Annotated in this window: 53 protein-coding genes, 1 tRNA gene, 1 pseudogene and 1 riboswitch (2 of these 56 running past the window's edge); of the genes and pseudogenes, 27 read left to right on the top strand and 28 right to left on the bottom strand. The window is 69.1% G+C overall.

Annotated elements, in window-relative coordinates; all coding sequences use genetic code 11:
* Positions 1-17: the beginning of a lipid II:glycine glycyltransferase FemX gene (locus ACFVXE_RS05900; RefSeq protein ID WP_389669517.1), read on the bottom strand. It extends 1,102 nt beyond the left edge of the window; the window shows 17 of its 1,119 coding nt (coding positions 1-17); it begins with the start codon at positions 15-17; its stop codon lies off the left edge, out of view.
* Between the two features lie 205 nt (positions 18-222).
* A complete protein-coding gene (locus ACFVXE_RS05895; protein ID WP_389669516.1) occupies positions 223-537 on the bottom strand; it encodes a hypothetical protein in 315 nt (104 codons plus the stop codon).
* Between the two features lie 281 nt (positions 538-818).
* Between ACFVXE_RS05895 and rpsF the strand changes: the two genes are divergently transcribed.
* The 4 genes from rpsF (at position 819) to rplI (ending at position 2,546) form a co-directional block, all read left to right on the top strand.
* Positions 819-1,109: a 30S ribosomal protein S6 gene (gene rpsF / locus ACFVXE_RS05890; RefSeq protein ID WP_030930552.1), complete on the top strand. Its 291-nt coding sequence runs from the start codon at positions 819-821 to the stop codon at positions 1,107-1,109.
* A 74-nt stretch (positions 1,110-1,183) separates the two neighbouring features.
* The gene (locus tag ACFVXE_RS05885; RefSeq protein WP_389669515.1) at positions 1,184-1,801 is read left to right on the top strand and encodes a single-stranded DNA-binding protein; all 618 of its coding nucleotides are present in this window, start codon (positions 1,184-1,186) and stop codon (positions 1,799-1,801) included.
* A gap of 43 nt (positions 1,802-1,844) precedes the next feature.
* The gene (gene rpsR, locus ACFVXE_RS05880; RefSeq protein WP_003967857.1) at positions 1,845-2,081 is read left to right on the top strand and encodes a 30S ribosomal protein S18; all 237 of its coding nucleotides are present in this window, start codon (positions 1,845-1,847) and stop codon (positions 2,079-2,081) included.
* Positions 2,082-2,099: 18 nt separating this feature from the next.
* Positions 2,100-2,546 (top strand): 50S ribosomal protein L9, encoded by a 447-nt coding sequence (rplI, locus tag ACFVXE_RS05875; protein WP_389669513.1) that lies wholly within the window; start codon positions 2,100-2,102, stop codon positions 2,544-2,546.
* A gap of 90 nt (positions 2,547-2,636) precedes the next feature.
* Here the strand turns inward: rplI and ACFVXE_RS05870 are convergent, their stop codons facing one another.
* Complete coding sequence (locus tag ACFVXE_RS05870; protein WP_389669512.1) at positions 2,637-3,974, bottom strand: MATE family efflux transporter; 1,338 nt, start codon at positions 3,972-3,974, stop codon at positions 2,637-2,639.
* Between the two features lie 459 nt (positions 3,975-4,433).
* Between ACFVXE_RS05870 and dnaB the strand changes: the two genes are divergently transcribed.
* The 3 genes from dnaB (at position 4,434) to ACFVXE_RS05855 (ending at position 7,125) form a co-directional block, all read left to right on the top strand.
* Positions 4,434-5,912: a replicative DNA helicase gene (gene dnaB, locus ACFVXE_RS05865; protein WP_389669510.1), complete on the top strand. Its 1,479-nt coding sequence runs from the start codon at positions 4,434-4,436 to the stop codon at positions 5,910-5,912.
* Between the two features lie 236 nt (positions 5,913-6,148).
* Positions 6,149-6,562, top strand: a complete 414-nt coding sequence (locus ACFVXE_RS05860) for a hypothetical protein (protein ID WP_389669508.1) — start codon at positions 6,149-6,151, stop codon at positions 6,560-6,562.
* A 245-nt stretch (positions 6,563-6,807) separates the two neighbouring features.
* Positions 6,808-7,125: a hypothetical protein gene (locus ACFVXE_RS05855; RefSeq protein ID WP_389669506.1), complete on the top strand. Its 318-nt coding sequence runs from the start codon at positions 6,808-6,810 to the stop codon at positions 7,123-7,125.
* A 20-nt stretch (positions 7,126-7,145) separates the two neighbouring features.
* Here ACFVXE_RS05855 and ACFVXE_RS05850 read toward each other — a convergent pair whose 3' ends face one another.
* Positions 7,146-7,601, bottom strand: a complete 456-nt coding sequence (locus ACFVXE_RS05850) for a GNAT family N-acetyltransferase (RefSeq protein ID WP_389669550.1) — start codon at positions 7,599-7,601, stop codon at positions 7,146-7,148.
* Between the two features lie 395 nt (positions 7,602-7,996).
* On the opposite strand from ACFVXE_RS05850, the gene ACFVXE_RS05845 reads away from it, so the two are divergent.
* Positions 7,997-9,376 (top strand): serine hydrolase domain-containing protein, encoded by a 1,380-nt coding sequence (locus tag ACFVXE_RS05845; RefSeq protein ID WP_389669504.1) that lies wholly within the window; start codon positions 7,997-7,999, stop codon positions 9,374-9,376.
* Between the two features lie 64 nt (positions 9,377-9,440).
* On the opposite strand, the gene ACFVXE_RS05840 is transcribed toward ACFVXE_RS05845, so the two are convergent.
* From ACFVXE_RS05840 to ACFVXE_RS05830, 3 genes are all read right to left on the bottom strand, one after another.
* Positions 9,441-10,604 (bottom strand): winged helix DNA-binding domain-containing protein, encoded by a 1,164-nt coding sequence (locus ACFVXE_RS05840; RefSeq protein ID WP_389669503.1) that lies wholly within the window; start codon positions 10,602-10,604, stop codon positions 9,441-9,443.
* An 82-nt stretch (positions 10,605-10,686) separates the two neighbouring features.
* Positions 10,687-11,139 (bottom strand): GNAT family N-acetyltransferase, encoded by a 453-nt coding sequence (locus ACFVXE_RS05835; RefSeq protein ID WP_389669501.1) that lies wholly within the window; start codon positions 11,137-11,139, stop codon positions 10,687-10,689.
* 19 nt (positions 11,140-11,158) lie between these two features.
* Complete coding sequence (locus tag ACFVXE_RS05830; RefSeq protein WP_389669500.1) at positions 11,159-11,626, bottom strand: MarR family winged helix-turn-helix transcriptional regulator; 468 nt, start codon at positions 11,624-11,626, stop codon at positions 11,159-11,161.
* Between the two features lie 137 nt (positions 11,627-11,763).
* Here ACFVXE_RS05830 and ACFVXE_RS05825 point away from each other — a divergent pair, with 137 nt between their 5' ends.
* Complete coding sequence (locus ACFVXE_RS05825) at positions 11,764-12,975, top strand: MFS transporter (RefSeq protein WP_389669499.1); 1,212 nt, start codon at positions 11,764-11,766, stop codon at positions 12,973-12,975.
* Between the two features lie 65 nt (positions 12,976-13,040).
* Entirely contained in the window at positions 13,041-13,469 is a 429-nt protein-coding gene (locus tag ACFVXE_RS05820; RefSeq protein ID WP_389669498.1) for a heme-binding protein, read from the top strand.
* A 177-nt stretch (positions 13,470-13,646) separates the two neighbouring features.
* On the opposite strand, the gene ACFVXE_RS05815 is transcribed toward ACFVXE_RS05820, so the two are convergent.
* Entirely contained in the window at positions 13,647-14,537 is an 891-nt protein-coding gene (locus ACFVXE_RS05815) for a GNAT family N-acetyltransferase (RefSeq protein WP_389669496.1), read from the bottom strand.
* A 409-nt stretch (positions 14,538-14,946) separates the two neighbouring features.
* Here ACFVXE_RS05815 and ACFVXE_RS05810 point away from each other — a divergent pair, with 409 nt between their 5' ends.
* Complete coding sequence (locus ACFVXE_RS05810; protein WP_389669494.1) at positions 14,947-16,194, top strand: globin domain-containing protein; 1,248 nt, start codon at positions 14,947-14,949, stop codon at positions 16,192-16,194.
* 24 nt (positions 16,195-16,218) lie between these two features.
* Here ACFVXE_RS05810 and ACFVXE_RS05805 read toward each other — a convergent pair whose 3' ends face one another.
* The 4 genes from ACFVXE_RS05805 to ACFVXE_RS05790 all read right to left on the bottom strand — a co-directional run bounded on the left by ACFVXE_RS05805 (position 16,219) and on the right by ACFVXE_RS05790 (position 19,433).
* A complete protein-coding gene (locus tag ACFVXE_RS05805) occupies positions 16,219-16,698 on the bottom strand; it encodes an NUDIX domain-containing protein (RefSeq protein WP_037702185.1) in 480 nt (159 codons plus the stop codon).
* Positions 16,699-16,751: 53 nt separating this feature from the next.
* Entirely contained in the window at positions 16,752-17,648 is an 897-nt protein-coding gene (locus ACFVXE_RS05800) for a LysR family transcriptional regulator (protein WP_389669491.1), read from the bottom strand.
* Positions 17,649-17,859: 211 nt separating this feature from the next.
* Positions 17,860-18,990, bottom strand: a complete 1,131-nt coding sequence (locus ACFVXE_RS05795) for a cystathionine gamma-lyase (protein ID WP_389669490.1) — start codon at positions 18,988-18,990, stop codon at positions 17,860-17,862.
* A gap of 65 nt (positions 18,991-19,055) precedes the next feature.
* Positions 19,056-19,433, bottom strand: coding sequence for a phage holin family protein (locus ACFVXE_RS05790; protein ID WP_389669489.1), 378 nt, complete (start codon positions 19,431-19,433; stop codon positions 19,056-19,058).
* 68 nt (positions 19,434-19,501) lie between these two features.
* Between ACFVXE_RS05790 and ACFVXE_RS05785 the strand changes: the two genes are divergently transcribed.
* The 4 genes from ACFVXE_RS05785 to ACFVXE_RS05770 all read left to right on the top strand — a co-directional run bounded on the left by ACFVXE_RS05785 (position 19,502) and on the right by ACFVXE_RS05770 (position 21,747).
* Entirely contained in the window at positions 19,502-19,819 is a 318-nt protein-coding gene (locus ACFVXE_RS05785) for a cupin domain-containing protein (RefSeq protein WP_389669487.1), read from the top strand.
* Positions 19,820-19,977: 158 nt separating this feature from the next.
* Positions 19,978-20,190, top strand: a complete 213-nt coding sequence (locus tag ACFVXE_RS05780) for a DUF5326 family protein (protein WP_389669548.1) — start codon at positions 19,978-19,980, stop codon at positions 20,188-20,190.
* A 247-nt stretch (positions 20,191-20,437) separates the two neighbouring features.
* Positions 20,438-21,208 carry a helix-turn-helix domain-containing protein gene (locus tag ACFVXE_RS05775; RefSeq protein ID WP_389669485.1) on the top strand — a complete coding sequence of 257 codons (771 nt, stop codon included), beginning with the start codon at positions 20,438-20,440 and terminating at the stop codon, positions 21,206-21,208.
* A gap of 101 nt (positions 21,209-21,309) precedes the next feature.
* Positions 21,310-21,747: an SsgA family sporulation/cell division regulator gene (locus ACFVXE_RS05770; protein WP_389669483.1), complete on the top strand. Its 438-nt coding sequence runs from the start codon at positions 21,310-21,312 to the stop codon at positions 21,745-21,747.
* Positions 21,748-21,827: 80 nt separating this feature from the next.
* Here ACFVXE_RS05770 and ACFVXE_RS05765 read toward each other — a convergent pair whose 3' ends face one another.
* Positions 21,828-23,168 carry a YibE/F family protein gene (locus ACFVXE_RS05765; RefSeq protein ID WP_389669482.1) on the bottom strand — a complete coding sequence of 447 codons (1,341 nt, stop codon included), beginning with the start codon at positions 23,166-23,168 and terminating at the stop codon, positions 21,828-21,830.
* Between the two features lie 72 nt (positions 23,169-23,240).
* Positions 23,241-23,374, top strand: a riboswitch (TPP riboswitch).
* Here ACFVXE_RS05765 and thiC point away from each other — a divergent pair.
* Positions 23,367-25,157 (top strand): phosphomethylpyrimidine synthase ThiC, encoded by a 1,791-nt coding sequence (gene thiC / locus ACFVXE_RS05760; protein WP_389669480.1) that lies wholly within the window; start codon positions 23,367-23,369, stop codon positions 25,155-25,157. Its footprint overlaps the riboswitch before it by 8 nt.
* 223 nt (positions 25,158-25,380) lie before the next feature.
* Here the strand turns inward: thiC and ACFVXE_RS05755 are convergent, their stop codons facing one another.
* The 4 genes from ACFVXE_RS05755 to ACFVXE_RS05740 all read right to left on the bottom strand — a co-directional run bounded on the left by ACFVXE_RS05755 (position 25,381) and on the right by ACFVXE_RS05740 (position 29,233).
* The gene (locus ACFVXE_RS05755) at positions 25,381-25,782 is read right to left on the bottom strand and encodes a hypothetical protein (RefSeq protein WP_389669478.1); all 402 of its coding nucleotides are present in this window, start codon (positions 25,780-25,782) and stop codon (positions 25,381-25,383) included.
* Between the two features lie 103 nt (positions 25,783-25,885).
* Positions 25,886-26,710 (bottom strand): hypothetical protein, encoded by an 825-nt coding sequence (locus tag ACFVXE_RS05750; RefSeq protein WP_389669477.1) that lies wholly within the window; start codon positions 26,708-26,710, stop codon positions 25,886-25,888.
* Positions 26,711-26,891: 181 nt separating this feature from the next.
* Positions 26,892-27,947: a metallophosphoesterase gene (locus ACFVXE_RS05745; RefSeq protein WP_389669475.1), complete on the bottom strand. Its 1,056-nt coding sequence runs from the start codon at positions 27,945-27,947 to the stop codon at positions 26,892-26,894.
* Between the two features lie 173 nt (positions 27,948-28,120).
* Positions 28,121-29,233: a LacI family DNA-binding transcriptional regulator gene (locus ACFVXE_RS05740; RefSeq protein ID WP_389669473.1), complete on the bottom strand. Its 1,113-nt coding sequence runs from the start codon at positions 29,231-29,233 to the stop codon at positions 28,121-28,123.
* 369 nt (positions 29,234-29,602) lie between these two features.
* Here ACFVXE_RS05740 and hisC point away from each other — a divergent pair, with 369 nt between their 5' ends.
* The 5 genes from hisC to ACFVXE_RS05715 all read left to right on the top strand — a co-directional run bounded on the left by hisC (position 29,603) and on the right by ACFVXE_RS05715 (position 38,812).
* Complete coding sequence (hisC, locus tag ACFVXE_RS05735) at positions 29,603-30,682, top strand: histidinol-phosphate transaminase (RefSeq protein ID WP_389669472.1); 1,080 nt, start codon at positions 29,603-29,605, stop codon at positions 30,680-30,682.
* A 239-nt stretch (positions 30,683-30,921) separates the two neighbouring features.
* Positions 30,922-32,430 (top strand): cytochrome ubiquinol oxidase subunit I, encoded by a 1,509-nt coding sequence (locus ACFVXE_RS05730; protein ID WP_389669470.1) that lies wholly within the window; start codon positions 30,922-30,924, stop codon positions 32,428-32,430.
* A gap of 18 nt (positions 32,431-32,448) precedes the next feature.
* Complete coding sequence (gene cydB, locus ACFVXE_RS05725; RefSeq protein WP_389669468.1) at positions 32,449-33,450, top strand: cytochrome d ubiquinol oxidase subunit II; 1,002 nt, start codon at positions 32,449-32,451, stop codon at positions 33,448-33,450.
* Between the two features lie 79 nt (positions 33,451-33,529).
* Complete coding sequence (cydD, locus tag ACFVXE_RS05720) at positions 33,530-37,042, top strand: thiol reductant ABC exporter subunit CydD (RefSeq protein WP_389669467.1); 3,513 nt, start codon at positions 33,530-33,532, stop codon at positions 37,040-37,042.
* Positions 37,043-37,105: 63 nt separating this feature from the next.
* Entirely contained in the window at positions 37,106-38,812 is a 1,707-nt protein-coding gene (locus ACFVXE_RS05715) for a GAF domain-containing sensor histidine kinase (protein WP_389669465.1), read from the top strand.
* Positions 38,813-38,859: 47 nt separating this feature from the next.
* On the opposite strand, the gene ACFVXE_RS05710 is transcribed toward ACFVXE_RS05715, so the two are convergent.
* The 6 genes from ACFVXE_RS05710 to ACFVXE_RS05685 all read right to left on the bottom strand — a co-directional run bounded on the left by ACFVXE_RS05710 (position 38,860) and on the right by ACFVXE_RS05685 (position 45,438).
* Positions 38,860-39,726, bottom strand: a complete 867-nt coding sequence (locus ACFVXE_RS05710; RefSeq protein WP_389669464.1) for an HAD hydrolase family protein — start codon at positions 39,724-39,726, stop codon at positions 38,860-38,862.
* A gap of 126 nt (positions 39,727-39,852) precedes the next feature.
* Positions 39,853-40,749, bottom strand: a complete 897-nt coding sequence (locus ACFVXE_RS05705) for an LLM class flavin-dependent oxidoreductase (protein WP_389669462.1) — start codon at positions 40,747-40,749, stop codon at positions 39,853-39,855.
* Positions 40,750-41,147: 398 nt separating this feature from the next.
* Positions 41,148-41,690 (bottom strand): RNA 2'-phosphotransferase, encoded by a 543-nt coding sequence (locus tag ACFVXE_RS05700; protein ID WP_389669461.1) that lies wholly within the window; start codon positions 41,688-41,690, stop codon positions 41,148-41,150.
* Between the two features lie 147 nt (positions 41,691-41,837).
* Positions 41,838-42,812 carry a MerR family transcriptional regulator gene (locus ACFVXE_RS05695; RefSeq protein ID WP_389669459.1) on the bottom strand — a complete coding sequence of 325 codons (975 nt, stop codon included), beginning with the start codon at positions 42,810-42,812 and terminating at the stop codon, positions 41,838-41,840.
* The gene (locus tag ACFVXE_RS05690; protein WP_389669457.1) at positions 42,809-44,590 is read right to left on the bottom strand and encodes an SDR family oxidoreductase; all 1,782 of its coding nucleotides are present in this window, start codon (positions 44,588-44,590) and stop codon (positions 42,809-42,811) included. Before ACFVXE_RS05690 ends, ACFVXE_RS05695 begins: the two co-directional genes overlap by 4 nt.
* Positions 44,587-45,438 carry a M24 family metallopeptidase gene (locus tag ACFVXE_RS05685; protein ID WP_389669455.1) on the bottom strand — a complete coding sequence of 284 codons (852 nt, stop codon included), beginning with the start codon at positions 45,436-45,438 and terminating at the stop codon, positions 44,587-44,589. The genes ACFVXE_RS05690 and ACFVXE_RS05685 overlap by 4 nt, the downstream gene beginning before the upstream one ends.
* Before the next feature lie 265 nt (positions 45,439-45,703).
* Here ACFVXE_RS05685 and ACFVXE_RS05680 point away from each other — a divergent pair, with 265 nt between their 5' ends.
* The 6 genes and pseudogenes from ACFVXE_RS05680 to ACFVXE_RS05655 all read left to right on the top strand — a co-directional run bounded on the left by ACFVXE_RS05680 (position 45,704) and on the right by ACFVXE_RS05655 (position 50,670).
* Complete coding sequence (locus ACFVXE_RS05680; RefSeq protein ID WP_389669453.1) at positions 45,704-46,723, top strand: ABC transporter ATP-binding protein; 1,020 nt, start codon at positions 45,704-45,706, stop codon at positions 46,721-46,723.
* Positions 46,713-47,621: an ABC transporter permease gene (locus tag ACFVXE_RS05675; RefSeq protein ID WP_389669451.1), complete on the top strand. Its 909-nt coding sequence runs from the start codon at positions 46,713-46,715 to the stop codon at positions 47,619-47,621. The genes ACFVXE_RS05680 and ACFVXE_RS05675 overlap by 11 nt, the downstream gene beginning before the upstream one ends.
* Positions 47,618-48,529, top strand: a complete 912-nt coding sequence (locus ACFVXE_RS05670; protein WP_389669449.1) for an ABC transporter ATP-binding protein — start codon at positions 47,618-47,620, stop codon at positions 48,527-48,529. Before ACFVXE_RS05675 ends, ACFVXE_RS05670 begins: the two co-directional genes overlap by 4 nt.
* A 30-nt stretch (positions 48,530-48,559) precedes the next feature.
* The gene (locus ACFVXE_RS05665; protein ID WP_389669448.1) at positions 48,560-49,279 is read left to right on the top strand and encodes an ABC transporter permease; all 720 of its coding nucleotides are present in this window, start codon (positions 48,560-48,562) and stop codon (positions 49,277-49,279) included.
* Between the two features lie 293 nt (positions 49,280-49,572).
* Positions 49,573-50,269: pseudogene (locus tag ACFVXE_RS05660) on the top strand (hypothetical protein).
* Between the two features lie 313 nt (positions 50,270-50,582).
* Positions 50,583-50,670 (top strand) — tRNA-Ser (locus ACFVXE_RS05655).
* 106 nt (positions 50,671-50,776) lie between these two features.
* Here ACFVXE_RS05655 and ACFVXE_RS05650 read toward each other — a convergent pair.
* The 5 genes from ACFVXE_RS05650 to ACFVXE_RS05630 form a co-directional block, all read right to left on the bottom strand.
* Complete coding sequence (locus ACFVXE_RS05650; protein ID WP_389669446.1) at positions 50,777-51,574, bottom strand: HAD family hydrolase; 798 nt, start codon at positions 51,572-51,574, stop codon at positions 50,777-50,779.
* Positions 51,571-52,848, bottom strand: coding sequence for a serine--tRNA ligase (gene serS / locus ACFVXE_RS05645; RefSeq protein ID WP_389669445.1), 1,278 nt, complete (start codon positions 52,846-52,848; stop codon positions 51,571-51,573). The genes ACFVXE_RS05650 and serS overlap by 4 nt, the downstream gene beginning before the upstream one ends.
* A 788-nt stretch (positions 52,849-53,636) precedes the next feature.
* Positions 53,637-54,572 carry a prephenate dehydratase gene (gene pheA, locus ACFVXE_RS05640; RefSeq protein WP_389669444.1) on the bottom strand — a complete coding sequence of 312 codons (936 nt, stop codon included), beginning with the start codon at positions 54,570-54,572 and terminating at the stop codon, positions 53,637-53,639.
* A gap of 27 nt (positions 54,573-54,599) precedes the next feature.
* Complete coding sequence (gene efeB / locus ACFVXE_RS05635) at positions 54,600-55,829, bottom strand: iron uptake transporter deferrochelatase/peroxidase subunit (protein ID WP_389669546.1); 1,230 nt, start codon at positions 55,827-55,829, stop codon at positions 54,600-54,602.
* An 83-nt stretch (positions 55,830-55,912) separates the two neighbouring features.
* Positions 55,913-56,369, bottom strand: the final stretch of a protein-coding gene (locus ACFVXE_RS05630; protein WP_389669442.1) for a copper resistance CopC/CopD family protein. 1,505 nt of this gene lie beyond the right edge of the window; the window shows 457 of its 1,962 coding nt (coding positions 1,506-1,962); its start codon lies off the right edge, out of view — the gene reads right to left on this strand; it ends in the stop codon at positions 55,913-55,915.

The following is a 56,369-nucleotide window of genomic DNA, read 5'->3' as shown; positions in this document are numbered from 1 at the left end:
CTCAAGGTCAGGCTCATGCGGGGCGCTCCTCGGCAGGTGTGTCCCCATCGGTCAGGGGCTCCGGCTCTCGCGCCGAAGCCTACTGCGAGCGGGGAGCGCCCTGTCTGGCCCTATGGGACCTTGCCCGCACGGCGGGGCCCGGCGGCCGGACCCACCAGGACCTCGGCGGTCCCGGTGGGCGTGGGCCGCCGAGGTCCTGGTGGCCGTACGGGCCGGGCGGGATCAGCCGACCACGCCGCCGAACAGGCCCCCGTGGGCCATGCCGAGGAAGAATCCGATGGCGGAGGCGCCCATGCCGAGGATCAGCGGGAACCGTTCACGTGTGGTCACGGAGATGTACTGCCCGTAGCCACCGGCGAGGATCCCGATCAGTCCGGCCCACGAACTGAGCAGATGCAGGCTGTGGAACATCGCCGTGACGAAGGCGATGACGCCGAGGACCACCGTCACCGCCACCAGGGTGTCCTGGAGCGGGTGGGGCCTGCCGTCCGTGGCGAGGAGAGAGACGGCGGGACGGGATCGCGTTGTCTGTGCCATGGAGTGCCTCCTGGCGGAAAAGGCGGCGCACCGTGGCGCCGCTCACACCCGATGTGTACAGATTGCGTCTCCTGAGCACCGGATTTCAACCGGAAGCCGGTGTGCGGGTACTCTGTACGGTCTGCACCGGTGTCTGCCCAGGCCAGTACGGAACAGCCCCTCCTCGACGGAGGGCGTTGTCAGTGGCGGCTGTTTTACTCGGAGACACTGTTGCTTACGCATCACGACCCTCCTGCCACGGAACGACCGTGGCCGCTGAGTCCAAAGGAGGTGGGTTCCACATGCGTCACTACGAGGTGATGGTCATCCTCGACCCCGATCTTGAGGAGCGCGCTGTCTCCCCGTTGATCGAGAACTTCCTCTCCGTCGTCCGCGAGGGCAACGGAAAGGTTGAGAAGGTCGACACCTGGGGCCGTCGTCGTCTCGCTTACGAGATCAAGAAGAAGCCCGAGGGCATCTACTCGGTCATCGATCTGCAGGCCGAGCCTGCGATCGTCAAGGAGCTCGACCGCCAGATGAACCTGAACGAGTCGGTCCTCCGGACCAAGGTCCTCCGTCCCGAGATCCACTGAGCATCTAGCTCAGCGGTCATCGGGTTCGAGTAGCAGCAAGCAGCCAGAAGCAATCCCCGCCGAGAGGTTCACCCATGGCAGGCGAGACCGTCATCACGGTCGTCGGCAATCTCGTCGACGACCCCGAGCTGCGCTTCACCCCGTCCGGTGCGGCGGTCGCGAAGTTCCGTGTCGCGTCCACTCCCCGCATCTTCGACCGGCAGACCAATGAGTGGAAGGACGGCGAAGGCCTGTTCCTCACCTGCTCGGTCTGGCGGCAGGCGGCGGAGAACGTCGCCGAGTCGCTCCAGCGAGGCATGCGCGTTGTCGTGCAGGGCCGGCTGAAGCAGCGGTCGTACGAAGACCGCGAGGGCGTGAAGCGCACGGTCTACGAGCTGGACGTCGAGGAAGTCGGCCCCAGTCTCAAGAGCGCCACGGCCAAGGTCACCAAGACCACCGGTCGCGGTGGCCAGGGCGGCCAGGGTGGTTACGGCGGTGGCCAGCAGGGCGGCGGCAACTGGGGCGGCGGTCCCGGTGGCGGCGGTCAGCAGGGCGGCGGCGGTGCTCCCGCCGACGACCCGTGGGCCACTGGCGCGCCGGCCGGCGGCGGCCAGCAGGGCGGGGGTCAGCAGGGCGGCGGAGGCGGTTGGGGCGGAAGCTCCGGCGGTTCCGGCGGCTCTGGCGGCGGCTACTCGGACGAGCCTCCCTTCTAGGGAAGCTCGTACCCCCACTTCTTGATCACACAGGAGAAACACCATGGCGAAGCCGCCTGTGCGCAAGCCTAAGAAGAAGGTCTGCGCTTTCTGCAAGGACAAGACCCAGTACGTGGACTACAAGGACACGAACATGCTGCGGAAGTTCATTTCCGACCGCGGCAAGATCCGTGCCCGCCGCGTTACCGGCAACTGCACGCAGCACCAGCGTGACGTCGCCACGGCAGTCAAGAACAGCCGTGAGATGGCGCTGCTGCCCTACACGTCCACCGCGCGATAAGGGAAGGGTGACCGAAAAATGAAGATCATCCTCACCCACGAGGTCTCTGGCCTCGGCACTGCCGGCGACGTCGTCGACGTCAAGGACGGGTACGCCCGTAACTACCTGGTCCCGCGTGGCTTTGCCATCCGCTGGACCAAGGGTGGCGAGAAGGACGTGGCGCAGATCCGCCGCGCCCGCAAGATCCACGAGATCGCGACGATCGAGCAGGCCAACGAGATCAAGGCCAAGCTCGAGGCCGTGAAGGTCCGTCTGGCTGTTCGCTCCGGCGACGCCGGCCGCCTCTTCGGCTCCGTCACCCCGGCCGACATCGCTTCGGCGATCAAGGCTGCCGGTGGCCCGGACGTCGACAAGCGTCGCGTCGAGCTCGGTTCGCCGATCAAGACGCTCGGCGGGCACCAGGTGTCCGTGCGCCTGCACCCCGAGGTTGCGGCGAAGCTCGGCATCGAGGTCATTGCTGCCTAAGGGCATAGCTCATCAGAGCAGGTGAAGGGCCGCATCCCACGGGATGCGGCCCTTCGTCGTTTCACGTGAAACCGGCTGGCCGGCGGCTCTTCAGCGGGTGGCTCCGGTGACGAGCCACCTGCCGGAGCGGGTGCGCAGCCACAGCGTGGCCATGCGGACCGTCATCATCAGTGCCATCGCCCACCACAGCGCGGCCAGGCCGCCGCCGAACGAGGGCACGAGCAGGGCGACCGGAGCGAAGACGGCCAGGGTGATCAGCATCGCCCGGGCGAGGTACCGGCCGTCGCCGGCGCCCATCAGTACGCCGTCCAGGACGAAGACCACGCCCGCGATCGGCTGACACAGGGCCACCACCAGCAAGGCCGGGAGAAGGGTGTCCTGTACGGCCTGATCGCCTGTGAACAAGGGGACGAACAGGGGGCAGGCGAGCACGATCAGAACCCCGAGCGCCACACCTGAGGCGATGCCCCACTGGACCATGCGCCGACACGCCTCGCGAGCGCCCTCGGCGTCGTCGGCTCCCAGGTAGCGGCCGATGATGGCCTGCCCGGCGATGGCAATGGCATCGAGGGCGAAGGCCATCAGGCTCCACAGGGAGAGGATGATCTGGTGGGCGGCGATATCTGTGTCGCCCAGCCGTGCGGCGACGGCGGTGGCGATCATCAGGACGGCGCGGAGGGACAGCGTACGGACCAGCAGGGGGACGCCTGCGTGGGCGCCGGCCATGATTCCCGCCGCGTCCGGGCGCAGTGATGCGCCATGGCGGCGGGCTCCTCGTACCACCACGGTCAGATAGGCGGCAGCCATGCCGACCTGCGCAATCACCGTTCCCCAGGCCGAACCGGCGATACCGAGACCGGCGCCGTAGACGAGCCCTGCGTTGAGTGCGCCGTTGGCCGCGAAGCCTCCGATGGCGACATACAGCGGGGTCCGGGTGTCCTGCAGGCCACGGAGTGCACCGGTCGCGGCCATCACGATCAGCATGGCGGGGATGCCGAGGCTGGATATCCGCAGATAGGTGGTGGCATAGGGTGCCGCGGTGTCGGAGGCGCCGAAGAGATTGACGAGCGAGGGAGCGGTGGGAAGCGTCACGGCGATGACGGCCACGCCGAGGAGCATGGCCAGCCAGATTCCATCCACACTCTGTCGTATCGCGGAGGCGAGATCGCCCGCGCCGACCCGGCGTGCGACGGCTGCCGTGGTGGCGTAGGCGAGAAAGACGAAAACGCTCACCGCGGTGGTCAGCAGAGCCGCTGCGACGCCCAGGCCGGCCAGCTGCGGTGTGCCGAGATGGCCGACGATGGCGCTGTCGACCATGACGAAGAGTGGCTCGGCGACGAGCGCGCCGAAGGCGGGAACGGCGAGTGCGACGATCTCGCGATCGTGCCGTCGGCGACTCAAACGCGAGGTCATGGGGGCCTGGGTCATGAGGGTCAATCTAATCTTCCACAGGTAACAGATGCAATGCGTACGTGGTCCTTACATTTGCTGAGGCGTCGTGTTCTCCTGTGCGCGGTTTGCCGTGATCTTGGGCCGACTCGGAAAGTTTTTCTCCCCCACAGCCCGTGGATGGAGAAAAGGCAGGTCAGCGCTGTGGTGAGGGCGGGGTTATGAGTTTGTCCACAGTGCTGTCCCCCGCTCCGTGCACAGGTTCCGCCGAGTTCTCCACAGCATCTGATCCGTCGTCCACATGCCCTGTGGATAACCAGATTGGCTGACGGTGCCGAGCGGCCTAACGTGGACCGGCGCCCACACCCCGTTTCATCCCTGGAATCCGCAGAACTTGATGCGTCGGAACCGGAGTCGAGCGTCTTGTTTGTCGGTGCTGTGCCGTAAGAAAGAGTGGCATGGCGAGGGTCCGCGGAGCGGACGGGAGGAGGTGGCGCGGTGAGCATTCCCGAGCCTTTGGACGACCCCTGGGCGGACACCGGTCCCAGTGACCGTCTGCCCGTGTCCCGCCAGCGCCGCGGCGAAGGCAGGGACCGCGGTGAGCAGCACGACCGCGGCAGGGAGAGCAGCGGCTGGGACGGCGGATCACCCGGCTTCGAGCGCGTACCGCCTCAGGATCTGGATGCCGAGCAGTCGGTCCTCGGCGGCATGCTCCTCTCCAAGGACGCCATCGCCGACGTCGTGGAGATCATCAAGGGGCACGACTTCTACCGCCCTGCCCATGAAACCGTCTTCCAGGCGATCCTCGACCTCTATGCCAAGGGTGAGCCCGCCGACCCGATCACGGTTGCGGCCGAGCTGGTCAAGCGCGGCTCGATCACCAAGGTGGGTGGCGCCCCCTATCTGCACACGCTCGTCCAGTCCGTGCCGACCGCGGCCAACGCGTCGTACTACGCGGAGATCGTCCACGAGCGGGCTGTCCTGCGGCGGCTCGTCGAGGCCGGCACGAAGATCACGCAGATGGGATACGCGGCCGACGGCGATGTCGACGAGATCGTCAACTCCGCGCAGGCAGAGATCTACGCCGTCACGGAGCAGCGGACCAGCGAGGACTACCTGCCGCTGGGCGACATCATGGAGAGCGCACTCGACGAGATCGAGGCGATCGGCTCGCGCTCCGGCGAAATGACCGGTGTGCCGACCGGCTTCACCGACTTCGACGCCCTGACCAACGGTCTGCACCCGGGTCAGATGATCGTCATCGCGGCGCGTCCGGCCATGGGTAAGTCCACGCTGGCCCTGGACTTCGCCCGGGCCGCTTCGATCAAGAACAACCTGCCCAGCGTGATCTTCTCCCTCGAAATGGGGCGCAACGAGATCGCGATGCGGCTGCTGTCCGCCGAGGCGCGGGTGGCACTGCACCACATGCGTTCGGGCACGATGACCGACGAGGACTGGACGCGGCTCGCCCGCCGGATGCCGGACGTCTCCGCCGCACCGCTGTACATCGACGATTCGCCGAACCTGTCGATGATGGAGATCCGGGCGAAGTGCCGTCGTCTGAAGCAGCGGAACGACATCAAGCTGGTCATCATCGACTATCTGCAGCTGATGCAGTCCGGTGGTTCCAAGCGTGCCGAGAGCCGACAGCAGGAAGTCTCGGACATGTCCCGAAACCTCAAGCTGCTCGCGAAGGAACTGGAGCTTCCGGTTATCGCCCTGTCCCAGCTGAACCGTGGTCCGGAGCAGCGTACGGACAAGAAGCCCATGGTCTCCGACCTGCGTGAATCCGGTTCCATCGAGCAGGACGCCGACATGGTGATCCTGCTGCACCGTGAGGACGCGTACGAGAAGGAGTCGCCGCGAGCGGGCGAGGCGGACCTGATGGTGGCCAAGCACCGTAACGGTCCTACGGCGACGATCACGGTGGCGTTCCAAGGTCACTACTCACGCTTTGTGGACATGGCGCAGACCTGAGGGTTGCCTGTGTGGGATCTCAGATTCCGTGGCCGAATCTCAGGACCGATGGCCAAGCGATGGCAGATTGGCCACAGTTCTGAGACTGGCAGCCCGTCTCAGAGTGGGAAGGCCACGACCCCGAGACTCTGACCTCCGACCAGTTCGAGGAAGTCTGGGGTCCTGCCCGTCGGCAGATCGCATCCCGGCCCCGCTGACCTCTCGGACCTGCGGGGACTTCTTGGCATCATCGCGACATGACCCCGACCCTTCCCCACACCGTTCGAGCCGTCGACACCGATCAGCTCCTGGACCTGACCCAAGAGGCCGCCACGCACGGCTTCAGTCAGCGGCTCTCGGTCGACTGGCTCCGAGAGCACCTCGCCGCAGAGGCGACGCACTACCTGTTCCCTACGCTCGTGCAGCGGCTCACGCACCGACCCGAGATGCCGTTGCAGTGGAGGTGCCAGCAACTGCTGACAGTCAGGACCGGTGAACAGATCTGGGGTCTGCTCGATGTTCTCCCCGGCACCTTCGACAAACTTCCGGAGACCTTGGACGCCGCGTCCAAGAAGGACATCGTCAGCCGCATCGGGCGAGCAGTGACCGTGCGCGAATGGGCGGAGCGGATGGTTGCTGACGCAGACCCTGAGGAACTGCCACGGGACTGAGACACGAGCACTCGGACATGGGCTGAGACAGCCTAGAAACCCCCTGGTCAGGGCTGTGCTCTATGACACGAGCGGCGAGATCCTACAGCCGGTGTGGGATCCCAGATCCCGTGTTCTCTTCCCACCGGTAGTTCCCCTCTTTGTGAACAGGAGTGCCCGGGTCGTCGTCAGTGTGCGTGGCCGGGGCGGGACCCCAGCGTTCGGCGGCCGGTGAGGCCGCCTCGGGCGCTGACTTTGATCCGGCGGTGCGGCACATCGTCGCCCAGTCATGCCTGCTCAAGGCTGACCTGGATGGCAAGGTCCGCATGCACATCCCGGACCGTCTACTGCTGACGGACGACGGCAACTGCCGCGATTGGCTGTTGGACTCCGACCTGGTGGCCGCCCTGCGGGCTGCCGACCTGGATGGGATGGCACTGGACGATGCTTTCGCGCTGCTTCCGGGGTGTGCCCGACTACTGCTGAAATCGGCGGTGTTGCACCTGCTGTGGTACAGGCAGGTCACGACGGCATCGGACCGGCCGTTGAGCGCGGGGCACATGCTGCGGAGGGCTTCCCGATGACGCTGCCAAGCGACGCTGGTTCAGCGCTGGATGGTGACGACCAACTGCGGCAGCACCCTGCCGACAATGGAGCCAGAAGGGACGCTTCCGCTGCCTACGGCGCCCATCGCACGGTAGAAGGGCTCGGCATTCGGGTCCGCGTCGATCGTGAGCTGGGTGAACCCCAGTGCTCGCGCGGTGGCGACGGTGTGTTCGAACAGGAGGCGACCGATCCCCTGGCCGATGGCCTGCGGCGCGACGAACATCATGCCCAAAACGCCTGTGGGCGGCTCTCCCTCAAGGGTCGTGAAACCCAGGATATGACCGTCCCTGTCAGCCACCGTGGCTCGCCGGCGTGCGACCTCACTTGCGTCAACGGTGAGTTCGTCTCTGCATGCCTCAATGAACTCGGCGTCGTAACCCCAGTGCGCCTTGGAACGAAGCGCCAAGTCACTGAGGATCTCGGCTTCCGTCACCCGCGCCAGCCTGATGAGCACGCTCACCTACGCCCCCCCGTCAGATGTCCGTCCCTCGACCATCCCATTCTGCATCCGCCTGGGGCAGGCCCAGGAGAAAGGCAGAGCCGCACGAGCGGGACTGGGACGAAGCTTGGGGGCGGGACGCATTTCCGGCTGGACGGCGAGACGGTCGAGGCCGTGGATTTCGCCATCCTGGCCACGGGCATGGAGGTCGTCCTCAAGGACGGTTGCGACCGGCCGGCACGGATGTCGGTGCGTGAGCCTGACCTCGGATCGTGCCGAGCTGATCCACGATGGATCGGGTCCGTCTTCCACCGACCTACAGGGGCAGCCCGTGGGTGGCCGGCCAGGAGTGGCTTCCGCGCGCCGCGAAATGAGTCGCCACCGGGCGGCTGCGCAGGTACTTGTTGACCATGACCTACTCCTCAGAAGAGTTGCTTCCCGGTACCCGGCGCGCCCTGCTGCACCGCATCGCCTCCGCGCAGACCGAAGGCCGTACTCCTTCGCTCGTCGCCGCGGTGCAACGGCAGGGCCGGATCGTGTGGGACGGCGCCCGCAGCTGTGTCGACGGCCATGCTCCGGACTCCGATACGCAGTTCAGGATCGGTTCCCTGACCAAGACCTTCACCGCTGTGCTGGTCATGCGGCTCCGTGACGAGGGGCTGCTCGATCTCGGCGACCCGCTGGAGAAGCATCTGCCCGGCACGGCGGTCGGGGGTGTCACCGTCATTCAACTGCTGGCCCACAGCGCGGGACTGAGTGCCGAGTCGCCCGCGCCCTGGTGGGAGCGGACACCGGGCACGCTGCGCCCCGAGCTCGGCGACGTCCTCGGTGAGCAGACGCGGATGCACCCCCCCGGCCGTCGGCACCACTACTCCAACCCCGGCTACACGTTGCTCGGAGCGTTGATCGAGCAGGTGCGGGGCACCTCGTGGGAGGAGGCGCTGCGGCGCGAGATTCTGGAACCGTTGGGCATGCGGCGCACGAGTACTCAGCCGCAGACGCCGCACGCGGGTGGCTGGGCCGTCCACCCCTGGGCCGATGCCATGCTGCCCGAACCGGCCGAGGACCTGGGCCTGATGGCGCCGGCGGGGCAGCTCTGGTCCACTACGGCCGACCTTCTGCGGTTCGCCGCCTTCCTCACCGACGGGGACGACCGGGTGCTGTGTGCGGCGTCGGTGGAGGAGATGCGGCCCCCGGCCGCGCCCTCCGAGTCCGGCGGCAGCGCTGATTACGGTCTCGGTCTGCAGATCCTGCGACAGGACGGCCGCACTCTGCTCGGGCACACCGGCTCGCTGCCGGGCTTCCTGGCCGCGCTCTGGTTCTCCATCGAGGACGACGTGACCGCCGTGGTGCTGACCAACGCCACATCGGGACCGCTCGCGGGTGGGGTCGCCGCAGACCTCGTCGGGATCGTCGCCGAGGCCGAGCCCCGTATCCCGGAGCCGTGGCGCCCGCTGCCCGAGATCGATGGGGACCTCCTCGCGCTGACCGGACCGTGGTACTGGGGTACGCGTCCGAACGTTCTGCGTCTGACCGCCGACCGCGGTCTGGAATTGGGGCCGATGCAAGGTGACGGCCGCGGCGCACGTTTCGTCGCCCGGGCGGACGGCACCTGGATCGGCCTCGACGGGTACTACGCGGGGGAGGTGCTCCGGGTCGTGCGAAACGGCGACGGCGGCGTGAGCCACCTCGATCTGGGATCGTTCGTCTTCACGCGGGAGCCGTACGGTCCTGCGTCGGCCGTTCCCGGCGGAGTGGACGAGGAGGGCTGGCGGGGCCTCACCGGCTGAACGGCCGGTCGGTACGGCCCTGTTCCGGTGCCGCGTTTCACGTGAAACACGAAGGGCGGTCTGTTCAGGCCGTCAACTCCCTTTCCAGCGGGGTGCGGAAGCGCGGAGTGACCCGTATGTCCTTCACCCACGCCGACAGCCGGGATGCCTCCGCCTCGATTGCGGTGGTGGCGTCCCGGCCGATGTCGGAGAGGAGCCGCCAGACCGGCTCACCGTTTGCGTGCTGCGCCCAGCCGCCGACGATCTCGCCGTTCCACCACACCGTCGGTCCGATGTTGCCGGCGCGGTCGAAGAGCGCCGCCCGGTGCCCGGCCGGAAGGTGGAAACCGCGATCGGCCCAGCCCATGGCGCTCGGGTCGAGCGAGGGAAGCAGCGCCGCCCAGGGCTCCACTTCCGGTTCCGGCCCGGCGTCTCCTGCTGCCACCCAGCCCGTTGTGCCGTTCTGGAGCCCCACTTCCTCGGCTCCGCTGGCTGTCAGGGCCTTGCGGACCTGACCGAGGTTCCAGCCCGTCCACCACTTGAGGTCGGCCTCGGTCGCAGGACCGTACGAGTGGAGCCAGCGACGGGTCAGCTCCGCCTGTGCCTCTGCGGGGTGCCGGGCGGGCCACGGCTCGGACACCGTCCACCGGAACTGGCTGGAGGTCCAGGAGCCGCGCGGCCTGTCCCGGCGGATCCGGCCGTCGGCTGCCAGCACCCGCAGGACGCGTGTGGCGACCCCCTGGACCGCTTCCTGTTTCTTGCCGGGAAAGATCGTGATCTTTGTCCGCAGCGCCGGAACGGCGGCTGACAGTTCGATGCCGGTGGCGGGGCCACGTGCCGCAAGCGCTGCGAGGACCTCCCTCTCCGTCGTGGTGAGCCACTCCCCATCCAGCCCGTTCCCGTCGTCCCGCAGATGCTTCAGGAGGCTCCGACGCTCCTTGGCGGCCACGGCATGGGCGTTCGAGGCGGCGACACAGGGGGCGAGTCCGGCCGGCACGGTGAAAAGGGTGTTGCGCATGGAGAGAAGGCGGACCAGCGATACGTCCTCGTAGAGAGCTCTCTCCACCGTCTCCACAGCTGCCTCGGAGAGTCGGGCGCAGGTCGAAAGGAAGACGGTGGCCGCATCGGTGGCATGGAGGGCCACGACCGCGTCGGCTACGGCCACCGCGGACGAGACCCGTCCGGAGGGGGCCAGGAGGTGACGTCGGCCGAGCCGGACACGGCGTTGTGCGTCGTCGATGACGTGCATCCGAAAGCTCCTTCGGTCCTTGGGATCCCGTCGATTCCGCTCCGGTGGCGCCCGCGGGCTCCGATCGGCGAGCCCGCTGTGGTCAGAGGGCGAGCTTGAAACCCAGATGGCTTGCGGAGAAACCGAGCCGTTCGTAGAAGCGATGGGCATCGGTCCGGGTCGCGTCGGACGTCAGCTGGACCAACTGGCAGTCCTGCCGCCGGGATTCGTCCACGGCCCACTGGATCAGACGGGTGCCGAGTCCGCTGCCGCGTTCATCGGCATGTACGCGGACGCCCTCGATGAGGGAGCGGGTCGAGCCACGCCGGGAGAGCCCGGGGATCACCGTCAACTGCAGAGTGCCGACGACGGTGCCGCCGCGTACCGCGACGACCAGATGCTGGTTCGGGTCGTCGGCGAGCCGCTGGAACGCCGCGTGGTACGGGGCGAGATCGTCCGGTGACTCGCGCTGCGAGCCCAGTGGATCGTCCGCGAGCATGGCCACCACGGCCGGTAGGTCGGCGAGGGCTGCAGGGCGTATGTCCAGATCGCTCATGATCGGCAGAATACGCAGATCACGCAGCCTGCGCGGGCGCCTTCAGCTCTTCGACCGTCCTGACGAGAGGGGCCAGCTCGGGGTTCTTGGCAGCCTCGTCGAGAGCGGCGCGCAGCGCGGTGTCGTTGGTGGGCCGGGCTTCGGCGAGAAGGGTCAGACCGGCTTCGGTGACGTCGGTGTAGATGCCGCGGCGATCGGTGTCGCAGAGATACCGGGTCAGCAACCCGCGGTCCTCGAGGCGGGTGACCAGGCGGGTGGTGGCGCTCTGGCTGAGCACGACGGCGTCAGCGACCTGCTTCATCTGCAGATGGCCGCCAGGGCCGCTGTGCTGCCGGCTCAGGACGTCGAGCAGCGAGTACTCCCGCACGCTGAGCCCGTGCCCGGACTGCAGGGCCCGCTCGATATGGGCCTCGATCTTGCCGTGGAGCAGGGAGAGGGCGCACCAGCCCTGGGAGAGGGCGGTCAGTGCGGGGTCCGTCGCGGTCATGGTCTCTCCTCGGTGCGGAGCTGCTTCCGTCCAGGATAGGGGACATGTGCAATAGCCCGCGCTTGCAATTAAATGCGTGCGCAATTATTGTGGACGCTCGTAAGGCGCAGACGCAATCTTTAGGGAAGGTGAAACCCATGCCGCTCGCGCTCCTCGCCCTCGCCATCGGGGCATTCGGTATCGGAACCACCGAGTTCGTGATCATGGGGCTGCTCCCCGAGGTTGCTGCGGACTTCCAGGTCTCCATCCCGACCGCGGGATTCCTGGTCACGGGGTACGCGCTCGGTGTCGTACTCGGGGCCCCGCTGATGACGGTTCTGGGCACCCGGGTCACCCGCAAACGCATGCTCATGCTTCTGATGGGGCTGTTCGTCGTGGGCAACGTGGTGTCCGCCGTCGCCCCGGTCTTCGGTGTGATGCTCGCCGGGCGGGTGATTGCCTCCCTCGCCCACGGTGCCTTCTTCGGTATCGGGTCCGTCGTGGCGGCCGACCTGGTGGCCCCGCAGAAGAAGGCCGGTGCGATCGCCATGATGTTCACCGGCCTCACCGTCGCCAACGTCGTCGGCGTTCCGCTCGGTACTTACATCGGGCAGAGCGTCGGATGGCGGACCACGTTCTTCGTCGTCGCGGCGCTCGGTGTCGTCGGCCTCCTCGGCGTGGCCAGGCTGGTGCCCGAGCAGCCGAAGGCCGAAGGCGTACGGCTCCGCCACGAGCTGGCCGCGTTCCGCAATGTGCAGGTGCTGCTGGCCATGGCGATGACTGTCCTGGGCTTCGGAGGAGTCTTCGCCGCGATCACCTACATCACGCCGATGATGACCGAGACCGCCGGGTACTCCGACTCATCCGTCACCTGGCTGCTGGTCCTCTTCGGGGTCGGCATGGTCGGTGGCAATCTGCTCGGCGGGAAGTTCGCCGACCGCCACCTGATGCCGATGCTGTACCTGTCGCTGGGCGCCCTGGCAGTGGTCCTCGCCCTGTTCACCGTGACTGCCCACAACAAGATCGCGGCAGCGGTCACCATCGTCCTGATCGGTGGACTCGGTTTCGCGACCGTACCGCCGCTGCAGAAGCGTGTCCTCGACCAGGCGGCGGGCGCCCCCACCCTCGCCTCCGCCGTCAACATCGGCGCCTTCAACCTCGGAAACGCGCTGTCGGCGTGGCTCGGCGGACTCGTCATCGCAGCGGGCCTCGGCTACACCGCACCCAACTGGGTCGGCGCCGCGCTGGCCGCCTCGGCCCTGTTCATCGCAGTCCTCTCCAGCGTCCTGGAGCGCCGGACGGAGTCCCGCGGCCGCCTTGTCACCGGCCATGTCCCCGAGCCGGTCGCGTCCGCCGCGGCCCGGCACTGACACCCCCTCGTTACTCGCACCTGGCACAGGCGCGTACTTTCCACCGCACCAAGGAGTAATTCCGCATGACCACCGCCCTCCCCACCGCCGTTGCCCCGCTGACCATCCGGGACGCGGAAGCCCTCATCGCGACGGCTCGCACCGCCGCCGAATCCGCGGGCGTCACCGCTGCCGTCACGGTGCTCGACGCGGGCGGCCACCTGCTGGCCTTCCGCCGCGACGACCGGGCCGTTCTCATCGCCGGTGAGACCAGCACCCGCAAGGCGTACACAGCACTCCAGCTCGGCGCCCCGACCGCCGACCTCGTCGACGCGGTCCAGCCCGGCGGGCTCTTCCACACCCTGCCGACCGCCCTCGACCGGCCACTGCTCTTCATCGCCGGCGGCGTCCCGGTCTTCCGCGACGGCAGGCTGATCGGTGCAGTCGGCGTGGGTGGCGGCGCCCCCGAGCAGGACCACGGCTTCGCCACCGCCGCCGTGACGGCTCTCGGCTAGATCCCAGCCGCCGCGAGCACAGCGGAAAAGCGACAGCGTCCCCCGTGCGCCCGGATGCCCCGGCGCACGGGGACGGACATCCGGACGGCGGGTCACCGGTGCGCGGGGGACCGGCCCTGCCGCGTCGCGCAACAGCCCGGCGACAGGCGGTCGGGGTTCTGCCAGGACTGCTGCGCGTCAGCCCGTCGCCACCGTCAAGGGCGCGAAGCGGCGGCTCCAGTCCCCGGGCGGCTCCGCAGCCCGGTAGGTCATCACCGTGGTTCCGGAGCCGGACCGCAGACCGCACTCCTTGAGCCGTTCCAGCAGCCCCTGATGACGGGCGTCGATGTCCACGCGAAGCGGGCGGTCCGTCGCTTCGGCGAGCGAGCCGATCAGCGCTGCCGCCGTCGAAGCCTCCCGGGCGATCAGCGGGCCGATCGCATGCACGCCGTCGCTGGGCCAGGCCGCCGCGTAGCCGGCGAACTCTCCGTGGTCCTCCGCGACCCGGAGATGATCGGCGAACGCCGGCAGCCGGGCGAGGACATGTGTCCGGTCGGCGCCGAAGACCTCCGCATCCAGGCGGAGCATGGCATGCAGATCCTCGGCCGTCGCGGGACGGACGGTCACGGCGGACGCTGCCGCGGCGCGCTCGCCTGATGCCGTGGCCGGCGGCTGGAAATGGCCGCTGAGGCGCTCGGCCCGGCCCGCCGTTTCGAAGCCGAGTTCTTCGTAGAGCGGCCGTCCGGCTTCCGTCGCGTACAGGCTGAGGGAAGACTCCCCTGACACTTCGATCACATGGCGCATCAGGCGTCGGGCGATTCCCTGCCGCGCGTACCGCTCGGCGACGAGCAGCATGCCGACGGCGGCGAGCCCCGGGCCGTACGAGGTCACCACACAGGTGGCCATCAGGCCTTTGCCCTCGGGATCATCGATGCCGTAGCCCGTTCCTGCGGAGAGAAGCAGTCCCCATCGGTGCTCGTCGCGCGGCCAGCCGCGGTCCTCGCAGAGATCGGCGCAGGGGACCAGGTCTCCCCGGGTGAGGCGCCGAATGGGCGCGTCGGCGTGCGGACGGGGCAGTGGGCTGGGCATGGAGGCCAGGCTGTCCGACGGGGTGCGGGCTCGTCCACCGCTTTACCGGAACTGGCCGATACGCATATCGTCGGCCGCGCTGACCCGGTCGTCACGGCTGCGGCGTCGAGGCGTCCGGCGGAGGCCTTCGGAGTGAGCCGTGCACACGAGCGGTTTCACGTGAAACACGGCGTTGCACGCAGGGCAGCTGGGTGCCGGCCATGGGCCGGCCCGCGTCGATCCCGTGTTGCTTCCCTCTCGGCACCGGCAGTTCTCACCGCAGGGCTGCGGGGCGTGGTCCCGGGCCGACAGGCATGTCACACCGTGCTGCGGATTCCCGACACAGCCATGGGGCAAGGGAGCGTAACGGGAAAACTGATTCGGATACCCGGACTTCCCGCTATTTGTCCGACCTGCGGTCGTCGCGTGCATGCTGAGGCGACCGCAGGCAGTGCGGGCGGTGTCGGTGCGCGATGCGACCAGAAGATGTTCGAGGCGAGGCACAGTGATGGATGCTCCGGCCACCATGCCGACCGGCGACGGAACGCTGAGATCCCGTGATGCGGCCCTGGTCCATCGCACCCTGACAGAGATCGCTCCTGTCGCGGACCGGACCGCCTCGCATTTCTACGGGCTGCTCTTCGTGCGCCACCCCGACCTCCGCGCCCTGTTCCCGGCCGCGATGGACACCCAGCGCGACCGTCTCCTGCGGGCGATCCTCACGGCTGCCGACCGGATGGACGACCCGGCCGCACTGACCGAGTACCTCGGCGCACTGGGCCGTGGGCACCGCAAGTACGGCACTCTGCCCGCGCACTATCCCGCGGTGGGTGAGGCTCTCCTCGGCGCGCTGAGTCGCTACGCCACCACCTGGGACCACGAGACCGAAGCGGCCTGGATCCGTGCCTACACCGCGATCTCGCAGATCATGATCGACGCGGCTGCCGAGGACGAGGAGCGGGCTCCTGCCTGGTGGTTCGCGGAGATCGTCTCCCACGACCTCAGAACGCCGGAGATAGCGGTCGTCACCGTCCGCCCGGACCAGGCGTATCCCTTCCTCGCCGGTCAGTACACCGCCATGGAGACCCCGTGGTGGCCGAGGGTCTGGCGGCACTACTCCTTCGCCTCGGCCCCCCGGCCCGACGGTCTGCTCACCTTCCATGTCAAGGCGATCCCGGCGGGCTGGGTCTCCCGTGCCCTGGTGCACCGGGCCCGCCCCGGCGACGTGGTGCGTCTCGGCCCGCCCAGCGGCTCGATGACGGTCGACCACACCACCCACAACGGGCTGCTCTGCCTGGGCGGCGGTACGGGCATCGCCCCGATCAAGGCGCTCGTCGAGGATGTCGCCGAGCACGGCGACCGGCGCCCCGTGAAGGTCTACTACGGCGCACGCAGCGACCGCGACCTGTATGACATCGACACGATGATGCGGCTTCAGCGCACCTACCCCTGGCTTGCCGTGCGAGCGGTCGTCTCCGACCGGAAGGGAGGGGGAACGCAGGGCCCGTTGCTCGACGTGGTGCGCCAGGGCGGCCCATGGCAGGGGTACGACGCCTATCTCGCGGGCCCGCCGGGGATGATCCGCAGCAGCGTGGACGTACTCAGAGGCGTCGGTGTGCCGCCCGAGCGCATCCGGCACGACGCCCTCGAGGAGCTGGCGCCCATGAGCCCGGCCTGACCGGGCTCGGGTGACGCGCCCGGATCAGCCCAGGTCCGGTGCGTGCATCGCCCGCACGCCCTCGATATTGCCGTCCAGATAGTGCCGCAGCGACAGCGGTACGAGATGGACGGCGGCGATCCCGATCCGGCTGAACGGCACCCGTACGACGTCGTACTCCCCGCAGGGGTCGTCGATCTCGGGGCCGTGGCGCCGGGACAGGTCCATCGAGTCCAGGCGGCAGACGAAGAAATGCTGCACCTTCACGCCCTTCACCCCACCGCCCTCGATGTGTTCCACGGTGTCGACGAAGCAGGGGACCACATCGGTGATCTTGGCGCCGAGCTCCTCGTCCACCTCGCGGTGGAGGGCGTCGACGACGGTCGCGTCCTCTGGCTCGACCCCGCCTCCCGGCGTGAGCCAGTACGGATCCACACCCGGCTTGGTGCGCTTGATGAGGATGAGGTCGTTGCCGTCGAGCAGGATGGCGCGTGCGGTGCGCTTGACCACGGGACGTTCGGTCATGGCAAGAGAGTGGCCCACAGAACCCCTTCTGAAACACCTCCCATGCCGTGGGGTCACCAGTGGGCAGCAGCCTGCGCCAGGGTCTCGTGCGCCCGCGCAATGTGCGGAAGCGCGAGTGTGCCGGTCCGCGCGGCCAGGAAATAGGTGCGCAGCGGCGGCACGGGCGGGTCCAGGAGCGCCACGACCTCGCCCCGTTCCAGCGCTCCCTCGCACAGATAGCGCGGCAGCACGGCCAGTCCCGCGCCCGCCGCGGTGCACTCCAGGACCGCGCGCAGATCCGGCACCACGACGGTGCCCGCGGCCGCCGGCGGGCTGTCGAAGACGGCGGCCCAGTAGCGGGAGACCAGTGGCAGGCTCTCATGCACCTCCACCACGGGCAGCTGCTGCAGCATCAGGGGACCCTTGTGCCGCAGCGCTCCGGGGCCGAGGCGTGCCGCCCAGCGGGGGGAGGCGACCAGCACGTGCTCCTCGTCGCAGAGCGGAGTCGCGGTGAGCAGCTCACCGCGTGGCCTGGCCGTCGAGATGGCCAGATCATGATGTCCGGCTGCCAGACCTTCCAGCGCCTCCTCGGCATCGGCGAGGAACGAACTGCGCAGTGCGATCCCCTGGGAGATGAGCGGGGTGAGCGCGGGCAGCGCGCGCAGCGAGGTGAATTCCGGGGGGCCGGCCAGATGCAGCGTCCGTACGGCCGACTCCTCGTCGAGCCCGGTCTCGGCGATCTCGACCAGTGCGTCCAGATGAGGGGCGGCCCGGTGTGCGAGCTCGTCGCCGATGCTCGTCGGGGTGACGCCGCGGGCCCTGCGCAGGAAGAGCGGGCGGCCCAGTTGCCGTTCCAGCGTGCGGATCTGCGAGGTGACCGCAGGCTGGGAGAGACCGAGCAGCGCGGCGGCCCGGGTGAAGGAGCCGGCCCGGTGCACCGCGACGAATGTGCGCAGCAGGGTCAGGTCCATTTCCTGTCCCTCCCGCCTGTGAGACGCGTCCGACCCGAACAACTATAAATATGTCGATAGGTCGCTGTCGCTACTGTGATTGGACACTGACGCAGAGTCAATTAGCCTTGCTCAGGCGGTTCTTCGCGCGTGGAACCGGGACGGTCCGAGCCACGAGGGGGGAGGCTCGGACCGTCCGTACCGCCGGATCACCCGCTGCCGGCCGGACTGTTCAGCGCCCGGCCACCGCCTCGTCCAGCGCGCGCTCCACATCGGCGACCAGGTCGTTCACGTCCTCGGCCCCGACCGAGAAACGGATGAAGCCCTCCGGTACGGCGTCGCCGCCCCAGCGGGCCCGCCGTTCCGCGGTGGAGCGCACGCCGCCGAAGCTGGTGGCGTCGTCGACCAGCCGCAGGCCGGCCAGGAAGCGCTCGGCGATCTCGCGGTCGGGCAGCACGAACGACACGACGGAGCCGAAGCGCCGCATCTGCCGCAGGGCGATCGGGTGCGAAGGGTCGGTCGGCAGGCCGGGATACCGCAGGCCGGTCACCTCCTGCCGCTTGCCCAGGGCCTCGGCGAGGACGAGCGCGTTGGCGCACTGCCGGTCGATCCGCAGTTCCAGCGTGGACAACGAACGGTGCGCGAGCCAGGCCTCCATCGGGCCGGGGATCGCGCCGACGACCTTGCGCCAGCGCCTCACCCCTGCCGCCAGTTCCGGATCACGGCAGGTCACATGGCCCAGCAGGATGTCGCCGTGCCCGGTCATGCCCTTGGTGTCACTGGCCACCGAGAAGTCGGCGCCCAGCTCCAGCGGGCGCTGTCCGAGCGGCGTGGCGAGCGTGTTGTCGACGGCCACCAGCACGCCCGCCTCATGCGCGGCCCCGATGAGCCGCCGCAGGTCGCAGACGTCGAGCCCCGGATTGGACGGCGTCTCGATCCACAGCAGCCTGGCCCCTTCCAGGACCGCCAGCTGTCCGTCGCCCCCCGTCGGCGCGGTCCGCACCTCGACGCCGTACGCCTCCAGCTGCTCACGTACCAAAGGCAGTGCCTGATAGCCGTCGTCGGGCAGGACGACCGTGTCGCCGGAGCGCGCCTGGGACAGCAGCACGGCGGAGATCGCCGCCATGCCGGAGGCGAACACCGTGGTCTCGACCGCCTCCCCCGGCGCTTCGAGCTCGCCGATCGCCCGCTCCAGGTGGGTCCAGGTCGGATTGGTGTCCCGACCGTAGGTGTACGGACCGGTCGGCTCGCCGGAGAGGTGGAAATGCGCGGCGAAGACCGGCCCGGGCAGCGTGGGTTCGTACTGCTGCGGTTCGGGAAGGCCTGCGCGTACCGCCCGCGTCCCGTCGCCCATGGTGCTCATGCTGTTCCCTCTGCTCTTTCTCGTCACGGAGCCCCGTCGGCCCCGCTTTTTCAGCGGACTTCGGATCAGTCCTCGTCGGGCAGGACCACGTTCAGCGCCCAGGACACGATCGCGATGATCAGTCCGCCCAGCACCGCGGTCCAGAAACCGTCCACGTGGAAGCTGAGACTGAACTGGCCGGCCAGCCAGGAGGTCAGCATCAGCATCAGCGCGTTCACCACGAGGGTGATCAGCCCGAGGGTGAGGATGAACAGCGGCAAAGTGAGCAGCTTCACGACCGGCTTCACCAGGAAGTTGACCAACCCGAAGAGCAGCGCGACAAGGACCAGGGTGAGCACCTTGCGGCCGGTGCTGCCGCCCGACAGCGTGATGCCGTCGAGCAGCCAGATGGCCACGGCCAGCGCACCCGCGTTGGCGATCGTCTTGACTACAAAATTCTTCATGTGTCTGATCGTGGCAGACACGATCGATTGCGAACACCGGCAGTACAGAGGCGAGGAGCGGGCGGATCATGAAGGCATTCAGGCTGGACGACCTGGAGGCGGAGCGAGTCGCCAACGACGGCGCTTATCTGCAGTTCCTGCGGGAGCGGCACATGTCCGTCGGCCTGTACGCACTGGACGCCGGCGAGCTCGACCCGCAGCAGCCGCACAACCAGGACGAGGTCTACTTCGTGGTCAGCGGGCGCGCATCGATCACCGTGGGCATGGAGACGACGCAGGTGGGCAGGGGGAGCGTGGTGTACGTGCCGGCCGGTGCGGCCCACAGGTTCCATCACGTCACGGAGGATCTGCGGGTCATGGTGGTCTTCTCTCCGCCGGAGAGCTGAGCCGCACCTCAGGGATCCCTAGGGGATCGATCAGGGGAGTCCAAGGGCTCCGGCGTACCCGCCGGCGGCCTCGACGCCTCTAGCATCGAAGCAGGTGCTCATCGACACGGATGCTCACCGCAGCAGGGACTCACAGAGACGAGGTAGGGACGATGGCTGTGCGGGAGATATTCGCGGGGATGCCCTGGTGGGTGAAGTGGGTCGCGGTGCCCGTCATCGCGATCGTGGTGTTCGGCGGCCTGATCGCCAGTGTGATCGGCTTCGTGATCGGTCTGCTCTTCAAGGCGCTGCTGTTCGTCATTCTGGTCGGCGGGCTCATTTTCGTCGTACGGAAGTTCATGTCGTCCTCGTCATCGAGGGGTGACTGGTAGGTCGGAGCCGGGCACCAGTCGGGTAATTAGCCCAGCTGAGCTAAGGGGAATGTGAAACGGTGCCCCCCGCGAAGCCGGCCGATACAGTGGCAGTTCGCTGCCGCCACCTGAGAAATGACTGTCCGTCGCCACCGTGACCAGTGGAATGTGCGTACGTCCGGTCTGCGGACCCCGGTATCGCGGCAAGCCCGTGGGGGCGGCCCCCACGGACGGGCTGACCGCCCGTCGCCATGCCTGGGGGTGAATTTTGGCCACGGCATCGAGTACCGCTGTCCCGACGTTGATCGGTTCGGTTCAGCGGGCGTTGAGGCTGTTGGAGGCTGTGGGTGCTCACCGGGACGGGGCGCCCGCCAAACAGCTCGCCCGGGAGGCGGGGCTTCCCCTTCCCACCGCCTACCACCTGTTGCGCACCCTGACCCATGAGGGCTACCTGCGGCGCGAGAACGGTGTGTTCCTCTTCGGTGCTGCCGCCGAGAGGCTCGTCGACGACGGCGCTCTGCACAGTCGCCGCGGCGCGATGACCCAGTCGCTGGCCCGGTGGCGCGACATCATCGGGACACCGGTCTACTGCGCCGTCTATCGAGAGGGCGAGATCGAACTCCTGGCGGCAGCCGACACCCCGGCCGTCCCCGCGGTGGAGGAGTGGGCCCCGTTCCGGGAGACCGGGTACGCCCACGCCATCGGTCAGTGTCTGCTGAGCCAGCTCGACGACAAGGCCCGCCAGGACCATCTCGACCGTCACCCCGTGCAGCCGCTGACCCGCTATTCGGTCCGGGACCGAGCGGCGCTCCTCGCTCGCCTGAGGGCATCGGAGCACGTGCAACCCGTCGTCGAGCGACAGGAGTACGCCCTCGGGACGGTCTGCGCAGCCATCCCGATCGCGGCCGGGTTCACTGCAGCCGCCGTGGCGATTTCTGTACCCCTCGACCAGGAAGACCGGTTGCTCCCCGCAATCGAACGACTACGCATCGAAGTGTCGAGCCTCTTGCGTTCGTTCGTGTTCTCTATCAGTATCTGAAAAATCACTCCTTGTGATCTGCTATCGCGTGCACCACGATGGCGTCAATAGGGCCATGGGGGATCATTCCTGGCCAGATTCATCTACTGCGGGGTTGAACGATGCGCGAGTCGGTTCAAGCTGAGGTCATGATGAGCTTCCTCGTCTCCGAGGAACTCTCATTCCGTATCCCGGTGGAGCTCCGGTACGAGGTGTGCGATCCGTACGCGATCCGGATGACCTTCCACCTGCCCGGCGACGCCCCCGTCACCTGGGCTTTCGGCCGTGAGCTGCTGCTGGACGGGCTCAACAGCCCCAGTGGCGACGGCGATGTGCACATCAGCCCCACCGAGCCCGAGGGGCTCTCCGACGTACACATCCGCCTTCAGGTCGGCCCGGACCGCGCGCTCTTCAGGGCCGGCACCGCGCCGCTCGTGGCGTTCCTCGACCGGACGGACAAGCTCGTACCGCTCGGACAGGAGTGCACGCTGAGTGACTTCGAGGGCAGTCTGGAAGACGCTCTGGGCCGCATTCTGGCCAAGGAACAGAACGCCGGTTGAAGGAGACCGCGCCGACGCCCCGCCGGCCGGTCGAACGCAGCCTCTGCCGAACGGGTGATATGTGCTCCACGTCGAGACGCTCAACGCCTCGCCCTGCGACGCCGGCCCCTTCCGCCCCGTACAGGTCCTGAAGCCACGGCTTCCGCGCCGGGATCTGTGCGGTCCGCGGAGACCACCAGCGCCGCGAGCACCGTCGTCACCGGCACCGAGGCGACCAGGCCGATCGAGCCGATCAGCGTCCGGACGATCTCCTCCGCCACCAGCTCGCTGTTGGCCACCGCCCCCACGCTGCTCTGCGCGATCGAGAACAGCAGCAACAGGGGAAGCGCGGCACCGGCATAGGCGAGCACCAGCGTATTGACCACGGAGGCGATGTGGTCGCGGCCGATCCTGATCCCCGCGCGGTACAGCTTCCGCACACCCATCGACGGATCCGCCTGGTGCAGCTCCCAGACCGCCGACGTCTGGGTGACCGTCACATCGTCGAGCACACCCAGCGAACCGATGATGACGCCGGCCAGCAGCAGACCGCTCATGTCGATGTGCGGGTACAGCCCGTGGATCAGACCGGTGCTGTCATCGGTGTTCCCGGACAGGCTCGCCCAGCCGATGAAGAGCGAACCGAGCAGTCCGATCAGCAGCAGTGAGATCAGCGTGCCGATGACCGCGACCGAGGTGCGGGCGGTCACTCCGTGGCACATGTAGAGCGCGATGAGCATGATCGCGCCGGCCCCGACGACCGCCACCAGCAGCGGATTCGACCCCTGGAGCACGGCCGGGAGGATGAACAGGGTCAGTACGGCGAAGGAGACGGCGAGGGCGACCAGCGCCATCACCCCGCGCAGCCTGCCGACCACGACCACCGCGAGCGCGAAGATACCGGCCAGCAGCACCATCGGGAACTTGCGGTCCACATCCGTCACGGAGTACTGCAGGTCGTGCGGTGCGTCGGGGGCGTACGCCACGACCACGCCCTGCCCCTCACGCAACTGACGCGGGGCGCCGGGCTGGACGATCTCGACGAACTTCCGTCCCTCGTCGGGTCCGGTCGTCACACGGACCGAGGCCTTCTTGCACAGCCCCGGTTCCCGGCCGGTGGCCGATCCCCCCGAGGACGCCGCGGTGTCACCGGTCACGGGTGCCTGCGAGGCGTTCACGTCCTCGCATCCGACCGTCTCGACACTCACCACCTTGCCCTGCTGGGTCTGCCGGTCGAAGCCGACACCGGTGCGCTCGTGCGCGGGCGCACCGCCCGGCCAGAGCACCACCAGACCGACAACGACCGCGGCGGCGAACGGGATCAGTACGGCCGCGATGACCTTGCGCAAATGCTGGGAGACCGGCGCTGCAGGACCGTGGCCGTGCGAGTGGCTGTGGTGCTGGTGTTCCTGCGTTCCGGGGTCACTCTGGAGGGACGTCACAGGGGGGATCATCGCAAGAAGGGAAGAGGCCCTCTGTTCAGTACGCCGCTCCGGGCGTTAGCGTGGTCGCACCTTTGCACACGCGGGAGCTCGGAGCACCGGGCTGAGAGGGCGCTGACATCCGTACATCCGTACGGGGAAGGCTGCGCCGACCGCTGAACCTGTTACCGGGTAATGCCGGCGTAGGGAGTAGGTCTCATGACCACATCGGATGCACGCACGCCTGCCTCGAACCGGGGCGACGAGGCCGGGAAGTCCATCGGCTGGCACAAGGGATACGTCCAGGGCTCGCGCCCGGACCTCCGGGTGCCGGTCCGGCAGGTGCACCTCACCAACGGCAAGGACGTGACGCTGTACGACACGTCGGGTCCGTACACCGATCCCACCACCGATACCGACGTGCGCCGCGGCCTCGCGCCGTTGCGGGAGAACTGGATCACCGCCCGCGGTGACACCGAGGAGTACGCGGGCCGCCCGGTCCGCCCCGAGGACGACGGGCTCAAGCACACCTCGCCCCGTGGCGGACTGCGCAACCTCGACGCGGTCTTCCCCGGGTGCCCGCGCCAGCCGCGCCGCAGCCGCGACGGCCGGCCGGTCACCCAGCTCGCGTACGCCCGCCGGGGCGAGATCACTCCGGAGATGGAGTACGTGGCGATCCGGGAGAACGTCGGACCCGAAATCGTGCGCGACGAGATCGCCGCCGGCCGGGCGGTCCTGCCGGCCAACGTCAACCACCCGGAGATCGAGCCGATGATCATCGGCAAGCGATTCCTGGTCAAGGTCAACGCCAACATCGGGAACTCGGCAGTCACCTCCTCCATCGAGGAGGAGGTCGAGAAAATGACCTGGGCGACCCGCTGGGGTGCCGACACGGTCATGGATCTCTCCACCGGCCGCAACATCCACACCACCCGTGAGTGGGTGCTGCGCAACTCCCCGGTCCCGATCGGGACCGTGCCGCTCTACCAGGCCCTCGAAAAGGTCGACGGCAGGGCGGAGGAGCTGACCTGGGAGATCTACAAGGACACCGTCATCGAACAGGCCGAGCAGGGCGTCGACTACATGACGGTGCACGCCGGCGTACGGCTGCCGTATGTCCCGCTGACCGCCCGCCGCAAGACCGGCATCGTCTCCCGCGGCGGATCGATCATGGCGGCCTGGTGTCTCGCGCACCACAAGGAGTCGTTCCTGTACGAGAACTTCGAGGAGCTCTGCGAGATCCTCGCGGCGTACGACGTGACGTACTCGCTGGGCGACGGGCTGCGTCCCGGCTCCATCGCCGACGCCAACGACGAGGCACAGTTCGCAGAACTGCGTACGCTCGGCGAACTCAACTCGGTGGCCAAGCGGTTCGGCGTCCAGACGATGATCGAGGGCCCGGGCCATGTCCCGATGCACAAGATCAAGGAGAACATCGACCTCCAGCAGGAGATCTGCGAGGAGGCGCCCTTCTACACGCTCGGCCCGCTGACCACCGATGTCGCCCCGGCGTACGACCACATCACCTCGGGCATCGGCGCCGCGATGATCGCCTGGTGGGGTACGGCGATGCTCTGTTACGTCACGCCCAAGGAGCACCTGGGCCTGCCCGACCGGGACGACGTGAAGACGGGCGTCATCACGTACAAGATCGCCGCCCACGCGGCGGACCTCGCCAAGGGGCATCCGGGGGCGCAGGACTGGGACGACGCGCTGTCGGACGCGCGGTTCGAGTTCCGCTGGGAGGACCAGTTCAACCTGGCGCTCGACCCGGACACGGCACGGGAGTTCCACGACGAGACGCTGCCCGCCGAGCCCGCGAAGACGGCGCACTTCTGCTCCATGTGCGGCCCGAAGTTCTGCTCGATGAAGATCAGCAGAAGCATCACGGAGCAGTTCGGCGGTGACGAGCCGACCGCGTCGGGCGAGGAGATCGCCGAGGGCATGCTCCAGAAGTCCAAGGAGTTCGCGGCCGCCGGGAACCGGGTCTACCTGCCGCTGGCGGACTGATTCGGCACCCCACAGGAGGGCCCGCGACCTCATGGGGGAGTCGCGGGCCCTTCGCTCCGACCGGACGGCTCGTACCCGGTACGAGGCTCCGCCCGGCCGACCGATGGATGCGGTATCTCGACTACATCTCGGCGGATTGCGCGCGGTCAGCGCCGGCCGCAAGGTGAGCGGTGGCGGGCGCGTACCGGGCCCCGCCACCGCCGGGCGCGTACCGGTGCGACTGCTACTGACCGCTCATGGTGGAAGCGAGATCGAAGCCGGATTGGGCGCCGGTGGCGCCGTCCGAATAGTCGCCGCAGACGTCCACGGCGCTGAACGTGGCGTCCCCGGCCACCACCAGACGTCCGCCGTCTTCGTCCTGCCACGTTCCCACCAGTTCGGTCTTCGCCAGCCGCAGGGGCTCGCCGTCGGGCACCGGCGGTGCGGTCAACCAGCGGCCGAGAATCAGTAGGGCGAGGAGTACCGCGGGCACGATGACGACGACTGCCGCTCCGATCGCCAGCCCGACGACGGTGAGGAAGAGGTTCGACCGCCGCCGCTTCGGCGGGGCGGGGCGAGGCGGCCACGAGGGCTCGTGGGCCCAGAGCCGCTGTGGCGGTCTCCGGGATTCCTCGGTCTCAGCCATGCGCACCCCCGCTCCGGGCCTGGCCACCGACGGCCGGCACGGTCATCATGCAGCTGCCGGACATCGCCGTTCACGGCAGGGTTCCGCCGGGCGGAGCGGCCGGTCATTCCGGGGTGTGTTCCGGGCCGCCGAAGTCCGGGCTGGTGAAGTCCGGGCTCGTGAACGACGGCCGGGGGCCTGCGGCCGGACCTTCGTCCGGGCCCGAGAAGTCCGGGCTGCTGTATCCGATCTTCGGGATGCGGTTGGCCGAGGGGTGAGGCGTACGCGACGCGGCACCGGCCGTGGGATCGGCGAGCGCGTCCCGCAGGAACGGCAGTATGCCGCGCTCCAGCAGCGCATGACGCCAGGCCTCCCTGGCACGCGCCACCTCCTCAGGCAGTTCGTCCTCGATGTCCTCGGCGGGCAGTGAGGTCGATCCGTTGCGCACCGCGGTGATGAGCAGTCCGACGGCGGCGGCCAGTATCGCGGCGGCCGTCACCGCGGCGAAGAACCAGCCGGCGGTGACCATGGTGTCGGCGAACGAGGGGGGTGGGCTGAGTATCTTCAGGATGTAGCCGACGAGCAGGAAGATCAGTGCGGCGGTGCCGGCGAGCATCGGTGCCAGGACGGTGACGACTGCCCCTATCCCGGCGCCCGGCCGGTCCGGATCGTCCGCGTCGGACCCCAGACCCGAGCCCTGGGCTGAGTCGGCGGCAGGTCCGCGGAGCTCGGCCCGGGCCTTCACGTAGTGCTCGTACTCGGTCGCGGACGCCGCGGTGATCAGGGCGGTTGCGTTGAGCGCCATGGTGCGCAGCTGTTCCGGGTTGAGCCGTTCGCCGACTGTGGCGAGATCCGGTCGTTCGTGAGCGTGACGCAGCGCGTCGCCGAGGATCCGCTCGTACTCGGGTCGGTCCTCGGCCAGCAGGTGCGGAGCGCTGTTCATCTGCATCCCCCGATGCTCCGTTGGGCCTGATTACCCGCTTGGACCGGGAAGTTGGGCAGAAACGGAGGAGAGCCTGCTACTGATACGCCGATGGTAGAGCGCCCACGGCACGGGGTGACAGGGGGTTTCCGTAAATAGGCCCGGTGGTCGGCGTGGTCAGGTCGGGATGCGTCTTCCCCGCAGACCGTCAGTCATGCAGGGGCAGCTGGACGACCAGTAGCTTTCCGGCCATGGTCACGCCACCGTCCATGGCGATGGCGAGCCCGCCCGCGTAGACGTGCGGACCCTCCACCAGCGGGCCGGCGCTGTCCTCGCCGTCCTCCGAGCCGACCTCGCCGAGCAGATACGGAATGGGGCTGTGCCCATGGACGATGCGCTGTCCGCCGTACGCCGCCATCAGCTCCTGGACGGCCTGCGGTCCGGTGTCGTCGCGGAAGGCGAACCGCCTGGTGAGCTTGCGGAACAGGTCCCAGCACTCATCGGCGTCGTTGCGCGTGAGAATGGCGTGCACGGTGTCATTGACGTCCTCGATGGTCGAGCCGTATTCGAGGTACGCCGTCGTGTCGGAGTGCATCAGCAGATGCCCGTCCTCCTCGACGACCGCGTCGAGCCGGGACATCCACTGGAGGTGGTGGTCCTGGAGTCGCTCCATGTCGCTTCGCTGGCCGCCGTTGAGCAGCCACGCGGCCTGGAACGTGGCCGTGCCCGCACCGGAGTTCACCGGTGTGTCGCCGAACCGCTTGGCGCCGATGAGCAGCAGTTCGTGGTTGCCCATCAGTGCCTTGCAGTAGCCGCCGGCGGCCGCCGCCTCCGCGGACAGGCGCATGACCAGCTCGATGACGCCGATGCCGTCCGGGCCGCGGTCGGTGAAGTCGCCGAGGAACCAGAGCCGGGCGTTGCCCGCGGCCCAGGCGCCCTCGGCGTCGATGAGGCCCTGTCCGGCGAGGGCGGCGTGGAGCTCGTCCAGATAGCCGTGGACGTCACCGACGACGTACAGCGGACCGAGCGCGGGGTCCTGGGCGGGCCGCGGGTCCGGGACGGTCTGCACCTGGGCGGTGTCGTCCCGGCTGATCACGGGAAGATCGCGCGCGGTGGGTGTGTACCCCTCCGGCTCGCCGTCGGGAATGACGCTGCCCGGATGCGGCGCCGCGGGCGGCACCGGAGTCTGTGCGTATGGCGGTACGCGGAAGTCACGCAACGTCGCCGTCCGCACCACGGGTTCCTGACCGGCCCCCTGTGTCATCGACCCCTCCACCACCGTCGCGCCGCCGTACACCTGACGGGCCCTGCTGGTCGGGGTGGTCCGCGGTGTCGTGCGCCCATCATAGGAATGCGGATCGTGCTGTGTGACGCACCAGGGGTGGTGAATCCGGGCGCACGTAAGGTTCACCGGTCGATTTGCCCCAATTCTGCTGATCAGTCCCCCGAAGGGGAGCGTGGGGCGCTGACCGTCGTGCGGGGCGGACGGCGTTGCGAGGACGTCCGGACGATGAGTTCCGTCGGTATCACCTGCTCCACCGGGCCGTCGTGGTCGACACCTTCGATGGCGTCGATCAGGAGCTGGACCACCGCTGTGCCGATCCGGCGCGGCTTGAGCGAGAGTGTGGTGATCGGCGGCTCGGTCGTCGCGTACACGTTGGACTCGCTGCAGCAGACCAGCAGCAGGTCCTCGGGGACGCGCAGGCCGTACCGGCGGGCGGCCGCCAGCAGATCGGTGCCGTTGGGGTCGAAGAGCCCGTAGACGGCGTCGGGCCGGTCCGGACGGGCGAGGAGGCGATCGGCGGCGACCGCTCCCGCGCACGGGTCGTGGGCGGGATAGGACTCGTACACCGGGTCCTGGCCGACACGCTCGCACCAGTGGAGGTACGCGGTCGTGGAGAGCCGGGTGTAGGTGTCGGTGGTGGTGCCGGTGAGCAGGCCGATGCGGCGGGCTCCGGCGGCGGCGAGATGGTCGAGGAGATCGAGCACGGCGGCCCGGTGGTCGTTGTCGACCCAGGCGGTGACCGGTAAGGGTCCGGCCGGGCGGCCGTCCGAGACCACGGGCAGCCCCTGGCGGACGAGTTCGGTGACGACCGGATCCTGGTCGGAGGGGTCGACGACGACGGTGCCGTCGAGCGCGACGTTCGACCAGACGTCGTGGCGCGAGGTCGCGGGGAGGATGACGAGGGCGTAGCCGCGGGCGAGCGCGGCGGAGGTGGCCGCTCTGGCCATCTCCGCGAAGTACGCGAATTCGGTGAAGGTGAAAGGTTCATCCCCGTACGTCGTCACGGTCAGGCCGATGAGGCCGGACCTGCCGGTACGGAGGGTTCGGGCCGCGGCGGACGGGCGGTAGCCCAGGCGCTCGGCGACCTCGCGGACATGGCGGCGGGTGGCGTCCGGGAGCCTGCCCTTGCCGTTGAGCGCGTCGGAGACGGTCGTGATGGAGACCCCGGCGGCGGCGGCCACGTCCCGGATTCCCGCTCGTCCCTGCCGGCCGCCGCGCCGGGGGGTCTCCGTCCGGCTCACCTGGTGCTTCCCTGCTGCTGTCATGGCGAGCCGATAGTAGGGCTCGGACGGGCGATTGGGCCGGTCGCATATTCATCTGTTGACAGGCACGTTTCTGCATGATCATAACCACTCAAGTGACTTGCAAAACAAGGGCGTTGAGTGGATGCACCATAGTGTGTCATGTACCGATGTCGATGGGCCTGCCAAGTGGTCGATGTTTCGAAGAGGTCTCAACTCACCTCTTCGGGGGATGCGCGCCACGGAGTGAGCCACCGGCGCGCGCCGGGGTGAAGAACGCTCCCCCCATTTCCGGGCCCACCGGAGGATTCCGCCGCTGCGCCATTCGCAGCCGCGCTCAATCCTCATAAGGTGAGCAGCATTGATGTGTGCAACGGTCTAGGAGGACCTGCGGTGAGCGAGACGAGCCCCAAGCTGCGCGCCGAACTGGACGGCGTACCCGCCTATGTGCCGGGCAGGCCGGCGGCGGCCGACGGACCGGTCGCGTTCAAGCTGTCCTCCAACGAGAACCCCTATCCGCCGCTGCCCGGGGTGATGGAGTCCACGCTGGCCGCGGCCGCGAACTTCAACCGGTACCCGGACATGGCATGCACCGGACTGATGAACGAGCTGGCCGACCGGTTCGGCGTGCCCGTCTCGCATCTCGCCACCGGCACCGGCTCCGTAGGCGTGGCCCAGCAGCTGCTCCAGGCCACGTCGGGCCCGGGCGACGAGGTCATCTACGCCTGGCGCTCCTTCGAGGCGTACCCGATCATCACCCAGGTCAGCGGTGCGACGTCGGTGAAGGTTCCGCTGACCGACGGCGACGTGCACGACCTCGACGCGATGGCCGACGCGATCACGGACCGCACTCGGATGATCTTCGTCTGCAACCCCAACAACCCGACCGGGACCGTGGTGCGCAGGGCCGAGCTGGAGCGGTTCCTGGACCGGGTGCCGGGCGATGTGCTCGTGGTGCTCGACGAGGCGTACAAGGAGTTCATCCGCGACGTGGAGGTGCCGGACGGCATCGAGATCTACCGGGACCGGCCCAACGTGGCCGTGCTGCGGACGTTCTCCAAGGCCTACGGTCTGGCCGGTCTGCGGGTCGGGTTCGCGGTGGCCCACGAGCCGGTCGCGGCCGCGCTGCGCAAGACGGCGGTGCCCTTCGGGGTCAGTCAGCTGGCCCAGGACGCGGCGGTCGCGTCGCTGCGCGCCGAGGACGAACTCCTGGGCCGGGTCGGTGCCCTGGTCTGTGAGCGCAACCGGGTCCAGCAGACTCTGGCGGACCAGGGCTGGTCCGTGCCGGAGTCCCAGGCCAACTTCGTCTGGCTGCGGCTCGGTGACCGCACGGTCGACTTCGCCGGGGTCTGTGAGCGCGCCGGTGTCGTGGTCAGGCCGTTCGCCGGCGAAGGCGTGCGGGTCACGATCGGTGAGGACGAGGCGAACGACGTGTTCCTGAGGGTCGCGGCGGCGTACCGCAAGGAGCTGTAGCCCGACCCGTCCGCCCGGATGTACCGGAAGGCCCCCGTACCTCTCGTTCCCGGAGGTACGGGGGCCTTCGCGTGGGGCCGTCCTGTTGGGGGGTACCCCCCTCTAACGCATCGAAGGAGTGTGCGCCATAATGCTTGTGAATGTGAACGCGTTCACAAGCGCGTCCTGTTTCCCCCATGATCGGTCGGATTAACAGGGCAAATTGCCGCTGTGGCTACGGCGACGTAAGGAGAGACGACGTGGAGCTGGCTCTGGCGCCCGAGACGTTGGCGCGATGGCAGTTCGGTATCACCACCGTCTACCACTTCCTTTTCGTTCCACTGACGATCTCTCTCGCCGCGCTCACCGCCGGCCTGCAGACCGCCTGGGTGCGGACGAACAATCAGAAGTACCTCAGGGCGACCAAGTTCTGGGGCAAGCTCTTCCTGATCAACATCGCGATGGGCGTCGTCACCGGCATCGTCCAGGAGTTCCAGTTCGGCATGAACTGGTCCGCCTACTCGCGATTCGTCGGCGACATCTTCGGTGCACCGCTCGCCTTCGAGGCGCTGATCGCCTTCTTCTTCGAGTCCACCTTCATCGGACTGTGGATCTTCGGCTGGGACCGGTTGCCGAAGAAGATCCACCTCGCCTGCATCTGGATGGTCTCCATCGGGACGATCCTCTCCGCGTACTTCATCCTCGCGGCGAACTCCTGGATGCAGCACCCCGTCGGCTACCGGATCAACAAGGAGCGGGGCCGGGCCGAGCTCACCGACTTCTGGCAGGTGCTCACCCAGAACACCGCGCTCGCCCAGTTCTTCCACACCATCGCGGCGGCCTTCCTGGTCGGCGGCGCGTTCATGGTCGGTATCGCCGCCTTCCACCTGGCCCGCAAGAAGCACATCCCGGTGATGCGCACCTCGCTGCGGCTCGGACTGATCACCGTGGTGATCGCCGGACTGCTCACCGCCGTCAGCGGGGATCTGCTCGGCAAGGTCATGTTCAAGCAGCAGCCGATGAAGATGGCCGCCGCGGAGGCGCTGTGGGAGGGGCAGAACGCGGCGCCCTTCTCGATCTTCGCGGTCGGCGATGTGGCCAAGGGCCACAACACCGTGGAGATCTCGGTCCCGGGGATACTGTCCTTCCTCGCGGACGACGACTTCCACTCGTACATCCCCGGCATCAACGACATCAACAAGGCCGAGCAGGAGAAGTTCGGACCGGGCGACTACCGGCCCAACATCCCGGTCGCCTTCTGGGGCTTCCGCTGGATGATCGGCTTCGGCATGGCGTCCTTCGGCCTCGGTCTGCTGGGACTGTGGCTGACGCGGAAGAAGTTCATGCTGCGGCCCGGGCTGCGGACCGGTGAGGACGAGGTGCCGCATCTGGTCCTCTTCAAGAACAAGGCGCTGAGCCCGAAGCTCACCAAGCTCTACTGGATCGTCGCCCTCTGGACGCTCCTCTTCCCGCTGATCGCCAACTCCTGGGGCTGGATCTTCACCGAGATGGGCCGCCAGCCCTGGGTCGTCTACGGAGTGCTGCAGACCCGCGACGCGGTCTCCCCCGGTGTCTCGCAGGGCGAGGTGCTCACCTCGATGATCGGCTTCACCCTGCTCTACGCGGCGCTCGCCGTGATCGAGGTCAGGCTGCTCGTGAAGTACATCAAGGCCGGGCCCCCGGAACTCACGGACTCCGACCTCAACCCGCCCACCAGGATCGGCGGCGACCACGACGACGCCGACCGGCCGATGGCCTTCTCCTACTGAGAGCAGAGGAGCTGAGAGATGGAACTCCACGACATCTGGTTCGTGCTCATCGCCGTCCTCTGGACCGGCTACTTCTTCCTGGAGGGATTCGACTTCGGGATCGGCGTCCTCACCAAGCTGCTTGCCCGTGACCGAAAGGAACGCCGGGTCCTGATCAACACGATCGGTCCCGTCTGGGACGGCAACGAGGTCTGGCTGCTCACCGCCGGCGGCGCGACCTTCGCCGCCTTCCCCGACTGGTACGCCACGCTGTTCTCGGGCTTCTATCTGCCGCTGCTGGTCATCCTGCTCTGTCTGATCGTGCGGGGTGTCGCCTTCGAGTACCGGGCCAAGCGTCCGGAGGAGAAGTGGCAGACCAACTGGGAACACGCGATCTTCTGGACCTCGCTGATCCCTGCCTTCCTCTGGGGCCTGGCCTTCGGGAACATCGTGCGCGGGGTGAAGATCGACGCGGACATGGAGTACGTGGGCAGCCTCGGGGACCTGCTCAACCCGTACGCCGTCCTGGGCGGGTTGGTCACGCTCTTCCTCTTCACCTTCCACGGTGCGGTGTTCGCCGGACTCAAGACGGTCGGGGACATACGGGAACGGGCGGGCCTGCTGGCGCTGCGGCTCGGGCTGGTCACCGCAGTACTCGCCCTCGGTTTCCTGATCTGGACCCAGGCCGAACACGGCGACGGCCTGAGTCTGCTCGCAATGATCATTGCGGTGGTGGCACTGGCCGGGTCGATCGGCGCCATCGCGGCGGGGCGGGAAGGCTGGTCCTTCGCGCTCTCGGGACTGACCATCACGGCCGCGGTCGCGATGCTCTTCCTGGCGCTCTTCCCGAACGTCATGCCGTCCTCGCTGAACGACGCCTGGAGCCTCACGGTCACCAATGCCTCGTCCACCCCGTACACGCTGAAGATCATGACTTGGTGTGCGGGGATCGCCACTCCTGTGGTGATGCTGTACCAGGGCTGGACGTACTGGGTGTTCCGCAAGCGGATCGGTACGCAGCACATCGCCGACGCGCACTGATGCGCCGCGGCGCGGCCCCGGCCCTGAGCCGCGGCCGCGCCCCCGCCACCCGCCCTAGCCTCACTGGGGGATGTTTCACGTGAAACCGATCGATCCGCGCCTGCTCCGCCACGCCCGTGCCACTCGCCTCTTCCTGGCGGCCCTGGTCGCACTCGGAACGGTCGCGGCGGCGCTGGTCATCGCCCAGGCCATGCTCATCGCCGAAGTGGTGGTGGGCGGGTTCGAGGACGGTCTGACCGTCTCCGGGCTGCGCACCCCGTTGATCCTGCTGACAGCGGTCGCGTTCGGCCGGGGGCTGGTCTCCTGGCTGACCGAACTGGCCGCGTACCGGGCCGGGTCGGCAGTCAAGTCCGAGCTCCGCGGACGGCTGCTCGGGCGGGCCGCGGAGCTCGGGCCGGACTGGCTGAGCGGTCAGCGCACCGGCTCCCTGGTGGCCCTCGCCACCCGCGGCGTCGACGCGCTCGACGACTATTTCGCGCGCTATCTGTCGCAGCTCGCGCTCGCGGTCGTCGTGCCGGTGGCGGTCCTCGCCAGGATCGTCACCGAGGACTGGGTCTCGGCAGCGATCATTGTGATCACCCTGCCGCTCATCCCGCTCTTCATGATTCTGATCGGCTGGGCCACGCAGTCCCGGATGGACCGCCAGTGGAGGCTGCTCTCCCGGCTCTCCGGCCACTTCCTCGACGTGGTCGCCGGCCTGCCGACACTGAAGGTCTTCGGCCGGGCCAAGGCCCAGGCCGAGTCGATCCGCGCCATCACCTCCCAGTACCGGCGGGCCACCCTGCGGACCCTGCGGATCGCGTTCCTGTCGTCCTTCGCACTGGAACTCCTCGCCACCCTCTCGGTGGCTCTGGTCGCCGTCACCATCGGCATGCGCCTCGTGCACGGCGAACTCGACCTCCGCACCGGGCTCCTGGTGCTGATCCTTGCGCCCGAGGCATATCTGCCGATCCGGCAGGTCGGAGCGCAGTACCACGCCGCGGCCGAAGGGCTCTCGGCCGCGGAGGAGATCTTCGCGGTCCTGGAGACCGAGGTGCGGGGAGGTGGCACGGCGGACGTCCCGCAGTCCCTGAGGCTGGAGCTGCAGAACGTGACGGTGCGGCACCGGGGCCGCACCGCGCCTTCGCTGGACGGTGCCTCGCTGGTGGTCGAGGAAGGGGAGACCGTCGCTCTGGTCGGTCCCAGCGGTGTCGGGAAGTCGACGCTGCTCGACGTCGTGCTGGGGTTCGCGGAGCCCGACGGGGGACGGGTGCGGGTCGGGGACACGGATCTGGCGACCCTCGCCCCCGAGCGCTGGCGGGAACGGATCGCCTGGGTGCCGCAACGCCCGCACCTCTTCGCGGGCACGATCGCCGAGAACGTACGGCTGGCCCGCCCGGACGCGGAGGACAGTGCGGTGACGGCGGCGCTGCGGGACGCCGGGGCCTACGACTTCGTGACGGAACTGCCCGACGGCGCACGGACGGTGCTCGGTGAGGACGGTGCGGGGCTCTCCGCCGGCCAACGGCAACGACTCGCGCTCGCCCGGGCGTTCCTCGCCGACCGGCCGCTGCTGCTGCTCGACGAGCCGACGGCCGGTCTGGACGGCGAGACGGAGGCGGGGATCGTCGAAGCGGTACGGAGGCTGGCGGCCGGACGCACCGTACTACTGGTCGTGCACCGCCCGGCGCTCCTCGCGATCGCCGACCGGGTGGTGACGCTGGAGCCGGGCACGGCACCGGTACGGCCGACGACCACGGGGACGGCAGGCGGGGAGCGGCCGGCGCGTGTGCCCGGCGCCCGGACCGAGGAGACGTGGGGAGCCGGGGCGTCGGGTGAGACCGGGACCCGTTCCGGGCGGGCGCTCGGACGGGTTCGGAAGGCCGCAGGGGCGCAGCGCGGACAGCTGGCACTCGCGCTGTTGCTGGGCAGCCTCGCGCTCGGCTCGGCCGTCGGGCTCATGGCTGTCTCCGGATGGCTGATATCCCGCGCGTCCGAGCAGCCACCGGTGCTCTATCTGATGGTCGCCGTGACCGCGACCCGCGCCTTCGGGCTCGGGCGCGCCGTCTTCCGCTACGCCGAGCGTCTCGTCTCGCACGACGCGGTGCTCAAGGTCCTCGCCGAGCTGCGTGTCGCCGTGTACCGGGGGCTGGAGCGGATCGCGCCGGCCGGGCTCGCCCGGACACGGCGGGGGGATCTGCTGTCCCGGCTCGTCGCTGATGTGGACGCCCTGCAGGACTACTGGCTGCGGTGGCTGCTGCCCGTGGGGACCGCGGTCCTCGTGGGGGCCACGGCCACTGTGTTCACCGGTCTGCTGCTGCCCGGGGCGGGCATGGTGCTCGCCGTCGGTCTGCTGCTGGCCGGGGTCGGGGTGCCGCTGGTGAGCGGAGCCTGCGCCCGTCGTGCGGAACGCCGACTGGCGCCCGCGCGGGCCGATCTGGCGACCCGGATCACCGATCTGCTCGGCGGGACCGCTGAACTGACCGTCGCGGGCGCTCTCCCCGCGCGTCTGGCACGGACACGCGAGGCCGACGGTGCCCTGACCCGGATCGCGGCACGGGCGGCGAGGGCCACCGGGCTCGGTGCGGGTCTCTCCGCCGCCATCTGCGGTCTGACCGTGGTCGCCGCCGCACTCGTCGCGGTCCCGGCGGTCGGCGCCGGAAGGCTCGCCGGGGTCGAACTCGCGGTGGTGGTGCTCACCCCGCTCGCCGCCTTCGAGGCCGTGACCGGGCTGCCGCTCGCCGCCCAGTACCGGCAGCGGGCCAAGCGGAGCGCGGAGCGCGTGTACGAGGTGCTGGACGCCCCGGTGCCGGTGGGTGACCCCGCCACCCCGGCCGATCCGCCCGCCTCGCCCTTCCCCCTGGAGGTCCGGGGGCTGACGGCCCACTACGCCGGAGCGGCGCGGGACGCCCTGGTCTCCGTCGACCTGACACTGACCCGGGGCCGGCGTATCGCCGTCGTCGGTCCGTCCGGCTCCGGAAAGACCACCCTCGCGCAGGTCCTGCTCCGATTCCTGGACGCGCGGGCGGGGACCTACCGGATCGGCGGTGTGGAGGCGTCCACGCTCGACGGGGACGCCGTACGGCGGTACGTCGGGCTGTGTGCCCAGGACGCCCATGTCTTCGACAGTTCCATCCGGGAGAACCTGCGGCTGGCCCGCACCGGCGCGACGGACGACGAACTGCGGGCCGCCCTCGCGCAGGCCCGGCTGCTCGACTGGGCCGAAGCGCTGCCGGACGGACTCGACACCCTCGTCGGCGAGCACGGCGCACGCCTCTCCGGAGGCCAGCGCCAGCGGCTCGCGCTCGCCCGCGCCCTCCTCGCCGACTTCCCCGTGCTCGTCCTGGACGAGCCCGCGGAGCACCTGGACCTGGCGACGGCGGACGCCCTGACCACCGATCTGCTGGCTGCCACCCGGGGGCGCACGACGCTACTGATCACCCATCGGCTGGCGGGACTGGAAACCGTCGACGAGGTGGTGGTGATGGACGCCGGCAGGATCGTGCAGCGCGGTCCGTATGCCGCTCTCGCGGAGGTGGCCGGCCCGTTGCGCCGGATGCTCGACCGTGAGCAGGAGTCGGTACGGGTGCCGGACCCCGTCGGGCGGGCGTAGCAGCGGACCTCCGGAACTGTCAGCCGACTTTCCCCACCAAAAGGGATTAATTAGGCTCTGGGTATGGCAGAGCAGGACCCGAAGGACTCACTCGAAGCCGCTACGCGGGCGACCCGCGCCCTGCAGGGTCTGTCCACCGAGCTCACCGCCCGCGTCCCGCAACTGCTCGAAGCCATGCGCTCCGTCGGCACCGGACTCGAACTGCACGCCACCCTTGACCGGATCTGCGAGACCGCCGCCGAGCTGGCCCACGCCCGCTATGCCGCCATCGGCGTCGTCGACGAGGAGGGCAAGGGGCTCTCCGACTTCCTCACGTTCGGGATGCCGGCGGAGGCGGACGCCGAGATCGGACACCGGCCCAGTGGCCACCGGGGACTGCTCGGCGCACTGATCCACGATCCGGCACCGCTGAAACTCGCTGATCTCACGGCTGATCCGAGGTTCGCCGGATTTCCGTCCGCCCATCCCCCGATGCGGAGCTTTCTCGGGGTCCCGATCCGCGTCCAGGGAGACATCTTCGGCAACCTCTATCTGACGGAGAAGGACGGCGGGGGCGAGTTCACCGACTACGACCTGCGCATGGTGCGGGTGCTCGCCATGGCGGCGGGGATCGCCATCGGCAACGCCCGGCTCTACGAGGCGGCGCGCCAGCGCGAGCGGTGGATCGACGGATCGGTGGCGGTGACCACCGCGCTGCTCTCGGGCGGGGACGCGGACGACGCGCTGGCCGTCGTCGCCGAACAGGCCCGTCACCTCGCCGCCTCCGCAGCGGGGATCGTGTTGTTGCCGGCCGAGGGGGGCGGTCTGGAGATCGTCGCCGTCTCCGCCGACAACCCGTCCGCCTCGCTCGGAGTGATCATCGGTCCGGAGAACCCGGTGGTGGCGAAGCTGCTGGCCGGAGAGGCGGTCGTCATGGACGACTCGGCCACCGACTCGCGCATGATCACCAGGCTGTCCCACCAGTTCGGCCCGAGCATGCTGCTGCCGCTGCAGAGCGGCGGACGGATACTCGGCGTGCTCGCCACTCCGCGAGCCCGGGGCGACCGGCCGTTCAGCGACACCGAGCGGATGCTGGCCGGACAGTTCGCCTCGCAGGCCGCACTCGCGCTGATGATGGCGGAGGCGCAGCGTGACCGGGAGCGGCTCGCGGTCTACGAGGACCGCGACCGGATCGCCCGGGATCTGCACGATCTGGTCATCCAGCGGCTGTTCGCCACCGGCATGATGCTGGAGAGCGCCCAGCGCCGATCGGCCGTACCCGAGGTGCGGACCGGTGTGGGACGGGCTGTCGACGAACTGGACGTGACGATCCAGGAGATCCGCACCGCGATCTTCGCTCTGCAGCAGGAGCCGGCCGAGGCGCCCTCGGGGCTGCGCACCCGCATCCTGCGCGAGATCAACATGGCGGCCGTGCCACTGGGTTTCAAACCGTCGCACCGGTTCCTCGGCCCGGTCGACTCGCTGGTCGGCGAACTTACCGGAAAGAACCTGATCGCGGCGCTGCGGGAGGCGCTGTCCAACGCGTTCCGCCATGCCCAGGCGTCCCTGATCGACGTGGTCGTGGACGCGACGGCCATGCTGCCCGACGGACGCGACGCGGTACGGCTGTCCGTCGCCGACGACGGCGTGGGCATCCCGGAGGGCGGGCGGCGCAGCGGACTTCGGAATCTGGCGCGCAGGGCGGAGTCACTGGGCGGGGCGAGCTGGTTCGGGCCGGGTCTCGGCGAGGGCGGGAGCGGCACGACGGTGGTGTGGGAGGCGCCGCTGTGACGGCCGGGGCGGCTGCCGGACGCCCGCGGGGGCGCCGCGCCCCGGGCTCAGTCTCGGCTGCGCGTGGCCCGGCGCCGGGCCACGAGCCGCTCGATGACGACCGCTACGCCGTCCTCCTCGTTGGTGGCGGTCCGGCCGGATGCGGCGGCCACCGCGGCCGGATGCGCGTTGCCCATCGCGTACGAGGTGCCTGCCCAGTTCAGCATCTCCACGTCGTTCGGCATGTCGCCGAAGGCGACGACCTCGGCGGGCGAGATGCCCCGCTCGGCACAGCAGAGCGCGAGGGTGCTGGCCTTGGAGACGCCGGGCCCGCTGACCTCCAGAAGGGCCGTGGGGCTGGACCGGGTGAGGGAGGCCAGGCCGCCGGCCGCCGTGCGCGCCACGGTGAGGAAGTCGTCCGGGGCCAGCTCGGCGTGGTGCGCCAGGAGCTTGAGCACGGGAGCCCCGGCACCCGGGGTCTCTTCGTGGAGCAGCTTCTCGGCGACGGCGACCGTGGCGACCGGGTCGAGATGGAGCGGCGGGTAGGCGGGCTCGTAGTGGATGCCGGTGGTCAGCTCGACGGCGAACGAGGTGCCGGGGGCCGCCACACGCAGGGCGCTGACGACGTCGAGGGCGACGGAGCGCTCCAGCGGGCGGACCTTGACCAGCCTGCCGCCCGCGTGCAGATCGGCGACCGCGGCGCCGTTGGCGCAGATGGCGAGGCCGTGACCGTGGACGTGGTCGCTGACGACACCCATCCAGCGGGCCGGGCGGCCGGTGACGAAGAAGACCTCGATCCCGGTTTCCTCGGCTGCGGCCAGAGCCGCGATGGTGCGGTCCGAGACGGTTTTGTCGTCACGCAGCAGAGTGCCGTCCAGATCGGTGGCGATCAGCCGGGGGACGGCAGGCAGAGGCGAGTCGGTAGCTGAGGTCACCTGCCCATTCTCGCGTACGGGCGTGCACGGTTGTGCGGAGGGGCGCGCATGTGAGAGTGCGCGCCCCTGACCGGGGAACATGCCTGACGCATATGCCAACGGGGTGCTGCGAGGGGGGTGTGCGGCTCAGCCGAGCTGGGACAGCCCCTCGGTGGCGATCCGCTCGAAGACCTTCTCGTCCGCCGCGAACTCGGAGTCCGGGATCGGCCAGTGGAGCACGATCTCCGTGAAGCCCAGCTCGAAGTGGGTACCCGCGAAGTCCACGAACGCGTCGAAGGACTCCAGCGGACGGTCCGGGGTGAAGCCGGTGAGCAGGATCTTGTCCAGCTCGGTGACGTCCCGGCCGATGGCTTCGCAGGCCGCGCCGAGCCTGGTGACCTGTCCGCGGATCGCCTCCACGGACTGCTCGGGGGTACCCGTCTCGAACAGCTTGGGGTCGCCGGTGGTGACCCATGCCTGCCCGTACCGGGCGGCGAGCTTCAGTCCGCGCGGACCGGTGGCGGCCACCGCGAAGGGCAGCCGGGGGCGCTGTACGCAGCCCGGGACGTTCCAGGCCTCGTTGGCCACGTAGAGCTCGCCCTCGTAGGTGACCGACGGCTCCCGTAGCAGCCGGTCGAGGAGCGGTACGAACTCGGCGAAGTGGTCGGCCCGCTCGCGCGGGGTCCACGGCTCCTCGTCGCTCCTGCGCAGCGTCGTGGCATCGAAGCCGTTGCCGCCGGCCCCGATGCCGAGGGTGATCCGGCCGCCGGAGACGTCGTCCAGCGTGATCAGGTCCTTGGCCAGCGGTACCGGGTGCCGGAAGTTGGGTGAGGTGACGAGGGTGCCCAGACGCAGGCGCTCGGTGGCGGCGGCCGCGGCCGTCAGGGTCGGAACGGCGCCGAACCACGGACCCTCGCGGAAGGTCCGCCAGGCCAGGTGGTCGTAGGTGTACGCGGCGTGGAATCCGAGTCCCTCGGCGCGTTGCCAGACCTTTCGGCCCTCGCCCCAGCGGTGGATCGGCAGAATTACTGTGCTCAAACGCATACATATGACCATACGTCTGGATGGTCGGAGGGAGAGATATGCCCCGGTGGGGAGAGCCCGCGTTGCGTGCCGCGGCTGAGCTGCAGGGCGCCGCGCAGGACGTGGCCCCCGCGTGTCCCGGCTCCGGACGGCAGCTCGACCGGCGACCGGCCGGTAGGCAGGGGAGCTCTCTTCACGTGGGCCGTCCCTGGGCTTGCCGGCCGCGGGAGGGCAGGCGCGGAGCCGCACGGGAAGCCGGGGGGACCGATGCACGCGACGGCGGTCTTCGGGCCGTCCCCCGGGAGCACCGGGACCCTGACGGCCGGAGGGCCGCTCGGTTCGACGAACGCGTCGTGCGGCGCGGGATCAGGGGTTGCCCGGCGGGCTGCCGGGCTCGGAGCGGCAGGGAGTGGCGGCGGTCAGCCGGGAAGGCGCAGGAACTCCGGGGGAACGGCAGCGGTGAGCCAGACCCCGTTCGCGCTGACGTAGAACGTGTGGCCGGCACGGTGCATCGCACCGGCGTCGACGGAGAGGACCACGGGCCGGCCACGGCGGGCGCCGACGCGGGTCGCCGTCTCACGGTCGGCCGAGAGATGGACGTGCAGCCGGTTCATGGGGCGCAGCCCCTCGTCGCGGATCGCGTCGAGAGCACGGCCCACGGTGCCGTGGTAGAGGTACGCCGGCGGTTCGGCCGGGGGCAGGCCCAGGTCCACCGGGACGGTATGGCCCTGGCTCGCACGGATGCGGTCGCCCTCGATGGCGTAGCGCCGCTTGTCGTTGGCCGCCACGACGTGGTCGAGCTCGGCGCGGGTGATGGGGAAGCCGTGCCGGGCCGCAGCCCGGAGCAGTTCGTCGATCGGCACCCAGCCGTTCACGTCGAGAGTGATTCCGATCCGGTCCGGCTGATGCCGTAGATGCTGCGCGAGGTATTTGGACACCTTGACGGTACGTCTCTCATCCATCCGGACAGAGTGCCCGTGGAGATCAGTCCGGCGCACCAGGATTAGTGCACGATTCGCACCGATGATTTTCGTCCACAGGTTTGATCCACAGCCAACTGGACTTATCCACAGGCGAGTTGACGATTCTGTGGACAAGTCCCTTGTGTATCAACCCATTTGGTCAACTTGTCTCGTTTTGATATGAGATGAGGCAAGTGCGTCCAATGTTCTTGTCTGTACCTCTCGTTCGGCGGCGGCCGCGACAAACGCGGCGACGTTCTGCGGGCCAACCATTCTCTGCACGGCGCGCATTGTCTCCACCGGCAGTCGCACGAAAGGCTGCTCACTTGTCGAAGAATCCGAATCGGCCGGAGCGTCGGCACCGAGATGCCGCTGAAGGTGACGCGGCGCGAACGTCCGCATGGCTCTGGCCAGTTCGGCGTCCACCGTCTGCTGGGCGAGCGGGCGGAGCCGTCGCACCAGCGCGGCCGCCTCCGCCGCGTCCGTGTCCGTCGGCGGGCGATGTCCGAGATAGCGGGCGAACACATGCTCCGTGGTGAACTCCAGGAAACGCGAGGCCATGTGCTCGACCTGCCCGCGAAGTTCACGCAGATGAACGGAGATTGCGGCGAGCGGAACGCCTGCGGCATGCAACTCGACAGCCACCGACAGCTCTTGAGGACTCGGTACCAAGAACTCGTCGTCCCGTCCCGGGACGCGCTCCAGCACGCCGAGCTCGACCGCCTCGGCCACCGCCTGGTCGTCCTGGGCGCCGCCGAACCTCGCATGCAACTCGTCCCGGCTGATCCGGCCGGCCTGTTCGTCCGTCCACGGTCCGTGCACCTCGGCGACGAGCCCGAGCACCCCGCCCAGCCCGCGTCCCGTGTCCCACGCCTCCAGCAGCTCCTTGATGCTGGCCAGCGTGTAACCGCGGTCCAGCAGGTCGGCGATCTGCCGCAGCCGGGCCAGATGCGTGTCCCGGTACACATTGGCCCGGCCGCGCCGCTCCGCTGTCGGCAGCAGCCCCCGGTCCTGGTAGGCGCGGATCGTACGGACCGTGGCGCCGCTCGCATGCGCCAGGTCCTCGATCCGGTACTCCGCGGCGGATCGGGGCGACGCGGCCGACGAGCCGGTCCCGCTCACAGCGGCGGCTTCAGCCGGGCGATCCCGCGCAGTGCGGCGGGGCTGAGCCGGGACAGGAACCGGGCGGCCCGGGCCTCCGGCGTCACCGGCACCACGGCCCGGTTGTGCACCACCGCCCCGAGGATCGCCTCCGCGACCTTCTCCGGCGGGTAGTTGCGGAGCCCGTACAGCCTGCTGGTCCGCTTCCGCAGACGCTGCTCCTCCGCTTCGTCGGCCCCCGTGAAGTGCGTGGCGGCCGTGATGCCGGTGTTGACGATGCCGGGACAGATCGCGCTGACCCCGATCGAGTGCTCGGCGAGTTCGGCCCTCAGGCATTCGCTGAGCATCAGCACCGCCGCCTTGGAGGTGCTGTACGCGGGCAGCGCCCGTGACGGCTGATACGCGGCGGCAGAAGCGGTGTTGACGATGTGCCCGCCCTGTCCGCGGTCGGCCATCTGCCGGCCGAATATCCGGCAGCCATGGATGACGCCCCACAGGTTGACGTCGAGGACGTTCTTCCAGTCCTCACTCGTGGTGTCCAGGAAGGAGCCGGACAGGCCGATCCCGGCGTTGTTGACGAGCACATCGACAATGCCGTACTCGGCTGCGACCTTCTCGGCGAGCTTCTCCATGGCCTGCTCGTCGCTGACGTCCACCGCTTCGCCCCAGGCCGCGGGGGAGCCGATCAGGCGGGCCAGCTCCGCCGTTCTGGCCGCCCCCTCGGCGTCCCGGTCCACAGCGACCACCCGGGCGCCCGCCTCGGCGAACGCGAACGCGGTGGCCCGCCCGATCCCGCTGGCCGCACCCGTCACCAGGACCAGCCGGCCGCTGAACCGGTCGGCGTGCGCCCCGGTCGGCTCAGCTGTCCGGGCGGGCCGGCCGTCCTCCTGCGCCGTCTCGTTGGCGGTGATGAACTCATTGATCCAGTACGTCAGTTGATCGGGGCGGGTGCGCGGTACCCAGTGCTTCCCCGGCAGCGAGCGCCGTACCAGGCCCGGGGCCCACTCCTCCAGCCGGTCGTAGAGCTTCTCCGAGAGGAAGATGTCGCCGGTCGGCGTGATCAGCTGCACCGGTACATGCGCATACGCGTCGGCGCGCGGCCTGCGCAGCCGGGCGCGGACGTTGTCGCGATAGAGCCAGGCGCCGTGCGCCGCGTCGTTCGGCAGGGACGGCGTCGGGTAGTCGCCCGCGGGCACCTTTTCGAGGCGCTGGAGCATCCGGGGCCACTGCTTGCCGAGCGGGCCCCGCCAGGCGAGCTCCGGCAGCACCGGCGTGTGCAGCATGTACACGTACCAGGACTTGGCGCCCTGGCCGAGCAGCTGGCCGACCCGGCGCGGGGTGGGCCGGGCGATCCGCTGCTTGATCCAGTGGCCGAAATGGTCCAGGGAGGGGCCCGACATCGATGTGAAGGAAGCGATGCGCCCCTGGGTGCGCCCGACCGTCGCGAACTCCCAGGCCTGGACGGAACCCCAGTCGTGCCCGACCAGGTGCACCGGCCGGTCCGGGCTGATTGCGTCGGCGACGGCGAGGAAGTCATCGGTGAGCTTCTCCAGGGTGAAGCCGCCACGCAGCGGCTCCGGCGCCGTCGACCGGCCGTGTCCGCGTACGTCGTACAGCACGACGTGCCAGCGCTCCGCCAGTTGCCGTGCGACGTCGGTCCAGACCTCCTTGCTGTCCGGGTAGCCGTGCACCAGCACCACCGTGGGACGTGTCTCTTCGCCGAGTTCGGCCACGCACAGCTCGATCCCGCCCGTGCGCAGGCGGCGTTCACGGAATCCCGGTACATCGTGCAGTTTCACGCCGCCACCCTCTCCTCGGCCCAGCGCCGCACATGCGGCAGATCGTCGTCCAGCCAGAAGGCGCTCTGCCCGGGATCCTTGGAGTCGGTGACGACCAGGATCTCCTCGAACTTCACGCCCGTACCCCGGAACCCGAGATGGGGTTCGACCGCCCACAGCCCCGGCTGCGGCGGATGGTCGGAGAATCCGTACGGGCTCCACAGCGGCGACCAGCCGTCCCGGTGGCCGTGCAGCACATCACCGGCGAGACCCTTGAGCGACTGCGCACCGAACCCGAACACCCGTGGTGACCAGCGGCGTCGGGGAACCCGGTCGATCTTGTGGGCGATGACACCGAAGGGATACGCGCGATGCCTGTTGGCGTACCCCTGCCTGATCATCAGGCGGTCGACGTCCTCGTAGATCTCGCGCAGCGAACGCCTCTCGCGGACCTCGTCGAGAATCAGCTTCCGGTGCACTTCCAGATCGGTGAGGAGCCTGTCGTGGAGCGCGTTGGGGCCGAGACATCCGGAATAGCCGATGTCCGCCGTGAACCCCTGGTGCACCGGCGCCATGTCGAGGATGAACGGCATCCCCGGCTCCAGCTCCCGGTTGGTGGGGAAGAACTGCAGCGGCACCTTGAAACCCGCGAACGCCGTGCGGTCACCGAACCAGGCGAACGGGAGATGGAACCAGTCGCGCACCCCATGCCCGCGCAGCCACTCCCGTTGCATCCGGGCGGCCTCCCGCTCCGTCATCCCGGGTTCGAGCCGGGCGGCGACCTCCTCCGCGCAGGCGTACGCGAGGCGCTGCACCTCTCTGAACCCCCGCAACTCCGGGGGAAGTCCGTCCTTCACCGGTGAATCCATGCCACCGTCCGTCCCATGGGGTGTGCGGTACGTGCCCGTAACGTGACACTGATGAATGTGACAATGCCCGGCGGCTGCGTCAAGGGGTGTGCGGAGACCTGTGGACAACTCGACGGGCGTTCCCGGCCCGCGCCCGGCGAGCCACCCCCACGTTCGGCGTCCTCCTTCGTGGGGTCCCCCTACGGGTCCGTACGACTGGAGTCTGACGCGGATCCAACCGCCTGGTCTGACGAATGTTGTGGCCTGCGCCACTACCTTCGAACACGTGACTGTGATCGCGACCGAAAGTCTGAGCAAGCGGTTCCCCCGGGTGGCCGCGCTTGACCGGCTCTCCCTGGACATCGGACCCGGTGTGACCGGCCTGGTGGGTTCCAACGGAGCCGGCAAGTCCACATTGATCAAGATCCTGCTGGGTCTGTCCCCCGCCACCGAAGGCCGGGCGTCGGTGCTCGGGCTCGACGTCGCCACCAGCGGCGCCGCCATCCGGGAACGGGTCGGCTACATGCCCGAGCACGACTGCCTGCCGCCGGACGTCTCGGCCACCGAGTTCGTCGTCCACATGGCGCGGATGTCCGGACTGCCGCCGACCGCGGCGCGCGAACGCACCGCCGACACGCTGCGCCACGTCGGTCTGTACGAGGAGCGCTACCGTCCCATCGGCGGCTACTCGACCGGGATGAAGCAGCGGGTGAAGCTGGCCCAGGCGCTGGTCCACGACCCGCAGCTGGTCCTCCTCGACGAGCCGACCAACGGCCTGGACCCGGTCGGCCGGGACGAGATGCTCGGCCTGATCCGGCGTGTCCACACCGACTTCGGCATCTCGGTCCTGGTGACCTCGCACCTCCTGGGCGAGCTGGAGCGAACCTGCGACCACGTCGTCGTCATCGACGGCGGGGCCCTGCTGCGGTCCAGCTCGACCAGTGACTTCACCCAGACCACCACGACCCTCGCGGTCGAGGTCACCGACAGCGACACCCACCCCGACGGCACGGACGCCCTGCGCAGGGCACTCACGGCAGCCGGGGTCACGCTCGTCGGCCACGACGGCATCGAGAGCGACGCCCTGCCCGGCGCCGGCCACATCCTGCTGGTCGAGGCCGACGGCGAGAAGACGTACGACGTGGTCCGCGACAGCGTCGCCGGGCTCGGGCTCGGACTCGTACGGATGGAACAGCGACGCCACCACATCGCGGAGGTCTTCCGTACCGAAGCCGCTGCGGCGGCCACGGAGACGAACCTGGCCGACGCCGCACAGCAGAAGGGAAGCGGTCGCGATGAGCGCTGAGACCGGGGCCGTGACCAGGAGCGACAACACCCGCATCCACAACATCGGGTACCGCTCCTACGACGGCCCGCGCCTGGGCCGCGGCTATGCCCGCCGCTCCCTCTACTCGCAGTCTCTGCGAGGCTCCTTCGGACTGGGCCGCTCCGCCAAGTCCAAGGTGCTGCCGATGCTGCTCTTCGGCGTGATGTGCCTGGTCGCGCTGATCATCGTGGCCATCGGGATGGCCACCCCGGGCGCGACGAAGCTGGTGATCAAGTACACGGACTTCGCGATCTACCTGCAGGCCGTCATCGGCCTCTTCATCGCCTCGCAGGCGCCGCAGTCCGTCTCCCGGGACCTCCGCTTCAAGAGCGTCCCCCTGTACTTCTCGCGGCCCATCGAGCGCGTCGACTACGTCGTCGCCAAGTACGCCGCCATGGCATCCGCCCTGTTCCTCCTCACCCTGACGCCGCTGCTCGTGATGTACGTGGGCGCCCTGCTGGCGAAGTTCGACTTCGCCGACCAGACCAAGTGGTTCGGACAGGGGGTGGTGTCGGTGGCACTGCTCTCCGTGCTCTTCGCCGGAATCGGCCTCGTCATGGCCGCGTTGACGCCGCGCCGCGGCTTCGGCGTGGCGGCGGTGATCGCCACCCTGACCATCTCGTACGGCGCGGTCTCCACCGTCCAGGCCATCGCCTGGGGGACGGGCTCGACGGGTGCCGTGCAGTGGCTGGGGCTCTTCTCCCCGATCACGCTGATCGGCGGCGTCCAGAGCGCGTTCCTCGGTGCCACGTCCGCGTTCCCCGGAGGCGAAGCTCCGGGCGCCGCAACCGGCGTGGTGTATCTGATCGTTGTCCTCGCGCTCGTCGCCGGCTCGTACGCCGTACTGATGCGCCGCTACCGGAGGGTCGGGCTGTGACCACCATCGAGATCGACCACACCTCGCGCTGGTTCGGCAACGTGGTCGCCGTCAACGACGTCAGCATGACGGTGGGACCCGGCGTCACCGGGCTGCTCGGCCCCAACGGGGCGGGAAAGTCCACACTGATCAACATGATGGCCGGATTCCTCGCGCCTTCGACCGGGACGGTGACACTCGACGGAGCACCGATCTGGCGCAACGAGGCGGTCTACCGGCAGATCGGCATCGTCCCCGAGCGGGAGGCGATGTACGACTTCCTCACCGGCCGCGAGTTCGTCGTCGCCAACGCCGAGCTGCAGGGGCTCGACGACGCCGCCGCGCAGCAGGCGTTGGCCACGGTCGAGATGGAGTATGCGCAGGACCGCAAGATCTCCACGTACAGCAAGGGCATGCGCCAGCGCGTGAAGATGGCGTCCGCGCTGGTCCACGCACCGTCCGTGCTCCTGCTCGACGAGCCGTTCAACGGGATGGACCCGCGCCAGCGGATGCAGCTCATGGAACTGCTGCGCCGGATGGGCGCCGAGGGCCGGACGGTCCTGTTCTCCTCGCACATCCTCGAAGAGGTCGAGCAACTCGCCTCCCACATCGAGGTGATCGTGGCCGGCCGGCACGCCGCGTCCGGCGACTTCCGGAAGATCCGCCGCCTGATGACGGACCGCCCGCACCGCTATCTCGTACGGTCCAGCGACGACCGCGCACTCGCTGCCGCGCTCATCGCCGACCCGTCGACGGCCGGCATCGAAGTCGACCTGGGCGAGCAGGCCCTGCGGATCCAGGCGGTCGACTTCGGACGGTTCACCACTCTGCTGCCGAAGGTCGCCCGCGAACACGGAATCCGGCTGCTCACCGTCTCGCCGTCCGACGAGTCCCTCGAATCGGTCTTCTCCTACCTCGTAGCGGCCTGAGTAGTGGCCTGAAAGGAGCTGTGAAGCGTCATGTACAACCCCACAGTCGCCCGGCTCACCTACCGGGCCCTGCTCGGCCGGCGCCGGGCCGCCATCCTCTTCGTCCTGCCCGCACTGCTGCTCGTCATCGCCCTGGCGGTACGGGTGTTCGCCGGGGCCGATGACCAGGTCGCCACCGATGTGCTGGGTGGTTTCGCCATCGCCACGATGGTGCCGCTGATCGGTGTGATCGCCGGTACCGGTGCCATCGGGCCCGAGATCGACGACGGCTCGATCGTCTATCTGCTGGCCAAGCCGGTGAAACGGCCGACGATCATCTTTACCAAGCTGATCGTGGCGATCGCCGTGACCATGGTCTTCTCGGCCCTGCCGACATTCGTCGCGGGCCTGATCCTCAACGGCAACGGCCAGCAGATCGCGGTGGCTTACATGATCGCGGCGCTGGTCGCCTCGATCGCGTACAGCGCACTGTTCCTGCTGCTCGGCACGGTCAGCAGGCACGCGGTCGTCCTCGGCCTGGTCTACGCGCTGGTGTGGGAGGCGTTCTTCGGCAGCCTGGTACCGGGGGCACGCACGCTCAGCGTGCAGCAGTGGTCGCTCGCGCTCGCCGAGAAGGTCGCCGGGCAGGACGTGATCACCTCGGACGTCGGGCTGCCGCTCGCGACCGTTCTGCTGGCCGCGGTCACGGTGCTCGCCACCTGGTACGCCGGCCAGAAGCTGCGCACGCTGAAGCTCGCCGGCGAGGAGTGAACCGGCGGTCTCCGCCGCGCTGTTCCGTCAACCCCTGTCCTTCGGGCGGGGGTTGACGCATGAGCGAACAGCCGTACGCGTAACTGTACGTTTGTCCGCTCGTTGTTCAGGAAGCGTGGAGGCAACTGGATTCCGTGGCGTCGTAGCGTTCGTGAAATTGGGGATAGCCGACTGCGGTGAGGCAACGCCGGCCGAGTCGGTCATCGGGTGAGTGGCAACCGTGAGCGTCCTCCGCCCCTGAAGCCCGGGGAGAGGGCTGTCCAACGTCGTCTTCGCGAACGGAAGGCATGCCCATGCCCACGGAAGTCGCCCTGCTCGAATCGCACCTGCTGCGCGTCGAGCAGATGGGGCGCGTCGATGTCCTCGACAAGGTGAAGAGCCTTGTCATGCTCCCCGATGGAATTCACGTCCGCACAGAGGATGTGGCCCGCTACTTCGAAGTATCCACAGCCTCCCTCAGAAGGCTGAACCGATCGCCATCACAAGGAGTTCACCGAGAACGGCATGCGGGTTCTGCACGGCTCTGAGCTGCGATCCTTCCATAGCGACATGATGTCGCTATGGAAGGGTGAGGAGGCGGGAAGTTATCCACAGGCTGCCGCTCGGCTGAGGCTCTTCACCCGCCGGACGGTGCTCAACGTCGCCATGCTTCTTCGCGACAGCGACATCGCTCGATGCGTCCGTACGTATCTCCTCGACGCGGAGGAGGACCTGCGGGCCGGTCTCACCTCCCTCGACCGGCGCGTCACCCGGGTCGAGAGCTGCCTGGCCGGAGCCGGATCGGCGCTCCAGGAGCTCGGCCCGGTGCTGGGCCGGATGTCGTACCGGCTCGACAGCCTCGACCGGAGGCTGGAAGCCACCCATCGGATCGTCGGTGCGACGAGTGTCAGGCTCGGCGACGTGTCCGAGGACATCGTCCGAATCGACGCCCGGATGGATGATTTCGTCCGGCAGCTCCAGGATCTGCGGAGCCGCCCCGAGCGCCGCTGATCCCCGACCGGCGCTCGCGGTCCGCCCGGACCGGCCCCTACCGGCCGGTCGCGGGCCGCGAGTTGCCCGGGCGGGTGCCACCGCTCGAATATTGAGTGGCGGACAAGTGGGCCTTCGGGCACAGTGGTTGACGCAAGCGCACGCCACAGGACCGGGAGAGGAGCGCGACGATGACCAGGAGTTCGAGTCCGTCGAGTTCCCACCAGGGCGGCCGGGAGCAGACGCCGGAGTAACCATCACCTCACTCCGACGAGCCGCTCGCAGCGGTACGCCCGGGGCGGCTTTCTTGCGCGTATTGCGCGGCCGCCCACCCGGAGGATTGGCCGAGTGGTAAGGCAGCGGCTTGCTAAGCCGTCGTCGGGGCCCTGAACCCCGCGCGCGTTCGATCCGCGCATCCTCCGCCCGATCGCCCGCCTACGCCGGGGCGCCGCACACACGATCACGGGCCGGGTGCACCCCTGCACCCGGCCCGTGATTCCCGCGCAACCGGCGCAGAAGTCGTACCGCCTAGAGCAGTTGCTCCAGGACCACCGCGATGCCGTCGTCCTCGTTCGATGCGGTGATCTCGTGCGCCACGGCCTTGAGGTCGTCGTGCGCGTTGGCCATCGCCACACCGTGCTGCGCCCAGGCGAACATCGGGATGTCGTTCGGCATGTCACCGAAGGCGAGCGTGTCCGCCGCCTTCAGGCCCAGCCGGCGCGCGGCCAGTGAGAGCCCGGTCGCCTTGCTCAGTCCCAGCGGCAGGAGCTCCACCACGCCGGGGCCCGCCATGACCACGTCCACCAGGCTGCCGACGGCCCCGCGTGCCGCCTTCGCCAGTGCGTCGTCGTCGAGCTCCGGATGCTGGATGTAGACCTTGTTCAGCGGCGCCGACCACAGCTCGGCCGGGTCCTTCACGAAGACCGCGGGAAGCGGCCCCTCCTGCACGCGGTAGCCGGGACCGACCAGCACTTCACCGTCGAGCCCGTCGCGGCTCGCCGCCATGGCGAGCGGGCCGACCTCCGCCTCGATCTTGGACAGTGCGATACCGGCGAGCTGCCGGTCCAGCGTCAGCGAGGTCAACAGCTTGTGCTCGCCCGCGTGGTAGACCTGCGCACCCTGGCCGCAGACCGCGAGACCGTCGTAGCCCAGGTCGTCCAGGATGTGCCGGGTCCACGGGACGGCCCGACCGGTGACGATGATGTGCGCGGCACCGGCCTCGGTGACGGCGGCCAGTGCCTCGCGGGTCCGCTCGGAGACCGTGTCGTCGCCACGCAGCAGCGTGCCGTCGAGGTCGGTCGCGACGAGCTTGTAGGGGAAGGTCACTTGGCGACCGGCTCCAGAACCTCACGCCCGCCCAGGTACGGACGGAGCACCTCGGGCACCCGCACCGAACCGTCGGCCAGCTGGTGGTTCTCCAGGATCGCCACGATGGTGCGCGGGACCGCGCAGAGCGTGCCGTTCAGCGTGGCGAGCGGCTGGACCTTCTTGCCGTCGCGCATCCGGACGGAGAGGCGGCGTGCCTGGAAGCCGTCGCAGTTCGACGCGGAGGTCAGCTCGCGGTACTTGCCCTGGGTCGGGATCCACGCCTCGCAGTCGAACTTCCGGGAGGCCGAGGCCCCCAGGTCGCCGGTGGCCACGTCGATCACCTGGAACGGCAGCCCGAGGGCGGTGAGCCACTGCTTCTCCCAGTCCAGGAGACGCCGGTGCTCGGCCTCGGCGTCCGCCGGGTCGACGTACGAGAACATCTCGACCTTGTCGAACTGGTGGACGCGGAAGATGCCGCGGGTGTCCTTGCCGTACGTACCGGCCTCGCGGCGGAAGCACGGCGAGAAACCGGCGTACCGCAGCGGCAGCTTGTCGGCGTCGATGATCTCGTCCATGTGGTACGCCGCGAGCGGGACCTCGGACGTGCCGACCAGGTAGTAGTCGTCCTTCTCCAGGTGGTACACGTTCTCCGCGGCCTGGCCGAGGAAACCGGTGCCCTCCATGGCGCGCGGGCGGACCAGCGCGGGGGTCAGCATCGGGATGAAGCCGGCCTCGGTGGCCTGCGCGATCGCGGCGTTGACAAGCGCGAGCTCCAGCAGCGCGCCGACACCCGTCAGGTAGTAGAAGCGCGATCCGGAGACCTTGGCACCGCGCTCCATGTCGATGGCGCCGAGCTTCTCGCCGAGCTCCAGGTGGTCCTTGGGCTGGAAGCCCTCGGCACCGAAGTCCCGGATGGTGCCGTGCGTCTCGAGGACGACGAAGTCCTCCTCGCCGCCGACCGGCACGTCCTCGTGGACGATGTTGCCGAGCTGCAGCAGCAGGCCCTTGGCCTCGGCGTCGGCCTCGTCCTGAGCCGCGTCGGCCGCCTTGACGTCGGCCTTCAGCTGTTCGGCCTTCTTGAGCAGCTCGGTGCGCTCCTCGGGCGAAGCCTTGGGGATGAGCTTTCCGAGCGTTTTCTGCTCGGAACGGAGTTCGTCGAAGCGGACACCGGACGACCTGCGCCGTTCGTCGGCGGAGAGAAGAGCGTCGACGAGTGCGACGTCCTCTCCACGGGCGCGCTGGGAGGCGCGAACACGGTCGGGGTCCTCACGGAGCAGGCGAAGGTCAATCACCCCTCCAGGCTACCGGTGTGCGCTTCCCCAGCTCGAACCGATATTGCCGAGCGTGTCACTTTGCCCGAATTGCCGCAATTGTTAATGCTGGAGTCAAATCGGCATCGCTGGTCGGTTCCGGCTGTCAATAAAGAACCCCTATTCGCCTGAATGGACCAGAAGTGGCTTCTGTTCTTGACGCATCGGCCTTGCGCGCGAGGGGAGTTGGTCATCGCTTGTCCACAGGGGAGGGGAGCTCTCCAGAGTTATCCACAGGCTGTGTGGAAGATCTGTGGATGCAGGGAGAGATCGTTCCGAAAGCCATGTGAAGGCTCATCGATTCCCCGCTCAAACTCGCTTCACACACTCATTCGGGTGGGAATTCCTCGTCCTAAAGAGTTGATCAACGGAATTGGGGTGACACGACCCGACCTGCCGCTCTGTGGACCCATGTGGGGTGAGTGCAGAGATTTGTCGACCATGTCGTATTGGGGTGTCGACTTGTCCCCAGGTCGAGAACCGGCCCTGTGGATAACTTTGTGGATTATGAAAATCAGCAGATAGGACCGGTGATGGAGGCATGCCACCACCACCGAAGAGCCGGCTCCGGCCGTCCGTCAACGGTTCGCCGGCCGGTCCACCGGCGCACGCTCCATCGGCCTCGGGGCAGGGGCGACCAGGACATCAACTCCGGCCGTCGGCCCAGCGATCGGCTCCGGTCACCGGCCCTCGTCTCGTCAGCGACCGGATCGCCAAGGCCTCGTCGGGGCCCGTCAGGAGGCCCCGTCAGGCCTTGGCCGGGGTCCCGGTCAGGCCCGTCCGTCCTGGACCCGGCCCAGCCAGTCCGAGGCGTCGGTGAACTCCCGGTCCGACGTCCCCGCGCGCAACGGGCGTACGTCCTCCGCGGAGACCCCCGCACGCGGATACGAACCGAGGAACCGCACCTTCGGGCAGATCCGCTTCAGCCCCATCAGTGCCTCGCCGACCCGGCGGTCCGCGATGTGCCCCTCTGCGTCCACGGCGAAGCAGTAGTTCCCGATGCCGGCTCCGGTCGGGCGCGACTGGATCAGCATCAGGTTCACCCCGCGGACCGTGAATTCCTGGAGGAGTTCGAGCAGCGCGCCGGGGTGGTCGTCGCCCAGCCAGATGACCACCGACGTCTTGTCCGCGCCGGTGGGCGCCGCGGGTCGGGCCGGACGGCCCACCAGGACGAAGCGGGTCTGCGCGTTCTCCGCGTCGTGGATCTCCGTCACCAACGGCTCCAGGCCGTAGGTGGCCGCGGCGAACTCACCGGCGAAGGCCGCGTCGTACCGCCCTTCCTGCACCAGCCGCGCACCGTCCGCGTTGGATGCCGCCGACTCCCATACGGCCTGCGGCAGATGGGCCGCCATCCAGTTGCGCACCTGCGGTTGTGCGGCCGGGTGCGCGGTGACCGTCTTGACGTCGGAGAGCTTGGTACCGGGGCGCACCAGCAGCGCGAAGGTGATGGAGAGCAGCACCTCGCGGTAGATCATCAGCGGTTCGCCGGTGGTCAGCTCGTCGAGGGTCGCGGTGATGCCGCCCTCCACGGAGTTCTCGATCGGTACGAGGGCTGCCGCGGCGGCCCCGTTCCGTACCGCATCCAGTGCCGCCGGTACGGAGACCATCGGGACGAGTTCCCGAGTGGCGGCTTCCGGGAGCGTACGGAGGGCGACCTCGGTGAAGGTGCCTTCGGGGCCGAGATAGGCGTAGCGCGTGGCGGACATACCGTCACCCTAATGCGCCGGGGTGGCTCAGGACTCCAGCAGCCGCTGTCCCACGTACTCGCCGTCCGCCGCGCCGCCGGGTACCGCGAACAGGCCGCTCGCCTCGTGCCGGACGAACGGCGACAACGCGTCGCCCCGGTCGAGTTTGCGCTGTACCGGCACGAATCCCTTCAGCGGGTCGGCCTGCCAGCAGATGAACAGCAGTCCCGCGTCCGGAGTGCCGTCCGCCGCGATGCCGTCGTGGTACGAGAACGGGCGGCGCAGCATCGCGGCCCCGCTGTTGCGTTCGGGGGAGGAGATCCGGGCGTGGGCGTTGGCGGGGATGAGCAGTTTGCCGTCGGGGCCCGCCTTGTCGAGGTCCATCGCAGTGGTCTCGCTGCCGCCGCTCAGCGGTGCGCCGTCCGCCTTGCGTCGCCCTATGACGCGTTCCTGGTGGGCCACCGGGAGCTTCTCCCAGTCGTCGAGCAGCATCCTGATCCGCCGTACGACCGCGTACGACCCGCCGGCCAGCCAGGCGTGCTGCGCGTCGTCGCCCGGTCCCGGCCGAGCGGGGACGAAGATACGCCGGTCGAAGTCGCTCTCCGACGGTTTCGGGTTGCCGGTGCCGTCGACCTGTCCCATCAGATTGCGTGCGGTCAGCGGCTCGGCGGTGGCGCCGGGGGTGCGGTTGAAGCCGTTCATCTGCCAGCGCACCCGGGCCGTTGCGGCGGCCTCCTTCTGGACGGCGCGCAGGGCGTGGAAGGCGACGAGCGCGTCGTCGGCGCCGATCTGAACCCAGAGGTCGCCATCGGAACGCCCGGCATCGAGCCGGTCGGCGGAGAACGGCGGCAGGGGGTCCAGGCCCGGGGGCCGGCGGTCCACCAGGCCGGTGCGTTCGAAGAAGGTGTAGCCGAAGCCGAAGGTGACGGTCAGCGCGGAGGGACCGGCGTCCAGCGCGATACCGGTGTCGTGCCCCGGGCCGTCCGCCGCGCCCGTATCGGCGGGTTCGCCGGCCATCAGGCGCTTCGCCACGGTGGACCAGCGACGCATCAGGGCGGCGGCTTCCGCCCGCCCCGAGCCCGGTGCCAGGTCGAAGGCGATGAGATGGCCGCGCGCTTGGAGCGGCGTGGTGATCCCCGGTTGATGTTTCCCGTGAAACACCGCCTGCTGGGAGCCGAGCGAGGCGAGGGCCGGCGGTTCGTCGGGGCGGGTGGTGGCGTAGCCGGTCGCACCGCCCGCGGCGCCCAGCACCAGTCCGCCCGCGCCGGCAGCTCCCATGCTGCCGAGCAGCCGCCGCCGGGAGAGGCCGGATCCGGCGCTGTCGTCTCCGTGGTTCCTGTTGTCTCTGCTCACGATCCTGCTCAGCCGATCTTCACGTTCTTGTCGACGGTGGTCTGATCGATGTCCGAGGTGCGCACGGTCACCGCGACGTTCCAGTCGCCCGCCATCGGGATCTGGATGCCGCTCGCGATCCAGTGCCCCTCGGTGAGCCGGTCGGGGACGACCGGCAGTGGGCCGATGTCCTTGGACTTCAGGGTGAAGGCGAGCTTCACCTCGGGGACGTCCATGGCCTGCCCGTCGGGGCTCTCGAGCCAGAGATGCAGCCCGTTGGCGCCGGTGCGGCCGGGGTCGATGTCCATCCGGACGGTCCCCTTGCCGTTCCGGCCACCGGTGTCGAACGGCAGGCTCAGGGCGGGCGCCTCGGCCGCGGGTGCGGCCGCGGCGGTCGAGGCGCGTGCCGCTTCCTCCTCGGTACGTCCCGGCTCGGTCGAGGTCAGTACGGTCGTCACCGCCAGCAGCGCCACCGCGACGCCGACC

The sequence above is a fragment of the Streptomyces sp. NPDC058231 genome, assembly GCF_042882275.1.
Lineage (GTDB): Bacteria > Actinomycetota > Actinomycetes > Streptomycetales > Streptomycetaceae > Streptomyces.
This window is presented reverse-complemented; position numbering and strand designations above follow the sequence as displayed.

Coding starts and splice junctions, on each gene's coding strand:
- ACFVXE_RS05895 (WP_389669516.1), bottom strand. CDS start 537: ATGGCACAGACAACGCGATCCCGTCCCGCCGTCTCTCTCCTCGCCACG.
- rpsF (WP_030930552.1), top strand. CDS start 819: ATGCGTCACTACGAGGTGATGGTCATCCTCGACCCCGATCTTGAGGAG.
- ACFVXE_RS05885 (WP_389669515.1), top strand. CDS start 1,184: ATGGCAGGCGAGACCGTCATCACGGTCGTCGGCAATCTCGTCGACGAC.
- rpsR (WP_003967857.1), top strand. CDS start 1,845: ATGGCGAAGCCGCCTGTGCGCAAGCCTAAGAAGAAGGTCTGCGCTTTC.
- rplI (WP_389669513.1), top strand. CDS start 2,100: ATGAAGATCATCCTCACCCACGAGGTCTCTGGCCTCGGCACTGCCGGC.
- ACFVXE_RS05870 (WP_389669512.1), bottom strand. CDS start 3,974: ATGACCCAGGCCCCCATGACCTCGCGTTTGAGTCGCCGACGGCACGAT.
- ACFVXE_RS05860 (WP_389669508.1), top strand. CDS start 6,149: ATGACCCCGACCCTTCCCCACACCGTTCGAGCCGTCGACACCGATCAG.
- ACFVXE_RS05845 (WP_389669504.1), top strand. CDS start 7,997: ATGACCTACTCCTCAGAAGAGTTGCTTCCCGGTACCCGGCGCGCCCTG.
- ACFVXE_RS05840 (WP_389669503.1), bottom strand. CDS start 10,604: ATGCACGTCATCGACGACGCACAACGCCGTGTCCGGCTCGGCCGACGT.
- ACFVXE_RS05835 (WP_389669501.1), bottom strand. CDS start 11,139: ATGAGCGATCTGGACATACGCCCTGCAGCCCTCGCCGACCTACCGGCC.
- ACFVXE_RS05830 (WP_389669500.1), bottom strand. CDS start 11,626: ATGACCGCGACGGACCCCGCACTGACCGCCCTCTCCCAGGGCTGGTGC.
- ACFVXE_RS05825 (WP_389669499.1), top strand. CDS start 11,764: ATGCCGCTCGCGCTCCTCGCCCTCGCCATCGGGGCATTCGGTATCGGA.
- ACFVXE_RS05820 (WP_389669498.1), top strand. CDS start 13,041: ATGACCACCGCCCTCCCCACCGCCGTTGCCCCGCTGACCATCCGGGAC.
- ACFVXE_RS05815 (WP_389669496.1), bottom strand. CDS start 14,537: ATGCCCAGCCCACTGCCCCGTCCGCACGCCGACGCGCCCATTCGGCGC.
- ACFVXE_RS05810 (WP_389669494.1), top strand. CDS start 14,947: ATGCTGAGGCGACCGCAGGCAGTGCGGGCGGTGTCGGTGCGCGATGCG.
- ACFVXE_RS05805 (WP_037702185.1), bottom strand. CDS start 16,698: ATGACCGAACGTCCCGTGGTCAAGCGCACCGCACGCGCCATCCTGCTC.
- ACFVXE_RS05800 (WP_389669491.1), bottom strand. CDS start 17,648: ATGGACCTGACCCTGCTGCGCACATTCGTCGCGGTGCACCGGGCCGGC.
- ACFVXE_RS05795 (WP_389669490.1), bottom strand. CDS start 18,990: ATGAGCACCATGGGCGACGGGACGCGGGCGGTACGCGCAGGCCTTCCC.
- ACFVXE_RS05790 (WP_389669489.1), bottom strand. CDS start 19,433: ATGAAGAATTTTGTAGTCAAGACGATCGCCAACGCGGGTGCGCTGGCC.
- ACFVXE_RS05785 (WP_389669487.1), top strand. CDS start 19,502: ATGAAGGCATTCAGGCTGGACGACCTGGAGGCGGAGCGAGTCGCCAAC.
- ACFVXE_RS05770 (WP_389669483.1), top strand. CDS start 21,310: ATGCGCGAGTCGGTTCAAGCTGAGGTCATGATGAGCTTCCTCGTCTCC.
- thiC (WP_389669480.1), top strand. CDS start 23,367: ATGACCACATCGGATGCACGCACGCCTGCCTCGAACCGGGGCGACGAG.
- ACFVXE_RS05755 (WP_389669478.1), bottom strand. CDS start 25,782: ATGGCTGAGACCGAGGAATCCCGGAGACCGCCACAGCGGCTCTGGGCC.
- ACFVXE_RS05750 (WP_389669477.1), bottom strand. CDS start 26,710: ATGCAGATGAACAGCGCTCCGCACCTGCTGGCCGAGGACCGACCCGAG.
- ACFVXE_RS05745 (WP_389669475.1), bottom strand. CDS start 27,947: ATGACACAGGGGGCCGGTCAGGAACCCGTGGTGCGGACGGCGACGTTG.
- ACFVXE_RS05740 (WP_389669473.1), bottom strand. CDS start 29,233: ATGACAGCAGCAGGGAAGCACCAGGTGAGCCGGACGGAGACCCCCCGG.
- cydB (WP_389669468.1), top strand. CDS start 32,449: ATGGAACTCCACGACATCTGGTTCGTGCTCATCGCCGTCCTCTGGACC.
- ACFVXE_RS05715 (WP_389669465.1), top strand. CDS start 37,106: ATGGCAGAGCAGGACCCGAAGGACTCACTCGAAGCCGCTACGCGGGCG.
- ACFVXE_RS05705 (WP_389669462.1), bottom strand. CDS start 40,749: ATGCGTTTGAGCACAGTAATTCTGCCGATCCACCGCTGGGGCGAGGGC.
- ACFVXE_RS05700 (WP_389669461.1), bottom strand. CDS start 41,690: ATGGATGAGAGACGTACCGTCAAGGTGTCCAAATACCTCGCGCAGCAT.
- ACFVXE_RS05685 (WP_389669455.1), bottom strand. CDS start 45,438: ATGGATTCACCGGTGAAGGACGGACTTCCCCCGGAGTTGCGGGGGTTC.
- ACFVXE_RS05675 (WP_389669451.1), top strand. CDS start 46,713: ATGAGCGCTGAGACCGGGGCCGTGACCAGGAGCGACAACACCCGCATC.
- ACFVXE_RS05665 (WP_389669448.1), top strand. CDS start 48,560: ATGTACAACCCCACAGTCGCCCGGCTCACCTACCGGGCCCTGCTCGGC.
- pheA (WP_389669444.1), bottom strand. CDS start 54,572: ATGTCCGCCACGCGCTACGCCTATCTCGGCCCCGAAGGCACCTTCACC.
- efeB (WP_389669546.1), bottom strand. CDS start 55,829: ATGGGAGCTGCCGGCGCGGGCGGACTGGTGCTGGGCGCCGCGGGCGGT.